We start from the raw sequence: 55362 nt of genomic DNA, 5'->3' as shown, positions 1-55362 counted from the left end.
TCGAAACCGATCTCGCCGAGCACCTCGAAACCCCTTACCCCGTCCGGGAGTTCGTCACCGGACAGATACGCGATGTCGGGGTCGAGCTGCCACAACCCGTACCGGGTGCCGTACTGGCGCACCAAACCGGCGCGCACCACCGCACCATCGGGATCGACGATCCAGCGCCCCGCCGGGGCGACGGTGCATTCGTCGGGATCCGCATCGGTGAGCTGCTCACCGCGGTCCAGCAGGGTGGCGCGGCGGCGCACACCCGGTGTCGCCAGACCTGCCGGCCACAGGCAGGCCTCACGTACGCTGCCGCCCAGCGAGCACACCTCGACCTCGCCGTGGAAACCGAGCTCGGAGAGCTGATCGAAATCGATTCCGGGCGCGCACTTCACGACCAGATCGCGTCCGCGGTAGGCGTCGAACAACTCGTCCAGCGGCGGGGTGTAGGCGCGCGGATCGAAACGGCGCCGCCCGCCGCTGCGCCGGCCCGGGTCGGCCAGCACCACGGTGTCACGGGTGACCGGGCGCAGCGCATCGGCGCGGCACACCGCGACATCGGGAACGTTGTTGCGCGCCATGGCCAGTCGCACCGGGTCCAGATCACTGCCCAGCAACTGCCCGGCGACCGGACGCAACGCGGCGAGTTCGGCACCGACCGAGCAGGTCACGTCGTGCACCCGCGCGCCGGTGAGCCGGCGGGCCCGGTGCACGGCGACCGCGGCCGCGGTGGCCTGCTGCAGCGCATCGTCGGTGAACAGCCACGACGACGGATCGCCGAACTTGGCCGCCGCCTTGCGGCGCAGCAGTGTCGTCTCCACGAGCACCGCGGTGCGCTCACCGAAATGTGTTCGCACCGAGGCGATATCGGCGACCTGACCGGCGCCGCTCAGCCCCAGACCGGCCACCTCGGCCAGCGCTCGCCGACCGTCGTCGCCACACAGGTAGGCGACGTCGGCGACGGCGAACTGGACTGCCACCCTGTGTCGCTTCGCTCCTGCCCGCCGTCAGGACGGCTTGACCCCGGTGACCATCACGTTGTAGAACCAGCCCTTGGGCACGACCCGGCGCCACACGTTGGCGTCCACCCAGCTCAGCGTCGTCCAGCTGTTGAACGCGAATTTGGCCCAGCCCCAGCCCAACCGGCCCGGAGGCACCGAGGCCTCGAAGGTGCGGATCGGCCAGCCCAGCATCGCGGCGGTGAATTCTTCGCTGGCGGTGGCCACCTCGACGGCGCCGGCATTGGCCGCCATCCGCTCCAGATCCTCGGGATCGAAGGTGTGCAGGTCCACGACGGCTTCCAGGGCCGCGGCACGCGAGGACTCGTCGAGTTCCTCCTGCGGACGCCGCCAGCCCTCCAGGCCGGGCAGCTTGGTGATGTTGGTGGACAGCCGCCAGGTCAGGGTGGACAGGTTGCGGGCGTAGACGTTGCCGGCACTGGTGGGTTCGCCGGCGAAGACGAAGCGGCCACCCGGCTTGAGGATGCGCACCACCTCGCGCAGCGACTTCTCCACATCGGGGATGTGGTGCAGCACGGCGTGACCGACCACCAGGTCGAAGGTGTTGTCCTCATAGGGGATGCCCTCGGCGTCGGCGACCTTGCCGTCGATATCGAGTCCCAGGCCCTGCCCGTTGCGGGTGGCGACCTTGACCATGCCCGGGGACAGGTCGGTGACCGAGCCGCGCCGGGCCACCCCGGCCTGGATCAGGTTGAGCAGGAAGAATCCGGTGCCGCAGCCCAGCTCGAGCGCCCGGTCGTAGGGCAGTTCGCGCTGCACCTCGTCGGGGACGATGGCGTCGAAGCGACCGCGCGCGTAGTCGATGCAGCGCTGGTCATAGGAGATCGACCACTTGTCGTCGTAGGTCTCGGCTTCCCAGTCGTGATAGAGGATCTGGGCCAGCTTGGTGTCCTTCAGCGCGGCTTCGACCTGCTCGGCGGTGGCGTGCGGATTCGGTGTGAGCTCCGCGTCGGCGTCGACGTGGGGCGTATGGTCCGTGCTCGTCATATGGGCAGCCTAACTGCCGATGGTCGCCTCGAAGACCTCGACGTAGCGGCGTACCCCTTCACCTGGGACGTCGACCACCGCACCAGCGACATTGGGCACCGCACCAGCGACATTGGGCACAGCACCGGCGGCATTGATCATTGCCTTGGCTCCGGCGAGCACGTATCCGGGCGCCTCGGCGTGCCGGCGCGCCCAGCTCAGCGCGGCGTCGTAGACACCGTCCGGGGCCACCAGCTCGTCGACCAGACCGAGGGCCAGGGCCTCGTCGGCGCCGACGAACCGGCCGCTGAACACCAGCTCCTTGGCCCGGGCGGCGCCGACGGTAGCGACCAGCCGGTCGGCCCCGGCGGCGGGCAGCAGCCCGGCGAGCACCTCGGTGACGCCCACCTTGATGTTGTCCCCGGAGATCCGCCAGTCCGCGGCCAGGGCGAGTGCCAGCCCGGAACCCAGCGCGTAGCCGGTGACCGCGGCCACGGTCGGCTTCGGGATGGCCGCGACCGCGTCCAGCGCGGCCCGGCAGGCCGCGGTGACGCTCTCGGCATCGGCGGCGCCGAGACGGCGCAGCTCCGACACGTCGTCCCCGGCACTGAAGACCTCGTGGCCGCCGAACACGATCACGGCGCCGACATCGTCGCGGCCGCCGAGGCCAGCGGCCACCGCCTCGATCTCGCGGTACATCTGCCGGGTCAGCGCGTTGCTGGGCGGTCGGGACAGCACCAGGGTGCCGATCCCCTCGGTGACGACGGCGGTGACGAATTCACCGCTGCTCGCGGTGGCGACGAATTCACCGCCGCTCGCGGTGCCGACGAATTCGCTCATGTGCTTTTCGCGCCCCGGTAGCCGTCCGGGGCGCGCCGGTTGCGGGCCTCGTTGTAGCGGGCGCCGTCGAAGAACTCGATGTCCCAGTCGCCGGTCCCCTTGTCCGCGCTCAGGCTCGGCTCCATCGCCACGATCCGGCGTTCGGTGGCGAGGACGTCGGCCACGCTGCGTCCGTTGACCGAGTCGAGCTGTGACCAGGTGGGCGGCAGCAGGAAGGACCGGCCCTCGGCGAACTCGTCGAGCGCGGCCTGCGGGGTGGACCAGAACGCACGGTCGCTCTCGGTGTTCTCCCCATCGGCGAGTTGGCCGTCCGGAATGGCGCCGACGAAGAAATACGTGTCGTAGCGGCGGGTGCGCTCCTCCTTGGGGGTGACCCAGTTGGCCCACGGCCGCAGCAGATCGGCGCGCAGGACCAGCTTCTCGGCGCGCAGGAAGTCCGCGAAGGACAGCGAGTTGTTGGCCAGCGCCGCGCGCTGCTCGCGGTACACCGATGCGTCGTCGACGAGGATGTCGGAGTCGTCGGCGGCCCCGGCGAACAGCACACCCGACTCCTCGAAGGTCTCCCGGGCCGCGGCGCACACCAGGGCCTCGGCCAGGTCGACATCGACGTTGAGGCGTTCGGCCCACCAGGTGGGTTCGGGGCCGTACCAGGAAATGTTGGTTCCCCGATCGCGCTCGTCGACGCCGCCGCCGGGGAACACCATCACCCCCGCGACGAAGTCCATCGCCGAGTGCCTGCGCATCAGGAAGATCTCCAGTGAGTCCGGGGTGCCCTGATCGCGCAGCAGCATCACCGTGGAGGCGGGCCGGGGCACCAACGGGTCAGCAGTGTCGGTCATGCTCGCCTCCTGTGCGCAGCGCGGCTACGGGTGCGCCGCGCGAAATACCGGCCGTCGATGTAGTCCAGCGCGATCGACTGCCCGAACGCCGTGGACAGATTCTCCGCGGTCAGCACATCGGTCAGCAGCCCGGCACCGACCACGCTGCCCTCCGAGAGCAGCAGGCAGTGGCTGAACCCGGGCGGGATCTCCTCGACGTGGTGGGTGACCAGCACGATGGCCGGTGCGTCGGGGTCGGCGGCCAGATCGGCCAACCGGGAGACCAGTTCCTCGCGGCCGCCGAGGTCCAGTCCGGCGGCGGGCTCGTCGAGCAGCAGCAGTTCCGGATCGGTCATCAGCGAGCGGGCGATCAGCACCCGTTTGCGCTCCCCCTCGGACAGCGTGCCGTAGGTGCGTTCGGCCAGATGCTCGGCGCCCAGGCTTTCCAGCATGTCGACGGCCTGCTCGTAGTCGACGTCGTCGTACTTTTCCCGCCAGCGGCCCAGCACCGCGTACCCGGCCGACACCACCAGGTCACGGACGATCTCGTCGTCGGGAATCCGTTGGCTCAGCGCCGAACTGCTCAGCCCGACCCGGGACCGCAGCTCTGACATGTCGGTGCGCCCGAGTCGCTCGCCGAGCACGAACGCGGTGCCCGAGGACGGGTGCTCGATGGCGGCAGCCATCCTCAGCAGTGAGGTCTTGCCCGCCCCGTTCGGACCGATCACCACCCAGCGCTCGTCGAGTTCGACGGCCCAGTTGATGGGCCCGACCAGCGTCTTACCCCCACGGCGCAGGGTGACCTTGGCAAAATCGATCAGCAGGTCGGGGTCTGCAACGGGCTCGTCTGCTGGCACCCGCTCATCGTAGTGTCGTCGCCCCCGGCCACACGGCGCCGCCCACCACCGCCCGGTGCCTCTTCCCGTCGCTCCGCTCGCCCGGCTGCGCCGAAGTCGTGGAAGAGCAGCCGCCGCGGCATGTACCGCAGGATCAGTTGCACCAGTGGGCCGATCCCGAACGCGTAGATGACCGTCCCGACACCGACGGTGCCGCCGAGCAGCCACCCCGCGGTCAGCACGGTGGCCTCGATGAGGGTGCGGACCAGCCGCACCGACAGCCCGGTGCGCGCCACCAGTCCGGTCATCAGTCCGTCACGAGGGCCGGGGCCGAGCCCGGCACCGATGTAGAGCACGGTGCTGACGGCGTTCAGCAGCACCGCGCCCAGCATCATCGGGACCCGCAGCCCGATGTCGTCGGGGGCGGGCAGCACGGCGATACCGATGTCGACGGTGACCGCGATGACGATGACGTTGGCGATGGTGCCGATGCCCGGACGGTTGCGCAGCGGGATCCAGGCCAGCAACACCACCACCCCGACCACCGCCGAGGCGAGGCCGATGGTCATCCCGGTGTGCCGGCTCAGGCCCTGGTGAAAGACATCCCACGGGTCCAGTCCGAGTCCGGCCTGGACCATCATGGCCATGGAGAAGCCGTAGCCGGTCAGGCCTGACAGGAGTAGTCCGGCGGGCAGGAGCGCAGCGACCCGGGGAGTTGATTCAGCTCCGCGGGTCAGTCTGGTGGTCATGCGTGGTCGGGGAAGCGGGCGCGGATCGCGTCCAGTTCGCCGTGCACCCGGCGGGCATCGGCGCTGTCGATGGCACGACTGTTGTAGGTGCCGGACCGCCGGTACTTCCCCGCCACTCGAGATATCCAGTTCTTCCTCATGACTCGATGATCATGGTCATGTGGCTTGCCAATCAATAGCCAGTTGGCGGATACTGGCCTCAATGTCTAGCGATATGGGAACAAGAGCGCTCGATGTGGACTTATTGGCCCGCGAACTGGGCAACTGGCGCACGACCAGTTTGACTGGTCCGGCCTACCTGGGGCTGGCCGACGCCATCCGGCTGCTCATCGTCGACGGCCGCGTCCCGGTGGGATCGCGGCTGCCCAGTGAGCGGGCGCTGGCCGATGTGCTGCGGGTCTCGCGGACCACGGTCACCGCCGCGTTCAACGCCCTGCGCGAGGACGGCTACCTCAATGCCCGCCGCGGCGCCCGCAGCACCGCTTCCCTACCGCCGCGACCGCAGATTCCCGCCGCGACCGGCGCACCGACCATGAGCCTTGCCGCCGCCGCGCTGTCCGCGCCGGGTGCCGCCGTGCTGGAGGCCTTCGCCGATGCCGCCCACGACATCGCGCCGTATCTTGCCGAAACGGGCCACGAACTCACCGGCGTCTGCGCGCTGCGCACCGCGGTGGCCGAAAGATATTGCGCGCGTGGACTCCCCACCGACCCGGCACAGATCATGATCACCAGCGGTGCCCAACACGCCATCGGCCTGATCTTGGCGGCGTTCACTCAGCCGGGAGACCGGGTGCTCGTCGAGCAGCCCAGCTATCACGGGGCGCTGTCCTGCATCTCGACTTCGGGGGCACGCGCGGTACCGGTGGCGCTCAACGAGAATGGCTGGGAGCTCGACGCTCTGCACTCCGCGATCCGCCAACTGGCCCCGGTACTGGCTTACGTCATCCCCGACAATCACAATCCCACCGGATTCACCATGCCGCCTCAGGAACGAAACCGACTGGGCCACATCATCTCCGAGACCAGGACCCGTACCATCGTCGACGAGTCCATCCTGGACATGTGGATCGACGAGGAACCGCCTGCGCCGCTGGCCGCCGCCGTGCCGTCCCGACACGACCTGGTGCTCACCATCGGTTCGATGTCCAAATCGTTCTGGGGCGGCCTGCGTATCGGCTGGATCCGGGCCGAACCGGCCACCCTGGCCACCATCGCGGCGCACCGCGCCTCGGTCGACCTGGGCACTCCCATTCTCGAACAACTCGCCGCGGCAAAGCTCCTGCAGATCCGCGACGACGTACTGCCGGAGCGCCGCGAGTTGCTGCTGGCCCGGCGGGCCTTCCTCATCGACCTGCTCGCCCGCCGGCTACCCGACTGGCGGCCCGGCCCCGGCCGCGGCGGGATGTCGCTGTGGGTGCAACTGCCCGTGCCGATGAGCACCGCACTGTCCGCGGCGGCATCGCGGTTGGGACTGGATCTACCCGCCGGGCCGCGGTTCGGGGTCGACGGCACCCTGGAACGATTCATCCGGGTGCCCTACGCGCTGCCCGAACCGCAGCTCGAAGCCGCCGTCGATCTGATGGCGCGGGCCTGGCAGTCCATCACCGGGAGCGCCGTCACCGGCGAAACCCGCACGGCGGTGGTCGTTTAGTACTCCGGGATCTCCACCCGGCGCGCCGTCCCGTCGACCGCGTCGGCGGCCTCGATCTCACCGCGGGTCACCCCGAGGATGAACAGCACGGTGTCCAGGTACGGATGGCTCAGTGAGGCATCGGCAACCTCCCGCAGCGCCGGTTTGGCATTGAACGCCACCCCGAGCCCGGCCGCCGACAGCATGTCGATATCGTTCGCGCCGTCACCGACGGCCACGGTCTGCTCCATCGGCACGCCGACCTGCTGCGCGAAATCACGCAGCGCCTTGGCCTTCCCGGGCCGGTCGATGACCTGGCCCACCACCCGACCGGTGAGCTTGCCGTCGACGATCTTCGAGCTCGTTGGCGGCCACGAAATCCATCATCAGGTCGTGGGCCAGCGGCTCGATCACCTGACGGAAGCCACCGGAGACGATGCCGCAGTGATAGCCCAGCCGCCGCAACGTCCGGATGGTGGTTCTGGCGCCGGGGGTCAGCTCGATCTGGTCGGCCACCTCGTCGAGCACCTCGGCGGGCAGGCCCGCCAACGTCGCCACCCGCTTGTGCAACGACTCGGCGAAGTCCAGTTCACCGCGCATCGCGGCCTCGGTGACCTCGGCGACCGCAGCGAGTGCACCCGCCCGGTCGGCCAGCATCTCGATGACCTCGCCCTGGATCAGCGTGGAGTCGACATCGAACACGATCAGCCGCTTGGTGCGCCGCGACAGGCTGTAGTCCTCCAGCGCGATGTCGACACCGAGCGTGACGGCGGAGCGCGCCATCACGTTCTGCAACTGCACGTAGGTCGCACCGCCCGGGGGTACCGAGACGCGCAGTTCCAGACCGGTGACCGGATAGTCGGACACACCGCGGATGGCGTCGATGTTGACCCCGAGGGCCGCGACCTCATGGGCCACCACACCGAACGCCTCGGCAGTGATGGGCCGACCCAGCACCACGATGGTGTGGGTGGAGGGCCCCTCCAGCACCGGCTTGTCGTCGCTGCGCTCGATCTCGACGTCCAGGCCCACCCCGTGGATGGCGGCGCGGACTTCGCCGTCGAACTCGGCGCCGTCGGCGACCTTGGAATCCACCGACACCAGCACACCGAGGGTGAGCCGGCCGCGGATGACGACCTGTTCGACGTTGAGCAGCTCCACGTGGTGCCGCGAGAGCACCTCGAAAAGTGCGGACGTCACGCCGGGCTGGTCCACGCCGCTGACGGTGATCAACAACGATGAACGCTTGCGCGAGGGGTCGACTGACTGCGAGGCCGTCGGCACACTCACCTCCGTTTGATGCCTCGAGATCGGCGTTTGACCACGAACGCGCGACTATGGGTCAGGTGAGCGTCAGATCAGCTGCGGACTTCGACGTCATCGATTCTGGTCACGTCACCGTCGTCGGGTCCGTGGGCCCGGCCGATGTGCGCTTCGGCACGCATCCGCTCCACCATGTGCGGGTAGTGCAGCTCGAAGGCCGGACGCTCCGAACGGATCCGGGGCAGCTCGGTGAAGTTGTGCCGCGGCGGCGGGCAGCTGGTGGCCCACTCCAGGGAGTTGCCGTAGCCCCACGGGTCGTCGACCACGACCGGCTCGCCGTAACGCCAGCTCTTGAAGACGTTCCAGACGAACGGCAGCGTCGAGATGCCCAGCAGGAACGCGCCCGCGGTGGAGATGACGTTCAGCGTGGTGAACCCGTCACTGGCCAGGTAGTCGGCGTAACGACGCGGCATACCCTCGTCACCCACCCAGTGCTGCACCAGGAAGGTGAGGTGGAAGCCGATGAAGGTCAGCCAGAAGTGCAGCTTGCCCAGGCGCTCGTCGAGCAACCGGCCGGTCATTTTCGGGAACCAGAAGTAGATGCCCGCGTAGGTGGCGAACACGATGGTGCCGAAGAGCACGTAGTGGAAGTGCGCGATGACGAAGTAGCTGTCGGTGACGTGGAAGTCCAGCGGCGGGCTGGCCAGCAGCACACCGGACAGTCCACCGAGCAGGAAGGTGACCAGGAAGCCCACCGAGAACAACATCGGTGTCTCGAAGGTCAACTGCCCCTTCCACATCGTGCCGATCCAGTTGAAGAACTTGATACCGGTCGGCACCGCGATCAGGAAGGTCATGAAGCTGAAGAACGGCAGCAGCACCGCACCCGTGGCGTACATGTGGTGTGCCCACACGGCCACCGACAGCGCCGCGATGCCCAGCGTCGCGTAGATCAGGGTGGTGTACCCGAAGATCGGTTTACGGCTGAACACCGGGAAGATCTCCGAGACGATGCCGAAGAACGGCAGCGCGATGATGTACACCTCGGGGTGCCCGAAGAACCAGAACAGGTGCTGCCACAGCAACACACCCCCGTTGGCCGGGTCATAGATGTGTGCGCCGAGATGACGGTCGGCGGCCAGACCGAACAGTGCGGCGGTCAGCAGCGGGAAGGCCAGCAGCACCAGGATCGAGGTCACCAGGATGTTCCAGGTGAAGATCGGCATCCGGAACATGGTCATACCGGGGGCACGCATGCAGACCACCGTGGTGATCATGTTGACGCCACCGAGGATGGTGCCCAGACCACCGACGGCCAAGCCCATGATCCACAGGTCGCCGCCGGCGCCCGGGGAGTGAATGGCATCGGTCAGCGGCGAGTAGGCGGTCCAACCGAAGTCGGCGGCACCGCCGGGGGTGATGAAGCCACCCATGGCGATCAGGGCGCCGAACAGGAACAGCCAGAAGGAGAAGGCGTTCAGCCGCGGGAAGGCGACGTCGGGGGCACCGATCTGCAGGGGCAGCACCAGGTTCGCGAAGCCGAACACGATCGGGGTCGCGTAGAAGAGCAGCATCACCGTGCCGTGCATGGTGAACAGCTGGTTGTACTGCTCGTTGGACAGGAACTGCAGGCCCGGCACCGCGAGTTCGGTGCGCATCAGCAGCGCCATCAGGCCGCCGATGAAGAAGAAGATGAAGCAGGCGACGCAGTACATCATGCCGATCAGCTTGTGATCGGTCGTGGTGATCAGCTTGTAGATGAGGTTGCCCTTGGGGCCCATCCGCTGCGGGAACGGACGCCGTGCCTCGAGTTCTCCGATTGGGGGCGCTTCGGCTACCAACAGATCCTCCATAAAAAGTCGACGGGTCATCCCGGCAATGGCTCTGTCGGGCATCTTATCCCCATCTCCGCCAGCCGCGGCATCGGTGTCCTACAAACTGTCGTATTCGCGTGTGGACGGTGTCTGACCGGCCGGGAACAGCGCTGTTGCTACCCTCGGGCGCGTGCCGTTCCCCACTGCGCGCAAGGGCCTGCTCGCCGCGGGTGTCGCGGCCTCGTTCACCCTGCTGACGGCCTGTGGGGCCGCCGAGACCGCGCCGACCACCGACCCGGGTGCCCCGATCACCAGCACCACCCGGATCGCCAGCGCCGACGTGTTGGGCAACCATCGCAAACCCGACGAATCGTGCGCCCCCGAACCGGCGGCCGCCCCGTCCCCCGACCTGCGCGGCGACCCGCAGCGGATCGTGGCGCTGTCGAGTTCCGAGCTCGACGCACTCTGCGCGCTGGGCCTGCAGGGCCGGGTGGTCGGGACCACCGTGCCCCAGCCGTCCTACCTGGGCACCGTCCTGCACGACGCGCCGGGGTTCGGTCCGCGCGACGCGCCGGACCTGGACGCGATCCGCGGTGCAGCCCCCGACCTGATCCTGGGTTCGGTGACCCAGACGCCCGATTCGTTCGCCGCGCTGACCGAGATCGCGCCCACGGTGTTCACCGGCGGCGCCACCGACTGGCAGGAGACCCTGCGCGCGGTGGCCGCCGCGACCGGGCGCCCCGGCGCCGCCGATGCGGTGCTCGACGGGTTCGCCCGCGACGCCCGCGAAGCCGGTGACCGCGTGGACGCCACCCACTTCCAGGCCTCGGTCGTGCAGTTCACCGAGACCACCATGCGGGTGTACGGCGCGGCGAACTTCCCGGCCACCGTACTGCGCGCGGTCGGCGTGGATCGTCCTGCGGCACAACGCTTCACGGATGTGCCCTACACCGAGGTGAGTACCGCCGAACTGTCCGCGGACACCGATCTGTCCGCGGCCGACGGTGACATCATCTACCTGTCCTTCGAGACGGCCGAAGCCAGGGAACGGGCGGCCACCGTCCTCAACAGCGACGCCTGGCGCAAACTCTCGGCCAACCGGGACGACCGGGTGTACGCGGTGAACAACGAGGTATGGCAGACGGGGCAGGGCGTGGTCGCCGCCCGCGGCATCGTCGACGACCTGCGCTGGCTGAACGCACCCATCAACTGACCCGATTCCCCGGTCGCTACGCTCTCCCGCGCAAGCGGGAGGTACCCCCAGCCCGCCGGTAAACTTCGGCGCGTGTTCCACGTACTGACGATCACCTACCTGCAGCCGCTCGACGTCATCGACAAGACCCGTCCGGCGCATCTGCAATGGTTGACCGACGAGGTCGCCGCCGGCCGTATCCTGCTGGCCGGGCGGGTGCAATCCCAGGACGGTGCGGTACTGATCGCGGCCGAGATGTCCGCCGAGGACGCCGACGCCCTCGCCGCGAGCGACCCGTACACCCAGGCCGGCGTCGTCCGCTACGACCGGGTCAGCTTCACTCCCGGTTTCCGCGCGCCGGGGCTATAAGCCGATTCACAGCTTCAACCGGGATTAGACCGGGTACCCGTCGGGTTGTGTTCCACAGGGCGCACACCGCGCTCAATTCTGTTTCCTTCACTACTGTCTGGTGAAGGTGCATGTATTCGCACGTGGACATGCATGGCTGTCCACAAATACAAAACGCATGTAGAGGACTGATCGATGACCACCACTGTTTCCGCTTACGCCGCCGACTCGGCCACGTCGCCACTGAAGAAGACGACCATCGAGCGACGGGATGTAGGCCCGCACGATGTCGCGTTCGACATCAAGTTCGCCGGTATCTGTCACAGCGACATCCACACCGTCAAGGGTGAGTGGGGCGAGCCCAACTACCCCGTCGTCGTCGGCCATGAGATCGCCGGCATCGTCACCGAGATCGGCTCGGAGGTGACCAAGTACAAGGTCGGCGACCACGTCGGCGTCGGCTGCTTCGTCGACTCCTGCCGCGAATGCGACAGCTGCAAGGAAGGCCTGGAGCAGTACTGCACCGGCCCGGGCGGCATGATCGGCACCTACAACGCCACCGGCAAGGACGGCACCCCCACCTACGGCGGCTACAGCACCGCGATCGTCGTCGACGAGAACTACGTGCTGCGCATCCCCGACAGCATCCCGCTGGACAAGGCTGCTCCCCTGCTGTGCGCCGGCATCACGCTGTACTCGCCGCTGCGGCACTGGAACGCCGGCCCCGGTAAGAAGGTCGCCGTCATCGGCCTCGGTGGTCTCGGCCACATGGGTGTGAAGATCGCCCACGCGATGGGTGCGCACGTCACCGTGCTGAGCCAGTCGCTCAAGAAGATGGAAGACGGTCTGCGCCTGGGCGCCGACGAGTACTACGCCACCTCCGACCCGGACACCTTCACCAAGCTCGCGGGCAAGTTCGACCTGATCCTGAACACCGTGTCGGCCAACCTGGACATGGGCGCCTACCTGGGTCTGCTGGGCCGCGACGGCACCTTGGTCGAACTGGGTGCTCCCGAGCAGCCGCTGTCGGTGCCGTTCTTCCCGCTGGGTGGGCTGCGCCGCAGCCTGGCCGGTTCGATGATCGGTGGTATCGCCGAGACCCAGGAGATGCTGGACTTCTGCGCCGAGTATGACGTGACCCCGGAGATCGAGGTCATCGAGGCCTCCTACGTCAACGAGGCCTACGAGCGGGTGCTCGCCAGCGATGTGCGGTACCGCTTCGTCATCGACACCTCGACGCTGTAGCCGATCCAGGCTGCCACCACGGCCGACAGACACCGGGTATCGCCACAGCGGCGGGACCCGGTGTCTCTCTTTGCGGCGTGCAACGATCTGCGGGTGAACCGGATCCTGCACGTGCTGTCCGCTCTCGGGGTCATCGCCGTCCCCGTGGTCGGCTGGTTCACCCAGCATTGGTCCGGTGGAACCACCCTGGCGGTCTACTGGTTCGAGACGCTCGCCGCCTGCCTGTTCGTGTTGGCGCGGATCGCCTTGCATCAGCGATGGTCACCGCGCCGTGGCCATTTCCGGTACAACGCGGCGGGCCATCAGGGCGGCGGACACATCGACTACCGGACATCGAAGACCCGGCGCCGAAAACCGCTGTCGACGTTTCTGTCCAGCTTCGGGGTCGTCAGCCTGAGCTTCTGCGCCGCACACGGCGTGTTCCTGGGCGTCATCCTCTTCCTGCTCAATCACAACAAGGTCGGCCATCTCGCCCAGATTGATTGGCGTAGTGCGGCATTCGGCTGCCTCAGCGTGCTGGCCTTTCTGACGGTGGGCTTCCTGGTGGATCTGCTCAGCCTGCGGCGCTGGTCGTTCCGCCAACTTGAGCAGACCTCCAGCCAGGTGCTCAGCCGGGTCATGGTCGTGCATCTCACGCTGCTCATCGGTTTCGTCGCGATCGCGCTCACCGACACACCGGACGCGTTCTTCGGTGTGTTCGTGGTCCTCAAGACCATGGCCTCACTGAGCACCGCTCTGCCCCAATGGGAACCGGCCCGGCCACCGAAGTGGCTGAGCAACATGCTGAACCGGATACCGAGCGCGACACCGGGCAAGCGGTTCGAGGAGTCCTGGGCCGACGAGCGCACCGAGGAACGGCAGCGCCTGGAAGCCAACGAACGGCCCTGGGCCGACGGGTAGCGCCGGCTACTGTCCGGCGAGGTCGGCCAGTGGCCATCCCGCGGCCGCCAACTTCGCCGCCACCCTGGCGGTATTCTCCGGGCCCGCATCGTGTTTGGTGACCTCAGAGATCGATGCAGCAATGTCGTCGCGCGTGATCGGTTCCTCGATATCGGCGGGCGCAGCGACCTCGGCGATATTGCGCACCACCTCTTGCACCTGGTCTTCGGTCAGTGGGGTGGCCCGCAGCAGCGCCAGCAGCGGCACCTGGTCCGGACCGGGAACCCCGTCCGGGTAACCGGCGCGCAGCCAGTTCAAGATCGAAGCCATCAGAGTGGTGACGGTCATGAGCTGAGTGTCTCATTGGACGGCACGGCACGGCGCAGCGCCCGCACCACACTGTTTCTGGCGAGATCGACCTTGAACCCGTTCTGCGCCAGCGGGGCGGCCCCGTCGGTGATCAACTCGGCCGCGGCGCGGAACGAGGCGTCACCGGCCGGGGAACCGATCAGGCTCGCTTCGGCCGCGGCCCCCCGCCAGGGTCTGGCGGCCACACCTCCCAGCGCCAGCGCGGCGGCCACGATCTCGCCGTCGGCGAGTTCGACGCCTGCCGCCACCGACACCAGGGCGAATGCGTAGCTGTGTCGGTCGCGCACCTTGAGATACCAGCTGTGCGGGCCCAGCGGTGACGGCGGTAGTTCGATCCCGGTGATCAGTTCGCCGGGGCGCAGGGTGTTGTCGCGTACCGGAGTATCCCCTGGCAGCGCGAAGAACTCGTCGATGCGCTGCAGTCGGTGGCCCTCGGGTCCTTGGACATGCAGGCGGGCATCGAGCGCGGCCAGGGCGACCGCCATATCGGAGGGGTGCACCGCCACACACGCCGCGCTGGCGCCGAACAAGGCGTGTTCCCGGTTGAACCCCTGCAGCGCGGCGCAGCCGGATCCCGGATTGCGCTTGTTGCAGTGGGCGAAGGAAGGATCCATGAAGTACGGGCACCGGGTGCGCTGCATGAGGTTTCCCCCGACGGTGGCCATATTGCGGATCTGGGTGGTGGCACCGGACAGGATCGCCTGCGACAGCATCGGGTACTGCCCGCGGATCAGCGGGTGGTTGGCCGTCGCGCTGTTGGTGGCCCCCGCGCCCACCAGCACCCCTCCGTCCTCGGTCGGGGTGATCGATCGCAGGTCGAGGCGGCCGATGTCGACCAGCGCGGCGGGGCTTTCGACGCCGAGCTTCATCAGATCGAGCAGGTTGGTGCCACCGGCGTAGTAGCGGGCACCGGCGGTGGCGCTGCGCACCGCACCGTCGACCGTGCCGGCGTGCTCGAAGGCAAAGGTCTTCACAACGCCACATCCTTGATCGCCGCGACGATGTTGGCGTAGGCCCCGCACCGGCAGATGTTGCCGGCCATCCGTTCCCGGATCTCCGCGTCGGACAACGCGTCCGGCCCGTCGGTGAGGGTGTGCCGACACCCCTCGAACGACGCCGCGGACAGATCTCCGCGGCCGAACTCGCGCAGCACCGCACGTGCCGAGGTGATCTGACCGGAAGTGCAGTACCCGCACTGAAATCCGTCATGCCGGATGAAGGCGCACTGGACGGTGTCCAACTCCCCGCCGTCACCCTCGATCGTCTGGACCGCCGCGCCGTCGATCGAGGCGGCCAGCGTCAGACAGCTCAGCACCCGCTCCCCGTCGACGGTCACCGTGCAGGCACCGCACAGTCCGTGATCGCAGCCCTTCTTGGTCCCGGTGAGCCCGAGCCGTTCGCGCAGCAGGTCCAGCAGGGTGGTGCGGATGTCGGCGCTCAGCTCGTGCCGTGTGCCGTTGACGGTCAGCTGTAGATCGGTCATGACGTCGGCTCCGGTTCGAAGGGCTGTAGCAGGGATTCCAGGGTGATCGGCAGATCACGCAGCCGCTTACCGGTGGCGTGGTACACCGCATTGGCGATGGCGGCGGGCACCCCGCAGGTACCGATCTCGCCGATACCGCGCACCCCGATCGGGTCGAGGCCGAAGTCGGGAACGTCGATGAAGGTGATGTCGAAGTCGGGGCGGTCGGCATGCGTGGGCAGGTAGTACTCGCCGATGAGCTGGCCGGTGCGCTCGTCATAGGGCACCTGTTCCAGCAGCGCCATCCCCAGCCCGAAATTGATACCGCCCATCACCTGATTGGCCGCCAGCTTCGGGTTCAGGACACGCCCGCAGTCCATGACCGCGGTCCATCGGGTCACCGCTACCCGGCCGATTTCCTCGTCCACCTCCACCTCGCAGAAATGAGCGCCGAAAGACTGTGACAGTGGCCCGGTTTCGTCGGGTCCGCCGCTGGTGACGGTGAACGTCAGCCGCTCGCACAGCTCGGGCTCGGCACGCAGCACATCGCGCAGTTCGGCGGCCGAGGTCAGTGTGCGGCCCACACGCTGGCGCCACTGCCGGCCGGCGAGTGCGACCGCGGAGCCCACCGTGGCCGTGGTCTGCGAGGCACCGCTGTAGGGCGCGTCGGGGAACAGCGAGTCACCGGATTCGAACGTCACCGCCTCCAGCGGCATCCCGGTGGCATCGGCGCCGACCTGCGCCATGACGGTGCGCACACCGGTGCCGATCTCGTGGGTGGCCGCGGCGAACCGGATCTGCCCGTCGGCGGTGGTGACCACCCGGCACCCGGAAGCCATCCGGCGCCCGGGATAGCTGGCGGTCGCCATCCCCCACCCGACCTGGATCCCGTTGCGCCGCATCGTGCGTGGTGCGGCGGGCCGCTGCGACCAGCCGAACCGCTCGGCGCCCTGCAGATAGCAGTCCCGCAGGTGCTTGCCCGACCAGGCCCGGCCGCTGGGCTGGTCGCAGGCCGGGTCGTTGTGCAGCCGCAGTGTCACGGGGTCGGTTACGGTGGCCTCGGCGAGTTCGTCCATCGCCACTTCGAGGGCGAACATGCCCGGCGCCTCCCCCGGACCGCGCATGAAACACGGTGTGGGTGCGTTGATCCGGGCGACCGTATGGGAGACCACCATCCGCGGGGACGCGTAGAGGAAGCGGGCCGTCAGTCCGACCGGTTCGCAGAAATGCGCCACCGTGGACGTCTCGGTGAGGGTGTGCTGTTCGGTGCTCAGCAGGCTGCCGCCGGCATCGGCCACCAGCGCCACCTGCTGTTCGGTGCGCGGCCGGTGCCCGGTCGAGCTGAACATCTGGTTGCGGGTCAGCATCAGTTTCACCGGCCTGCCGACCTGCCTGGCGGCCACCGCGCACAGCACCACATGCATCCACAGGAAGCTCTTCGACCCGAACGCGCCGCCGACCAGCGGGGACAGTATCCGCACCTGGTCCTCGTCAATACCCAGATAGGCGGCCAGCGCACGTCTTTCGCCGGTGATCCAGCGGGTGCTGTCATGCACGGTCAGCATGTCGCCGTCCCAGTGGGCGACGGTCGCCGACAGTTCGATTGGATAGTGCGCGTTGATGGGTGTGGTGAACCGAGCCGCGACCCGGATGCCATCGGGTTCGTCTGCGGCCCCTCGGCTGTCCTGCAGCTTTTCCTCGTCCAGCTTCACGAAATGGTCGGGCCGGTAAGTGCCGTAACGGATCTGGCCGTCCTTCTCGTCGGCGGGCACCGGGGCGCCCAGCACGTCCGCGGCGCTCAGCTGGGCGGGTTCGTGCACGTAGTCCAAGCACATCAGCGAGGCCGCATCGGCGGCCTGCTCCGGGGTTTCTGCGATGACGACCGCGAGGTGCTGCCCGACGTGCTGCACGGTCAGATCCGAGAGCGGGGGGCGGCGTTCCAGCGGCAGGTCCCAGGTCATGTCCACCGGAAGAACTTGCAGCGGTGGGCAATTCAGAGGCGTCAGCACGTGCAGCACACCCGGCGCTGCCGCTGCCGTGGCGGCGGCCGCCGTCATGGAGTCGGCAGTGACGTGTCCCTTCGCGATGGTGGACTGCACCAGCACGCCGTGCACGACTCCGTCGATCACCGTGTCGGCGGCGTAGCGAGCCGCCCCGGTGACCTTGTCGCGGCCCTCGATGCGATCGACCGGCCGCCCGACGGCGGATGTCACGGTTCGACGGCGTCGGTGTCGACGGGGTTGCAGCGCGACACGATCAGCGGATCGGCCGGGGTGAACGGGAACTCGGGCAGATCGTCGATGTGAGTGTCGAAGGCGGCGGCGAGCACCTGCCGCGAGTAGGCGCTCGCCGAGGCGCGGTAGCCGATATCGGCAGGCGAAGGCTGGTCGAAGAAGATCAGGAAATGCCACTGATCGTTGCCGATGTTCTCGATGTGATGCGGGTAGGCGCGCGGAATGAAGTACATGTCCCCGGTGGTCAGGTTCCAGGTGTCAAGCGTGCCATCGGGATTCATGATCGTCATGCGGGCGTCGCCGTGCTGGACGTAGCCCATCTCGGCGGTCACCGGGTGCCAGTGCGGTTCCCGCATCCCGTCGTCGTTGACCCGCAGCGAGTACATCGAGAGGTCCTTCAAGATGGGCCAGAACTGGTCGCGGGCGAAGCGCGCGGTACCGCTGACGTAGTTGAGGCCGGGCGGCTGGGCCTCGATATCGAACTTGTGCGGATCGCTGAAGTACGCGGTCGCCGGGATCTCGGGATCGCCGGTGCGGGCGGCGAGTCTGCGGTCGGTCCTGTCGCGGCGGATCTTGGCCATATCGGAGGCCGGCAGATCGTAGGTGTTGCCCAGCACCGCGTCGCTGAACGCGCCGAGCGTCGCGCCGAAGCCGAAGTCCTCGGGGCGTTCACTGCGGAACGCGACGATGAACTCGGCCACATCGGTGCCGATGTTCTCGATATGGTGCAGCGAACCGGAATTCGCGTGGAACATCTGCCCGGCGGTGAGCACGAACGTGGAGAACCGGCTGTGGTCGTCGAGGATTGAAACCAACGCGGTGCCGGACACGCAGTAGGTCAGTTCGTTGGCGTTGGCGTGCCAGTGCGGTGTCCGCATCGCACCCGGGTTGAGCACCAGTCGTTTCATCGACAGCCCGCGCAGGATCGGGAAGTTGTCCGCGGTGATCCGGTGGATGGAGCCGAGATCGGACTGTTCGACATCGTCACTGCCGATCAGGGAGATGGCGTGCGGGCTGCGGGCGGGTGCTGCGGTCATGATGTGCTCCTCGGCTGGACTCGGCGACTCGATGGGTCCAAGCCTGCTCTGCCGGGCGCCCGCTGTCGACGACGCTGCCCGGCAACGCCGGCGCCGTTTTCCCGCAGGCCGCACTACCGGGTAGCCCCCATTCCGCGCCGCACCCGGCGCGCGGACAGCGCGCCGGGTGCGACAATGCAGCCGCGCGGAAAGGGTCGGCGCCGAAAGGACAGCATGGATGCCCTGCGGGTGGTCATCGCCGACGATGACGTGCTGTTGCGCGAAGGTCTCGCGAGTCTGCTGCAGCGCGAAGGGTTCGAGGTCGTGGGCCAGGCGGGCGACGCCGAGCAGCTGCTGGCACTGGTGGACGGGCAGGATCCTCAGCTGGTGCTCACCGATATCCGGATGCCGCCGGGACACAGCACCGAGGGTCTGGATGCCGCCCGGCTTATCCGCGAACGCTCGCCGGAGACGGCGATCATGGTGCTCTCGGCGCACGTCGACGTCGATCACGCCATGGAACTGCTGGCCGGCGGTCACAGCATCGGCTATCTGCTCAAGAGCCGCGTGGTCGACGTGAACGATTTCGTGGACACGCTGCGCCGCGTCAGCCATGGCGCCTCGGTGATCGACCCCGCCCTGGTGGCCGAGTTGGTCTCCGCGCGCCGGCGCGACGATCCGCTGGCGGCGTTGAGCAACCGTGAACGCGAGGTACTCACGCTGATGGCCGAGGGCCTGTCCAACGGGGGCATCGGGCGCCGCTTGTGGGTCACCGAAGGCACCGTCGAAAAGCATGTGCGCAGCATCCTGACGAAGCTGGATCTCCCCGAGACCGGCGACGATCACCGCCGGGTGCGGGCGGTCATCGTGTACCTCGAATCGCGATAACCCGTCCGTCAGAGCAGGCCGCGGATCGCTTCCGCGGACAAGGTGAGTTTGGGCAGGAACCCTCTGGCCGGGCTCGCGGCCACCAGATCCGCGAAATCCTGCTCATCATGGGTGGAGGTGAGGATCACCGCGATGTCGCGGTGGCTGTCGTTGAGCCGGCCGGCGACATCGAATCCGCTGTCGGCCCCCAGATCGACGTCCACGAGCGCGAGGTCGGGATGCAGTTCGGCAGCCAGCCGCACCGCCTCCGTGGCGTCGGCCGCAGCGCCGACCACCGCGAAGCCACCGCGTTCCAGCATGGCGCGCGCGGCGTCCCGGAACGCGGCGCTGTCATCGACGATCAAGCAGCGCGGAACAGTCATGACACCAGCTTGGCAGGCAGGTCCGGCAATGGCATTCCTGTTAACGGGAATCTTCGCCGACGCCGCCATCCCTGCGCGGGGCTACCATCGCCCGGTGACCTGGCGAACCCTGCCGAACCGGATGCTGGCACAGGTGGTGCGCCCCACTGCGCGCCCGGTCGGCGTCGGCATCATCGTGGCAATCCTGTTCCTGATCGCCGAGGTCGGTGCGGTGGCCGCGCTCAAGCAGGTTGCCCCCGAGAATGCGTTCGGTGCGCTGCTCCTGCTCGGTGTGCTGGTGGTCTCGGCGGGCTGGGATGTGGGATTGGCCGTCGCGACCTCGCTGGCGAGTGCGGCGGTGTATGCGTATCTGCACCTGGAGGGACGGGACAGCCTGGCCCCCGCGCTGGCGGTGTTCCTGACGCTGGCGTTGCTGACCAATGTCCTTGTCGGGCAAGCCCGATTGCGTGCCGCCGAAGCCGAACAGCGTCGAGCTCACGCCGATTCCCTCGCCGCGCAGCAGGCCGCGCTGCGCAGGGTGGCCACCCTCGTCGCGCGGTCTGCCGACCCTGCAGAGGTGTCCACCGTGGCCGTCGATGAGCTTTCCCAGAGCCTCGGAGCCGATCACGTGACGCTGGTGCGTTTCGAATCCGAACACAGCTGCGTCGTGGTCGCCGCGCGGGACCGCGCCGATCCGGCGGGAAGCAACGCAATGTCTGTCGGCGAACGGTTTGCGCTGACCGGTGACAGCATCAGCGCCCGCATCCTCAGGACCGGTCTGCCCGACCGCATCGATGACTACGCCACCGCGGCCGGCCCCATCGCCACGCGGCTGCAGGGCCTGGGGGTGCGGTCGGGAGCCGGCACCCCGTTGGTCGTGGACGGCGCCATCCGAGGCGCCCTGCTGGTGGGATCACGTCAGTCACAGGCAATTTCGCCGCACCTCCAGGATCACGTCGGCGACTTCGCCGATCTCGTCTCCACGGCGCTCGCCAACGCCGAGACCCGCGCCGAGCTCACCGCATCACGTGCGCGCATCGTGGCCGCCGCCGATGAGGCGCGGCGCGGTTTCGAACGCGACCTGCACGACGGCGCCCAGCAGCGCATCGTGTCACTGAGCTTGCAGCTGCGGGCCATCGAGGCCTTGGCAGCTGATCCGCTGCGCACCGAACTGTCGCAGGTGGTCAATGGTCTGGCGGAGTTGCACACCGATCTGCAGGAACTCTCGCGCGGCATGCACCCGGCCGTGCTGTCGCGGGGCGGGCTGCGCCCGGCGCTGCGGGCGTTGGCGCGCCGGTCGCCCGTTCCCGTGGAACTCGATGTGCGGGCCGAGGGCCGGCTGCCCGAGTCTGTCGAGGTGGCCGCCTATTACGTCATCGCCGAATCGCTCACCAACACGGCGAAATACGCCGGGGCGGAGGTGGTGACGGTCTGTCTCTACATCGAGGACGGCGTGCTGCACCTGTCGGTCGCCGACGACGGTGTCGGCGGCGCCCAGACGGGCGGTGGGTCGGGGCTGATCGGTCTGCGGGACCGGGTGGAGGCGCTGTCGGGGCAGTTCACGGTGGCCAGCACGCCAGGTGAGGGCACCACGCTGCGCGCGACAATCCCGGTCAGCTCCTGAACTGCAGCACCCGGCACGCCTCGGGATCGGCCTTGGCGACGGTCATCCGGCCGACATAGGACGGGTGCCGGTACTTGGCCTCGTTGATCGCGCGTAAGTTGCGCCTGGCACGGCGCGCGGAGAGCTCGACGACATTGGTGTCGGCCATTGCAATCATCGCCATGATGTCCTCCTCGGAGCGGCTTTTCTCACCGTCTGGGCTCCAGACTCCGCTGCGGACCATTGAGGACCCTCAACAAAAGCCATGAACTTGGTAAGAAGAATGCCCGCTGACGTGGGACGTCAAACGCCGGCAAGGTCAGCTATTTCTTGCGCTGGCTCTCGGCGTACTCATCGGGCCGATTCTTCTTCATCCAGGCCCGCATCGGCCAGAACAGCAACCACAGCGCGGGGTAGACGGTGATGTAGAACAGGCCGTAGACGGCGAGACAGCCAAGGATGCCCAGCACCCACCCCGGATAGACGATGATCAGGCAGAACTGCACGAACTGCTTGAGCACCACGGGCTGGCCGTCGGCCATTTTCCACACCGTCGAGGGCTTGAGCGCGTCGAGCAGCACGCGCCAGCCGGACTGTTTGGGCTCGGCCGTGGGTGCGACACCATCGATCTCAGCACCGCTGACGGGCTCGGTCATGGCGGTTCTCCAGTCGTCGGCACCTTAGCGGCGCGCTCATTCCGCTTGCGTGTTTAGCACACTTCTGCCGAGATCACCGGGTGAAACGTGACACCGCTCAGCACTGTCACCGCCTTTGCTAGGAAAGCGCAGCGATCCACCGATGGCCCGGGTGGACCCGGTTGAGCCACTCACGCAGCCGTGACCGTCGATGCGTGTCCAGGCACGGCAGTACCCGGACAAAATCGTTCTGGTCCTTGGCCCGAAGATGCTTGGCCTTGAACAGCAGCACCACCTCGGGTACGAGGTACGGGATGCCGCCGCGGGTGTGCAGGATCAACTCGCTGTAGGGCAGCGTGATCGACGTGTCACGGCGGCAGATCCAGCGATCGTCGACGTGCGGTTCCCGAAACACGTCAAGGTGATAGTGACCGCTCGCGGGGTCCCGTAGCCAGGTCTGGAAGTGGTTCGTCCGTTCCTGGGGGTACGGCCATACCTGGCCGTCGCCCACCACATCCCAGTGAAATCCCGGGAGCGCCGCTTCGATCTCCCCGAACCGCGCGGCGGGCACCGCGATCTTCGAGGTCGTGGTGTTCGCGGGCCACAAAGTTGGAGAACAGTTCCAGAGCCCACCCGGCCGCCACGCACCACGGGGCGGTGACCGCCGACAGTCGCCGGGCGACCTCGTCGGGCGTCCACGGCCGCCACGCCCCATCGATCTCGGTATCGGTGAGACGCCGTCCGGTCACCCGCTCGCTGGACCTTTACTGGACCTTTAGAAGTCCCAGTCCTCGTCCTGGGTGTTCACGGCCTTGCCGATCACGTAACTGGAACCCGAGCCGGAGAAGAAGTCGTGGTTCTCGTCGGCGTTGGGGCTCAGCGCGGACAGGATCGCCGGGTTGACGTCGGTCTCGTCCTTCGGGAACAGCGCCTCGTAGCCGAGGTTCATCAGCGCCTTGTTGGCGTTGTAGCGCAGGAACTTCTTGACGTCCTCGCTCAGCCCGACACCGTCATACAGGTCCTGGGTGTATTCGACCTCGTTGTCGTAGAGCTCGAAGAGCAGCTCGTAGGTGTAGTCCTTGAGCTCCTGCTTGCGGGCGTCGTCGACAAGGGCCAGGCCCTTCTGGTACTTGTAGCCGATGTAGTAGCCGTGCACGGCCTCGTCGCGGATGATCAGCCGAATCATGTCGGCGGTGTTGGTGAGCTTGGCACGGCTGGACCAGTACATCGGCAGGTAGAAGCCGGAGTAGAACAGGAAGCTCTCCAGCAGCGTGGAGGCCACCTTGCGCTTGAGCGGGTCGTCGCCCTTGTAGAAGTCCATCACGATCTGCGCCTTGCGCTGCAGGTTCGGATTCTCCTCCGACCAGCGGAACGCCTCGTCGATCTCGGCCGTCGAGCACAACGTGGAGAAGATGTTGCTGTAGCTCTTGGCGTGCACCGACTCCATGAACGCGATGTTGGTGTACACGGCCTCTTCGTGCGGGGTCAGCGCGTCGGGGATGAGGCTGACGGCGCCGACGGTGCCCTGGATGGTGTCCAGCAGGGTCAGGCCGGTGAAGACCCGCATGGTGAGCTGCTTCTCGTGCTCGTTGAGGGTGCCCCAGGACGGGATGTCATTGGAGACCGGCACCTTCTCGGGCAACCAGAAGTTCCCGGTGAGCCGCTCCCACACCTCGGCATCTTTGTCGTCCTGGAGACGGTTCCAGTTGATGGCCGAGACGCGGTCGATCAGCTTCATTCCATCGGACACCTTGGACCCCATTTCACCTGGCTTTTCATTCTTTCGCCGGGATGTATCCCGCGACGAGGTCAACACTACAACTGGTGTGCGACATCGCCGAGCTATACGAGATGTTGTGTTCTGGCGTGTCGCGCGTCACCGGACTTTCCAGTGCAGGATCACGCCGCCGGGGCCACTCTGTCGAGCAACTCCTGCAGCGCGACCAGGTCCAGATAGGCGGTTACGCGCACCACCCGGTCGTCACGCATGGTCATCACCCAGGCGTACTCGTTGACGTACGGGCGGCCGTCGAGCGCGGTGGCGGTGCCGCGCCAACGGGCCACCACCACGTCACCGTCGGTGACCAGTTCGCGGACCTCGGCCTGGATCGGGCCGTTGAGCCGGGACACGATGGGACCGGCGCCGTCGCGCAGGAATTCGGCGCGGCCGGTGTAGGTGGCCGGCCCGGTTGCGCGCGCCACCGTCCATTCCACGTCGTCGGCGAGAATCGCATAGAAGCTGTCCTCGCCACTCACCCCGCGGGCGAACGCGTCGCGCACCAACTCGGCATTGCGCTGTTGTTGCCCGCCGCGTGCCGAATTCTCGGCGGTGCTACTGCATCCGAGCATCACGGTGGCCGCCAGCGCGCCGACCACCCACAGGGTGAACCGTGTCATCAATGTCATGACATCGACGCTAGGAGCGCGTCGATGCGCCTGGGAGGCCGCGGTTCTCCTAGGAACGCACCGCCTGCGGCAGGCGCGTGAATTCGTACTCCGAGGGTTTGAACGTGCGCGTCGCCAGCCAGTACTGCCAGGTCATGCCACTCCACAGGGTGCGGTTGACGCCGTGGGCGTCCATGTACCAGCTCTGGCAACCTCCGGTGCTGAACACCGTGCCGGCCAGGTCGTGCTGCAACCCGGCGTTGTATTCATCCTGCGCGCGGCGGCTCGGCGCGAGCGCGACCGCACCTGCCTCGTCCACCGCGGCGATGGCCTGGGCGGCGTAGCGGATCTGGGACTCGATCATGAACACCACCGAATTGTGCCCGAGCGCGGTGTTCGGTCCGAGCAGGAAGAACAGGTTGGGCATCCCGGCCACGGTGATTCCACGGTGAGCCGCCATCCCCTCGGCAGTCCAGCGATCGACCAGGTCCTCACCGTCGGCGCCCTTGATGTCGACGTAGGTGTAGGAGTCGGTGACATGGAATCCGGTGGCCCATACCAAGACATCCACCGGATGTTCCACACCGTCGGCGGTGACGATACCGCGGGGGGTGATCCGTTCGATCCGCTCGGTGATCACGCTGGTCTTCGGGTTCGCGATCCCGCGATAGTAGGTGTCGGAGTTGAGGATTCGCTTGCAGCCGGCACGATAGTCGGGGGTGAGCTTGCGCTGTAGCTCGGGATCCTTGATGCTGCGCTTGATATTCCATTTACCCATCAGCTCGCCGATCTTGAGCAGTCTGGGCTGTTTGGTCATGGCGAAGCCGACGCCCTCGTGAATCCAGTAGATACCGGCCCGCAGCAATGCCCGGACGCCCGGCACGGAGGCGAACACGGTGCGCATCCACTGCGGGAAGGCGTTGTTGGGCCGCGGCATCACCCAGGCCGGGGTGCGCTGGTAGAGCTGCAATTCGGCGACGTCGTCGACGATGGCGGGCACGATCTGGATGGCACTCGCACCGGTACCGACCACCGCCACCCGCTTGCCGCTGATGTCCACACCGTGGTCCCACTGTGCGGAATGAAAAGCCGCACCGGCGAATTCGTCGATGCCGGGGATCTCGGGAATCAATGGGATGTGCAGCCCGCCGGCACCGGAAACCAGGAACTGCGCGATGTACTCCTGCCCGGCGGCATCGAACACATGCCAGCGCGATTCATCCTCGTCCCAGTGCGCACGGTCGACGTGCGCACCGAACCGGATGTGGCGGCGCAAACCGTGCTTGTCGGTGACACCCTTGAGGTAGTCGAAGATCTCGGGCTGAAAGGACCACATGTGCGTCCAGTCGGCCTTGGGCTCGAACGAGAACGAGTACATGTGCGACGGGATGTCGCACGCGCAGCCCGGGTAGGTGTTGTCGCGCCAGGTGCCGCCGATCTCCTCGGACTTCTCCAGGATCAGGAAGTCGACGCCTTGTTTCCTCAGCGCGATCCCCATGCCGAGTCCGGAGAATCCGGACCCGATGATCAGTGCGCGGGTGGTGATGGCAGACATGACGTCAACGCCTTTCCTGGGAACGCCGGTACCGGATACATCTCAGTGTTCCGGCAGCGGACAACACGTGTCAACGCCCCACATGGGTACCGAGTTCCGGTGCAGGTGCCGATCAGGCCTGCTGCGCCGGCTCCTGGCGGCGCACCGCGTTGTGAACGGGCTGATCGGGGTCGATCTGGACGCCCAGTAGTTCGGCGGTGCCGTTGACCGCACCCATCATGATCGTCGTCATATGGGAGATGAACTCCTCGGCAGGCATCCGCCGCGGGCTGTCGGCGTCGCCGCCCAGCCACCAATCGGTGGCCGAGGCCGCGGTGCCGAACAGGGCGAAGGCGGCCAGCTCGAACACAGCGGGGTTGAGATCCATCTCACTGAGCTCGCCGCTGACCATCTCGGCGATCGCAAGGGTGATGTCACGCCCCCGGTTGACCGTGGTCATGGCGGCCGCGGACTGATCGGCGAACCGGCCCTGCAGCAGGAAACGCACCACGTTCGGATGCTGGTCCACCAATTCGACATAGTGCTCGACGGCGCGGCCGATGACCTGGCGCGCCGAGTCGGACTCGATGTCGATGGAGGGGATCACCGCCGCCCACAACATGTCTCGCATGCGCTCGCCAATCTGGGCGAACATGTCGGACTTGTCGGTGAAATGGCGGTAGATCTTCGGTTTGGCGGTGCCCGCCTCCTCGGCGATCTCGCGCACACTGACGTTGGGGCCGAGGCGGTCGATGGCGCGGAAGGCGGCCTCGACGATCTCGGCGCGGACCTTTTTGCGGTGCTCGCGCCAACGTTCGCTGCGCGCGTCGACCTTCGCACCGGGCTGCCCCGGCAGCGGAAGCGATGGTCTGCGCACCCGCTCACTGTACCGGGCGATGCTGACCTGGTCAGACTGCCCGGCAGAGCGGGCGGTTTGGCCCGCGCCCGGAGTGGGTAACCCCCGGCCCAGATTCCGCCGCCCGGCGACCGGCACGTTGCTTCGGTAGCATCCAAAGGTCACAGCCCACCTGATCGAGACGAGACAATGACTGCCCCATACGACGTAGTAATCGCGGGCGGGGGCCCCTCAGGTTCGGCCGCCGCGTGGCAGGCCGCCCAGGCCGGCGCGCGCGTCGTCGTCCTGGACAAGGCCGAGTTCCCCCGAGCCAAACCGTGCGGTGACGGGCTGACCGCTCGCGCCGTGAGCTACCTGCAGAAAATGGGACTGGCCGACGAGGTTGCCACCTATCACCGCGTGAACAAGGTGACGGTGTTCAGCCCGAGCGCATGGGAGCTGTCGTTCCCGCGCCGCCCCGGTATGCCCGATCACGGTCACACCGTGAGCCGCGAGCACCTCGACACCGTCCTGCTCAAGCACGCCGAATCCGCCGGTGCCGAAGTGCGCCAGGGCGCCGAGGTGGCCGGCCCGGAGTTCGACGCGAGCGGCCGGGTGATCGGCGTGGTCCTCAAGAGCGGGGAGAAGGTGCTCGGCGATGCCGTCATCGCCGCCGACGGTGCTTACTCCCCCATCAAGCGCGCCCTGAAGCTGGATTCGGAATACAACGGCTACTCGGCGATCGCCATCCGCTCCGAGATGCACCTCAACCGGCCCGACAACGACAGCCTCGACATCTACCTGAAGCTGCTCTTCCAGGGTGATCAGCTGCCCGGCTACGGCTGGGTGTTCCCGATGGGCAACAACGTCTTCAATATCGGCCTCGGCTACGTGAACAGCTACAAGAACTGGCAGTCCATCAACGCCACCCAGTTCCTCGGCGAGTTCCTGCGCAGCCTGCCCGCCGAGTGGGAAGCACCGCCCATCGAAGAGCTCAAGAAGAACAAGAGTGTCCGGGCCTGGCGACTTCCGATGGGCTTCACCGCCTGGCCGCCGTGGCGACCGGGCGTGTTGTTCACCGGCGACTCGCTGGGCGCGGGTAAGCCGGCTTCCGGGGCGGGAATCTCCAAGGCCCTCGAGTCCGGACTGGCGGCCGGTGAGTGTGCCCTCGCCGCGCTGAACAACGGCGGGCCCGACGATTTCACCAACTACGCGCAGCGCATGGAAGCGGCGTGGGGCAAGGAATACAAACGCGGCCGCTACATGCACAAGCTGATCGGCTACCCGAAGGTCGCGGACGCCGGCATCAAGCTCATCGACAACGCCGCGTTCCGGGACCGGATGCTCAAGGCGCTGTACAAGAAGGCGCAGGGGCCGCAGCACAAGGTCAAGTAGTCGACGTCGAACGGCCAGTTGTGGCACGCATTTCGCACTTTTGCGTGCTGCAACTAGCCACTGGGCATCCGTCGGTGTCATAGGACGTGGGTAGCGTGCGGGTCATGGAACAACGCATCAGCCTGATCACGCTCGGCGTTGACGACCTCGGTCGGGCCCGCACCTTCTATGAGCAGGGCTTGGGCTGGACGCCCAGGGCCGCCCCCGAGGGAGTGGTGTTCTACCAGCTTCCCGGCATCGCGCTCGCGCTGTTCGGCCGCAAGGATCTCGCCGAGGACGCCCATCACCCGGTGGACGGCCGGTTCAGCGGTGTCACCATTGCGATCAATCAGCGCACCGAGGCCGACGTCGACGCCGTGCTGGCCGAGGCGCACGCCGCCGGCGCGACGATCCTCAAGCCGGCCGAAAGGGTGTTCTGGGGCGGCTACTCCGGGTATTTCGCCGATCCCGACGGCCACGTCTGGGAAGTCGCGCTCAACCCGGAATGGACGATCAATCCCGATGGCACGCTGACCATCTGAGGTCGCTACCCGCCGCCGCGGCGCCGGCTCTTGGTGAGTTCGATCGGGTCGATCTCCACCCGTGACCACTGCGCCGCCATCTCCAGGCTGTGCGCGCGGCCCGAGTGCACATGATGAAACGCCGACGCGGCGGCCCGGTCCGGGTCGTGCTCGGCGATCGCCGCGAGCAACTCCTCGTGCTCGTGGCATTGAACCTGGGCGTCACGGTCGCTGGTGAGGTGGAACAGCCACTGCACCCGCGCCTGTAGCGGTTCCAGCAGCGATTCCAACAGTGGATTGGCAGCCAGGTCGACGATGATGACGTGGAAGGTGGCATTGGCCGCCGCGATGGCCGGGCCGTCATTGCGCTCGCTCGCCTTCCGCGCGGTATCCAGTTGGGCGGCAAGCAAATCCAGACCGGCCTGATCGGCCCGCTCGGCGGCCAACCGGGCGGCGAGCACCTCCAGGCTCTCCCGGACGTCGAACAGATCCCGCACATCGTCGACCGTGAACGGTGACACGATCGCCCCCTGCCGGGGCACGACAACCACCAGCCCGTCCTGGGCCAGTCGCTGCATCGCCTCGCGCAGTGGGATCCGCGACACCTTCAGCTGCTCGGCCAGGTCGCGCTCGATCAGCCGGGTGCCGGGCGCCAGTTCCAGACCGACGATGCGGGCCCGCAACTCGTCATAGGCATGTTCGCGCAACGGCTTTCGACTGGGCGCCACCACTGAGGTCACTATCTGAGCCTTTCCCGTCGGTGTTCCCGTCGAGCTTAACCCACCCGCCGTTAGCGGTATACCATTAACTCGATCCTTACATTCGAGTAACCGCACCGAAATGGCCGGGTTCGATGCTTCTGCCTAACGGTATACCGCTAACGGGTAGCCACTGACACCAGGAGATTCCATGAAGACCCTGCCGAAAATTCTCGCCATGGCCGCCGCGGGTGCGCTCGCGGTGGCCACCTCCGCATGCGGTTCCTCCGGTGACAACGCCGACAGCGACGCACTGTCCGTCGGGGTGTTCCTGCCCGGGTCCATCAACGACACCGGCTTCATGCAGTCGGGATATGAAGGCTTTCAACGTGTCCAGGCCACCTTCGGCGACAAGATCGACGCCGGCTACGTCGAGCAGGTGGCCGCCGCCGACTATCAGCAGGCGCTCCAGCGTTTCGCCTCCCAGAACGACCTGGTGATCTCGGTGGGCGGCCAGACCGACGCCGACGTCCGCAAGGTCGCGCCCCAGTTCCCGGATGTGAAGTTCGTCGAGATCGGCGGACCCTCGGATGCCGAACCACTGCCGAACCTCGCCTACTACGACCCGCAGCAGGCCGAAGCCGAGTTCCTCTCCGGCGCGGCGGCCGCCGCAGCGTCCAAGACCGGCACCGTCGGCTTCGTCGGCGGTGTCGAACTGCCCGCAATCGTCAACGCCGCCATTGCTTTCGGCAATGGCGCACGCTTCGTGCGCCCCGATGTCACCGTGCTGAACCCGCAGTACGTCGGCGACTTCAATGACCCGGCGAAGGCCAAGCAGGCCGCGGGCACCGCCTATGCCAGTGGCGCCGACGTGCTCGGCCAGATCGTCAACCTCGGCAAGCAGGGCATGGAACAGGCGGCCAAGGAATCCGGCAACCGGCTCAACGGTGGCCCAATCCCCGGGGAATGCACCGACAGCGTCTATGCGGGCTACGTCCGCACCGATATCGGCACCGAGATCGAATACGCGGTGTCCTCGGTGCTCGACGGCACCTGGACCGCCGCCCAGGTGCCCTTCGGTGTCACCACGGACAAGGGTGGTAGCGACTTCCTGACGTGTACAACAGATCCCGCGGTCGCCGCGGCCGTCGCCGATGCCAAGGCGGCAATCGTCGCCGGCAGCGTCACACCGTACTGAGCGAGCCGGCACCCATGACCATCACAGCTCCCGAGCACACCGCGCTGCTGGCCATGAGCGGCGTCGGCAAGTCCTTCGGCCCGGTCCGCGCACTCGACGGTGTCACGCTCAGCGTGAAACCCCGCTCGGTGCACTGCATTCTGGGCGAGAACGGCGCAGGCAAGTCCACCCTGTGCAACAGCATCTACGGCACCGTCTCCCCCGACACCGGCAGCATGGTGTTGGGCGGCAACGAGTACCGGCCGCGCAACCCCGCCGACGCGCTGCAGGCCGGTGTCGCGATGGTCCATCAGCACTTCTCGCTGATCCCCACCATGACCGTCGCGGACAACCTGCTGCTCGGCCGGGGCGGGTTTCGCCCGCCGCGCGACCGGTTGGCCGCCGATCTGGATCGCATCGCCGACAGCTACGGCCTGAGTGTCGACCCGAAGGCCACCGTGTCCGGGCTGACCGTCGGTGCCCGGCAACGGGTCGAGATCGTCAAGGCGTTGTTGCGGGATCCGCAGCTGATCCTGCTCGACGAGCCCACCGCGGTGCTCGACGGGAAAGAGATCGACGCGCTGATCGCCACCTGCGCAGCGCTGACCGCCGACGGCAAATCCGTCGTGCTGATCACCCACAAGCTCGGTGAGGTCGCCCGCGCCGCCGACGAGGCCACCGTGCTGCGCGGCGGGACCGTCGTCGGCGGCGGACGGGTCTCCGATATGGGCATGTCCACCCTGCTGGACCTGATGCTCGGCGACGCCGAACCGCTGGACCGCGTTGTGGCGCCCCGGCCACGCCGTCCCGCCGGTGGCGACGCGGTGCTGCAGATCGTCGGTGTGCGTCTCACCCGCGCCGACGGCAGCACGGCCCTCGACGATGTGGACCTCACCGTCGGCCGGGGTGAGATCGTCGGCGTCGCCGGCGTGGAGGGCAACGGGCAGTCCGAACTGACCTCGGTGCTCTCCGGCGCCATCGCCGCCGACGCCGGATCGGTACGGGTCGACGACGCCGACCTGACCACCGCGACACCCGCGCAGCGCACCGCCGCCGGTGTCGCGGTGATCCCCGAGGATCGGCACGCGGAGGCCATCATCGGTGCCCTGTCCATCGCGGAGAACATCGCGATGCCCCGGCTGTCGGCGTACCGGCGGTGGGGACTGCTCGACCGCACGCGAATGCACGCCGACGCGGCCGCTGCCATCACCGACTTCTCGATCCGGGCACCGGGGCCCGACGCTCCCATCGGATCGCTGTCCGGGGGCAACCAGCAGAAGGTGGTGCTGGCGCGCGAGCTGTCCACCACCGGGCTGCGGGTGGTGGTGGCGGCCCAGCCGACCCGCGGCCTCGACGCCGGGGCCGTGGCGTTCGTGCTGGACCGGCTGCGCGCCGCCGCCGACGACGGGGCCGCCGTACTGGTCACCTCCAGTGAGATCGACGAACTCATCGCGGTGTGCGACCGGATCGTCGTCGCCTACCGCGGTCGGCTGCTGGGCTCGGTGTGCACGCAATCCGACACTGCGGCAAACGATATCGGAACCCTCATGACGGGTGTGGGCGCATGATGGCGGGTCTGCACGCACGCCACCCCCTGGTGGTGGCGCTGGCCGCCATGGCGATCGCCGCACTCGTCGGTTTCGTGCTGGCCGCGGCCGCCGGCGCCGGTCCCGTCGACGTCGTCGACGCACTGATCGAGGGCACCCTGGGCTCGCCGTTCGCCATCGGCACGTCCTTGAACAACGCGGCCCTGCTCATGCTGGTGGCCGCCGGCTTCACCATCGCCTATCGGGCCGGGCTGGTCAACGTCGGCGGCGAGGGTCAGCTGTGCCTCGGCGGCATCGCCGCCACCGCGGTCGGGGTGGCGATGCCCGAGGGCATCCCGATGCCGATCGCGGTGCTCGCCACCCTGACGGCCGCGGCGCTGGCCGGCGCCGGATGGGCCGCGATCGCCGCCTGGCTGCGGGTGAAGCGCGGCACCAGCGAGATCATCACCACGCTGCTGTTGAACTTCGTCGGCCTGGCGCTGGTGGTGCTGATGGTCCATGAGCCCTCCCTGCTGCGCCAACCCATGACATCCTCGGAGACCCTCCCCCAGTCCGAGCCGCTGGCCGCCTCGGCGCACCTGCCCCTGCTCGGCCTGGCCAAGAACCCGGCGACCATCGCCATCGTGCTCGCCGTCATCCTGGTGGCGGCCGTCGGAATCATGCTGCGGCACAGCGCCGTCGGCCTACGACTCAGCGCGGTCGGGCTCTCCGGACCTGCCTCGGCGCGCCTGGGCGTGCAGGTCGATCGCACCGCGTTTCTCGGGCTCACCACGGCGGGCGCCTTCGCCGGGCTGGGCGGTGGCTGCCTGGTCATGACCGCACCGTTCATCCTGGCCGACGGGTTCTCCTCCGGCTTCGGGTTCGCGGGGCTGGTGGTCGGCCTGCTGGCCCGCGGATCCATGACCGCCGTCGCCGCGGTCGCTGTGCTGTTCGGGTTTCTGGTGTCCGGGGGCATCAACCTGCAACTGGCCGCCGGCGTGCCGTCCTCCACCATCACCGTCGTGCAGAGCGTCCTGATCATCGTGATCGCCGGCGCGGCCTGGTGGACGACCACCGCCCGGCAGCCCGCTCAGAAAGTAGCCGTATGAATATCACCATGCTCACCGAAATCATCTCCAGCGGTGTGGCCTTCGCGATTCCACTGCTGCTGGCCGCCAGCGGCGAATCGATCAGTGAGCGGGCCGGGGTGCTCAACCTCAGCATGGAGGGCATGATGCTCACCGGCGCGTTCGCCAGCGTCCTCGGCTCGGTCAGCACCGGTTCGGCCGTGGCGGGCGCACTCGCCGGGCTGCTCGCCGGATTGCTGTTCGGCCTCGGTCAGGCGCTTCTGAGTGTGCGATTTCGGGCCGACCAGATCGTGGTCGGCATCGCGGCGAACGCCCTGGCATTGGGGCTCACCACCTTCGGTGCGCGGATTCTGCTCGCCGACGGCAGGGGGCAGAACGTGGCTGCCTTCGCCGATGTCCGCATCCCAGTGCTCAGCGAGCTGCCCGTCGTCGGCCCGGCCCTGTTCGGTCAGACCCTGCTGGGCTACCTGTGCATCGGCGCCATCGTCGTGCTCGCCGTCGCCTTCTCCGGCCACACCATGGCCGGCATCCGAGTCGACGCCGTCGGTGAGGATGCCACCTCGGCGGGGTGGACCGGACTGGCGGTCAACCGGACCCGGGTGCTCGGGGTGCTCATCGCCTCGGGTGCCGGAGGCCTGGCCGGCGCACAGCTCGCGCTCTCGGAGGTGCGCTCCTTCAGCGAGAACATGACCGCCGGAATGGGCTACCTGGCCGTGGTGGCCGTCATCGCCGGACGCTGGAAGATCAGCGGAATCTTCTGGGCCGCTCTGTTCTTCGGTGTCGCGCGGGCCATGCAATTCGCACTGCCCGCGCTCGGGGTCGACATTCCCTACGCGGTCCTGGTGATGCTGCCCTACCTCATCGCATTGATCGCCATCAGCGGATTCGTCGGCGGCCGTAGGGCACCGTCCTGCCTGACGGTGCCCTACGTCGGCCGCGTCTGATCCGCCACCCTGTCTGTAAGGACCTCCCATGACCCTCGTTCTGACCCACTCCGATATCAACGCGCTGATCGACCGCGCGAGCGTGTATGACGCCGTCGAGCGCGCCCACGCGGATCTGGCGACCGGCACGGCCGGCAATCCGGCACCGGCGTTCCTTCCACTGGACGGCGGCGGTGCCGCGCTGCCGATGGCCGCGTCGTCTGCGCGGCACCGGGCCAGCGCGGTGAAGATGTTGTCGGACATGCCATTCAACCGGGACCGCGGATTACCGACGCAACGGTCCACCATCCTGCTGATGTCGGCCGAGACCGGTGAATGCCGCGCGGTGCTCGACGGCCGGCTCATCACCGCGGTCCGGACGGCCGCGGCCAGTGCCGTGGCCACCGTGCACCTGGCCCGTGAATCCAGCACCGCGCTCGGGCTCATCGGGGCGGGGACCCTGGCCGTCGAGCACACCCGCGCCATTGCGCGGGTACGGCCCATGGAGAAGGTGCTGGTGTGGTCACGCAACCCGGCGACCGTCGAGGCGTTCCGCGCCCGGGTGGCGGATCTGGATCTGCGCGTCGAGTACGCCGACTCCCCACGCCAGGTGCTCGCCGCAGCCGACGTGGTCTGCACCCTGACACCCTCGAAAGATCCGATCGTGCACGGCGCCTGGTTCCGGCCCGGCCTGCACCTCAATGCCGTCGGGGCGCCGCCGCGCGCCGATCACCGCGAAATCGACGGCGCCGGAATGGGTTCAGCGCGTCTCGTGGTCGACAGCCGGGCGACTGCCCTGGCCAAGTCCGGCGATGTGCTGCTGGCGATCGAAGAGGGCCGGTTGACCGAGGATGATGTCAGCGTCGAATTGGGCGAGGTGATCGTCGATCCCCGGCGGGGCCGCCGCAGCGAGGACGACATCACCGTGTTCAATTCGGTGGGTATCGGGCTACAGGACCTGGTGACCGCCCACACGCTCGTCACGCGTGCCACCGAACGAGGCATCGGGACGACGCTGGACCTGTCGGCCTGAGCGCGTCATTCGCTGTGGGTGAGTTGGTCGGCGAACGCGGCGCCGGCGTTGCCGTTGAGCTTGGCCGCGTCGAAGCCGTAGCCGACCGCGTCTCCGCGGACCGCGCGCAGCGGATCCTCGAAGTCACGGAAGTAACCCATCGCCCACGCGCCCTCCTGATAGCCGATCAGCTTGAGCAGATCGTCGTCCAGGGTCCGCGCCACTTCTGGTGGTACCGAGAGGAATTGGTTTTCCTCCTGCCGGACCCAGCCGACGCAGTAGTTCACGTTGATGGCGCGGCGGACCCGGTCACTGCGATTGGCGGCACCGCTGTGCACGATCTTGCCGGAGTAGAGCAGCACCGAACCGCGCGACATCTCGGCCTGCAGGCACTCGTCGTCGGCGTACTCGGTCGGCTTCTTGCCACCGATCTGGCTGCCCGGCACCACCCGGGTGGCGCCCATCTCGGCGGTGTAGTCCGTCATGGCCCACAACGTGTTGCACTGCACGTGGTAGTCGTCGGGAAAGGGGTAGAAGTCGAAGGCATTCTGGTCGCGGTGCAACGCCTGATCCGATTCGCCCGGTTCGATCGAGATGACCTGGGTCAGCATCAGCTGAAAGGCGCTGGCGTGGCCGAGGAAATCCTGGCACACGCCGAGCACGGTCGGATCCTGAATCAGCGTGCGGCAGGCCGGGGAACGGGCGACCAGCGCACCGGTGCGCCGAGTCTTGGTGCCGATCATGGCGTTGTAGCCCATGGGCGTCGCGTCCATGTAGGGCGCCAGTTCATCGTCGATGCTGTCCATCAGGGAGTGCGGCACCAGGTCGTCGACGATCACGTAGCCATCGCGGCGCAGGTGGTCGGCGAGGTCGGCCGGGGATGTGGTGGCCGGTACGTGCGTCAGCGCTCTCATGCGTCCAAGTATTTCCGAGCACGTGTGTTGACCAGGTAAAACAGCGTCACATGGTCGTTAAGACGTCCCGAGACACAATGCCCACCGTGTGGCCTGTGCACGGCAATCCGCCCGTAGGCGTACATATCCCCCACATTCGCACCGGATACGCGCGCCTCAACGGCGCCCCCGCTTGGCGGGCCCCGGCGTGCGCGCGACCTTGCCCGCGGCGGCGCGGGCGGCCTGTTTGGCCAGGGTCTTCTCCCGGGCGGTGCGTTTCGGCGCCGACTCGGCCTGTCCCCGCGACGAACTGGGTTTGCGCCCGCGCACGATCCCGATGAACTCCTCGACGAGTTCGGACTGCGGCCCGTCGGCGAAGGCCAGCGCCACCGGGCAGGTCGGCGCATCGGTGATCGGACGGAAGGTCAGGTCCTTGCGGTGATGCAGCCGCGCCAACGATTGCGGCACAATGAGCGTGCCCATCCCGGCGGCCACGAGTTCTATGGCCTCCTCGGTGGTTTCGGGCCGGTGCTCGACCGGGATGCCGGGAGCTTGCGCCCAGTCGACGACGTTGTCGAGCGGGCGCAGCGTGGGTTCGCCGTCGAGATCCGCGGCGGTGATCGTGTCGGCGGCCGTGAGCAGATGATCCACCGGCACCACCGCCACCGTGGTCTCCTCGTACAGCGGGATGACGGCCAGCCCCGAGGTGTCCGCGGGCAGCCGTAACACCACGACGTCGACGGCGCCGGTCCGCATCTGCGCGGCGGCGTCCGCGGCGGCGACGGTACGCAGCCGCAGCGGCACGTCGGGGTGGCGTTGCGCCCAGGTCCGGGCCCATTTCGCCGGCGTCGCGCCGGGGACGTAGCCGAGCGTGAGCGAGGGCTGGGGCACCGCATCAGGCTACCGATAGGCTCTACGTCATGAGCAGGCCCAACGCGCAGTCCATGAAACCCGCCACGGCGGCGAAGAAGCTGGACGTGTACCTCCCCGCGACGCCTGCGGAGTTCCAGGAGAACGCGATCACCCGCGGTGAACTCGCAGCACTGCAGGAGGACCCGCCGCAGTGGCTTCAGGACCTGCGCAAGAACGGGCCGCACCCGAAGAACCTGGTGGCCGCCAAGCTGGGCGTGTCGATCGCCGGTCTGGCCCGCGGCGGGGTCACCGAGGCGCTGACCACCGAGCAGATCACCGCGCTGCTTGAGGAGAAGCCGGATTGGCTGGTCGCCGAACGCGAGAGCTTCCAGGCGGTGCTGACCGAGGAGCGCCGGGTGAAGGCGATGCTGGCGGACAAGCCGCGCAAGAGCTGAGCCTCTGACGACTGGGGCAGTTCACCGGTCGAACATGTCGCTGATGCGGTCGAAGAAGCGGTCGACGCGCTGCTCCAGTCGCGATCCCTTGCCCCACTTGTCCCAGAGGTAGATCGAGCCGAATAGCGCGGCGACGATCCCGAAGACCAGTGCGGTGATGAGGATGACCTCGACGGTTGTCGACACCGGAGCATTCTTGCGCCAGGGCCCAGCAGCAGCTCCACCAGGTCCGAGAGAGCGTGGTACCCGTACTCACGCTGTTCACATTCACGCCTGCACCGTGAATGGGGTCACCACTCGTCGACATCGTCGTCGTCCTCTATCGGCGGGCGCGGTTTGCGCATCACCAACACGGCCCACACCAGGCCACCGATCAACGCTGCGACGACCGCCAAGAACATCAGCTGCCCCGCCATGTAAGCCATCGTTCATCCCCCCTCGAAGCCGACCAGGAAGTCGGCGACCTCATTCTTCACTGCGGCGATCAACTCCCGCACGAGCGCCAGCCCGCGCGGCTTCAACGGCACCGCGTGAAACCGCCCCTTGACAAAAAATAGGCCAGGGATGTTCTCCCTGGCCTATTTTTCAGCTACGCGAGACCTACAACATGCAGCTGACGCAACCCTCCACCTCAGTGCCCTCCAGGGCCATCTGGCGCAGCCGGATGTAGTACAGCGTCTTGATTCCCTTGCGCCAGGCGTAGATCTGCGCCTTGTTGACCTCGCGGGTATCGGCGGTGTCCTTGAAGAACAGCGTCAGCGACAGGCCCTGGTCCACGTGCTGGGTGGCCGCGGCGTAGGTGTCGATGATCTTCTCGTACCCGATCTCGTACGCATCCTGGTAATAGTCCAGGTTGTCGTTGGTCAGGTACGGCGCCGGGTAGTAGACGCGACCGATCTTGCCTTCCTTGCGGATCTCGATCTTGGAAGCCACCGGGTGGATCGAGCTGGTCGAGTGGTTGATGTAGCTGATCGAACCGGTCGGCGGCACGGCCTGCAGGTTCTGGTTGTAGATGCCGTGCTTTTGCACCGAATCCTTGAGCAGCTTCCAGTCGTCCTGGGTGGGGATATGAATCTCCGCGTCGGCGAACAGCTTTCGCACCTTGTCGGTGGCCGGCTCCCACACCCGGTCGGTGTACTTGTCGAAGAACTCGCCCGAGGCGTACTTCGACTGGTCGAACCCGCCGAAGCGCGTACCCCGTTCGATGGCAATGAGGTTCGACGCCCGCAGGGCGTGGTAGAGCACCGTGTAGAAGTAGATGTTGGTGAAGTCCACACCCTCTTCGGAGCCGTAGTGGATCCGCTCCCGAGCCAGGTAGCCGTGCAGGTTCATCTGCCCCAACCCGATGGCGTGCGAACTGTTGTTGCCCTGCTCGATGGACGGCACCGACCAGATGTGGGTCTGGTCGCTCACCGCGGTGAGCGCCCGGATGGACACCTCGATGGTCTGCGCGAAGTCCGGCGAATCCATCGCCTTGGCGATGTTCAGCGAGCCCAGGTTGCACGAGATGTCCTTGCCCACCTTGGCGTAGGACAGATCCTCGTTGAACTCCGAGGGCGTGGACACCTGCAGGATCTCCGAGCACAGGTTGCTGTGGGTGATCTTGCCGGCGATCGGGTTGGCCCGGTTCACCGTGTCCTCGTACATGATGTACGGGTAGCCGGACTCGAACTGCAGCTCGGCCAGCGTCTGGAAGAACTCCCGCGCCTTGATCTTCGTCTTGCGGATCCGGGCGTCGTCGACCATCTCGTAGTACTTCTCGGTGACCGAGATGTCGGCGAACGGGACGCCGTAAACCCTCTCGACGTCATACGGCGAGAAGAGGTACATGTCCTCGTTCTTCTTCGCCAGCTCGAAGGTGATGTCCGGGATCACCACGCCCAGCGAGAGCGTCTTGATCCGGATCTTCTCGTCGGCGTTCTCGCGCTTGGTGTCGAGGAACCGGTAGATGTCGGGGTGATGGGCGTGCAGGTACACCGCGCCGGCGCCTTGGCGCGCGCCGAGCTGATTAGCGTAGGAGAACGAGTCCTCCAGCAGTTTCATGATCGGGATGACACCCGAGGACTGGTTCTCGATGTTCTTGATCGGCGCGCCGTGCTCACGGATGTTGGTGAGCAGCAAGGCGACTCCGCCGCCGCGCTTGGATAGCTGCAGGGCGGAGTTGATGGAGCGTCCGATGGACTCCATGTTGTCCTCGATGCGCAGCAGGAAGCAGGACACAGGCTCACCGCGCTGCTTCTTGCCCGAGTTGAGGAACGTCGGGGTGGCCGGCTGGAACCGTCCGTCGATGATCTCGTCGACCAGCTTCTCGGCCAGCTCGGTGTCACCGGCGGCCAGCGTCAGCGCCACCATGACCACGCGGTCCTCGAAACGCTCCAGGTAGCGCTTCCCGTCGAAGGTCTTCAGCGTGTAGGACGTGTAGTACTTGAACGCGCCCAGGAAGGTCGGGAACCTGAACTTCTTGGCGAAGGCACGGTCGACCAATGACTTCACGAAGTTCCGCGAGTACTGGTCGAGCACCTCGCGCTCGTAGTAGTTCTCCTTGACCAGGTAGTCGAGTTTCTCGTCCTGGTTGTGGAAGAACACGGTGTTCTGGTTGACGTGCTGCAGGAAGTACTGGTTGGCGGCTTCCCGGTCCTTGTCGAACTGGATGTTGCCGTCTTTGTCGTACAGGTTGAGCATCGCGTTGAGCGCGTGGTAGTCCGTCTCCCCCGGGAGCGCATGAGCCCCGGTGGTTACAGGCTCTGCAGCTGTGACGGTTGGTGGCACGTCTGTTCCTTCCAAAAGTCTTCCAAGCCCGCACGGACGGATTCCACGTCATCCGGGGTTCCCATGAGTTCGAAACGGTAGAGGTAGGGCACGCCGCACTTGGCGGACACCACATTGCCTGCGTAGGCGAATTCCTCACCGAAGTTGTTGTTGCCCGCGGCGATGACGCCGCGGATCAACGACCGGTTGTGCTCGTTGTTCAGAAAAGCGATGACCTGCTTGGGGACATAGCCCCCGCTGTTGATGTCGGGGCTGACCTTGCCGCCGCCGTAGGTCGGCAGGACCAGCACGAAGGGGTGGTCGACCTCGATACGGCCGTGCAGCGGGATCCGGGTGACGTGGTCGGCGGGGAAACCCAGCTTCTGCACGAAGCGGTGGGTGTTCTCCGAGACGCTGGAGAAGTACACGAGATGACTCATATCTCCTCCTCGCTGGTCGTCGGATCCGTCGTGTGTCAGGCAGTGACGGCGGCAGTCGTGCCGGCCAGTGCCTTGATCCGGTCCGGCCGGAAGCCCGACCAGTGATCGTTGCCGGCGACCACGACGGGTGCCTGCAGGTAGCCGAGCGCCATGACGTAGTCGCGGGCTTCGGTGTCGAGGCTGATATCGACCTTCTCGTAGGCGATGCCCTCTTTGTCCAGCGCCTTGTAGGTGGCGTTGCACTGCACGCAGGCGGGCTTGGTGTACACGGTGACGGTCATCTGCGGCACGGCTCCTGTGTGGTGTGGAAGGGGTAGATCTTGTATCGGACCGGCAACTCACCGGGTACTGCATTCCTCTGAGTTTCAGCGGACCGCGGGGCCCGGAAATTCCGGAGCCGCGGAACTGAACCTATTGTTGCCGGGGGCACCGACACGCTTGCGATTCGTGCTCCGCCGGCTCCTGAAACTTTGGGGCCTCGCGGTCCGTCAGACACTACACCTAGTGTCCGACAAACCGAAGAGATACAAGATGTTCTGAACAACATTCGTGAAATTCCCAGGTCGTAACCAATTGGACGGCGCGCCCACCGGCGTGTCGCACGTCACATTTCGGGGTGTGTCGCGATCGCGCACGCCGCCGGCGGCCACCGCCCCGGAACGCAGAAAGCCCCCGGCGGCGATAGCAAAGGCGCTACGCCGTCGGGGGCTCCGGGCCGAGCGGTTCAGCCGATCTCTGCGACCAGCTTCCCGACAACCTCACGCACGTCGGCCGCCACCTCGGCGGTCTCCCGCGGATGCTTGTCCCCGAGCGTCTTGGACGGGATCGACAGCTTCAGGTCCTCGACGACCCGCGGGCCGGCGATGCCGAAGGATTTACGGGTCTCGTCGTGCGCCCACACACCGCCGAATCCGCCCAGCGCCGTCCCGATCACGGCGACCGGCTTGTCCTTGAGCGCACCGTCACCCCACGGCCGCGACAGCCAGTCGATGGCGTTCTTGAGCACGCCGGGAATGGAGCCGTTGTACTCCGGGGTCACCACGAGCGCCGCACCGGCCGCCGCGCCGGCAGCGCGAAGCGCCTGCACGGGCTCGGGGACGTCCTCGTTGTCGATGTCCTCGTTGTAATGCGGCAGTTCGCCGAGCCGGTCGAATACCTGCAGGTTGACGCCCTCAGGAGCCGATTCGACGGCGAGTTCGGCCAGTTGCTTGTTGATCGACGCCGCGCGCAGGCTCCCGACGAGCACCAGCACGTTCGTTTCGGCGCTGTCCTGGTTGTGGGCCATGGTGATGTTGCCTTCCTGTTCCGGATGATCCTCACACAGCTTAACCGGACCACGGTCCGAATAATTCCGGCTGAGTTAAAGTTCAAGGGTGGGCGCCCCCGACCGGCTGAAAGCACTGCCGTTGAGCACCGCCGCACCGGCGGAACGCGGCGATGCGGCGCGCAACCGTGCGCTGCTGCTCGACGCGGCCCGCAGGCTCATCGCCGAACGCGGCGCCGATGCGGTCTCCATGGACGACGTCGCCGCCGCGGCGGGCGTCGGCAAGGGCACACTGTTCCGGCGCTTCGGCAGCCGCTCGGGGTTGATGATCGTGCTCCTCGACGAGGACGAGGTGATCGAACAGCAGGCCTTCATGTTCGGCCCCCCACCACTGGGCCCCGGCGCACCGCCGCTGGAGCGTCTGCTGGCCTACGGCCGCAGCCGGCTGAGGTTCGTCCACGTCCACCACGCGCTGCTCTCCGATGCCGCCCGTGACCCACACACCCGGTTCAACGCCCCGGCGTCGCTACATCACACACATGTCCGGATGCTGCTCGAAAATGCCGGAACCACAGGCGATCTCGATGCACAGGCCGATGCGCTCACCGCGCTGCTCGACGCCGACCGGGTGGCCCACGAGCTGACCGACCGCGGCAGGACCCTCGACGAACTCGGCGACGCCTGGGAGACGGTGGCCCGCAAACTCTGCGGCACGTGAGCACGTGGATTCTGCATGTCGACCTGGACCAGTTCCTGGCCTCGGTCGAACTGCAGCGCCATCCCGAACTGGTCGGCCTGCCCGTCATCGTGGGCGGCAGCGGGGACCCCACCGAGGCGCGCAAGGTCGTCACCTGCGCGTCCTACGAGGCCCGCGACTTCGGTGTGCACGCCGGGATGCCGCTGCGCGTCGCGGCCCGCAGATGCCCGGATGCCACCTTTCTGCCATCGGACCCGCAGGCCTACGACCGGGCCTCCGAGCGGGTGATGGGGCTGTTGCGCGACCTGGGCCACCCATTGGAGGTATGGGGCTGGGACGAGGCCTATCTCGGTGCCGATGTCGCCGACCCCGTCGAGCTCGCGGACCGGATCCGCACCGTCATCGCCGCCGAGACCGGGCTGTCCTGCTCGGTCGGCATCAGTGACAACAAGCAGCGCGCCAAGGTGGCCACCGGGTTCGGCAAACCCGCCGGGATCTTCATCCTGACGGCGGACAACTGGATGACGCTCATGGGCGACCGCCCCGTCGACGCACTCTGGGGGGTGGGCCCCAAGACGGCCAAAAAGCTTGCCGCGATGGATATCCGTACGGTCGCCGACCTCGCCGCGACCGACGCCACCACCCTGACCGAGGCGTTCGGCCCCAGCACCGGGCTGGGGATTCTGTTGCTGGCCAAGGGCGGCGGCGATACCGAGGTCAGCTCGCAGCCCTGGGTGCCGCGCTCGCGCAGCCACGTCGTGACGTTCCCGCACGACCTGACCGATCGCACCGAGATGGACCGTGCGGTCACCGATCTCGCCGCCCAGACGCTCACCGAGATCGTCGCCGAAGGCCGTACCGTGACCCGGGTGGCGGTGACGGTGCGCACCAGTACGTTCTTCACCCGGACCAAGATCCGCAAGCTGCCCGCGCCCGGGAACGACCCGGCCACCATCACCGCCCAGGCGCTGGCTCTGCTCGACGATTTCGCACTCGACCGTCCCGTCCGGTTGTTGGGCGTCCGACTGGAATTGGAGATGCCGTGCTGAGCACCGTCGCGATCCGTGGCTATCGTTCGCTGCGCGAGATCGTGCTGCCGTTGGGTGGTCTGACGGTCGTCACCGGCGCAAACGGCACAGGTAAGTCCTCGGTGTACCGGGCGCTGCGACTGCTGGCAGACTGCGGCAGCGGCGCGGTCATCGGCTCGCTGGCCCGCGAAGGCGGCCTGGAATCGGTGCTGTGGGCCGGCCCCGAGCAGACATCGGGCGCCCGGCGCACCGGCAAGACCCAGGGCACCACCCGTACCCGCCCGGTGTCTCTCGAACTCGGTTTTGCCTCAGATGATTTCGGCTATCTGATCGACCTCGGGATGCCCCAGTACGCGGGCCCGGGCTCGTTCTTCGCCCGCGATCCCGAGATCAAACGCGAGGCGCTCTTCGCCGGCCCGGTGTTGCGACCCGCCGCCACGCTGGTGCAACGCACCCGCGATTACGCCGAGGTCAGCGCCGAAACCGGCCGCGGTTTCGACCGGCTGGCCCAGTCGCTGCCCAGCTACCGCAGCGTGCTGGCCGAGTTCGCCGACCCGGGTACCCACCCCGAGCTCGCAGCGGTGCGGGAGCGGTTGCGCGGCTGGCGGTTCTACGACGGGTTCCGGGTCGACGCGGCCGCCCCGGCGCGTCGCCCTCAGGTCGGCACCCGCACCCCGGTGCTCTCCGATGACGGTGCGGACCTGGCCGCCGCGGTACAGACCATCATCGAGGTCGGTTTCGACGACCTGCCCCGAGCGGTGGCCGATGCATTCGACGGTGCGCGGCTCTCGGTCGCGGTACGCGACGGGATCTTCGAGCTGCAGCTCCATCAGACCGGGATGCTGCGACCCTTGCGGGCCGCCGAATTATCGGACGGCACACTGCGTTTCCTGCTGTGGGGTGCCGCACTGCTGAGCCCGCGGCCACCGTCGCTGATGGTGCTCAACGAGCCCGAGACCTCACTGCACCCCGATCTGGTGGCCCCACTGGCCGGGATGATCCGGTCTGCCGCAGCGAGCACCCAGGTGGTGGTGGTGACGCACTCGGCGGGTCTGGTCGAGCTGCTGGCGCCCGAGTCGACGGTGGAGCTGATCAAGGAGTGGGGCGAGACCCGGATCGAGGGCCAGACCATGCTGTCCGCACCGTCTTGGGACTGGGGTAAGCGCTGAGCACCTACCATCGACACCCATGAGCGTGCGCATCACGGCCGCAACAGTGTCGGCCGCAGTCCTGCTGTTGCCCGGCTGTGCCAACAGTTCCGAGCCGGCGGACACGTCCACCGTCGCCCCGGTGTCGACCACCACGACGACGACCACGACCACCACGACAAGGACCGGGTCACCGAGTGCTCCCGAGTTCGCGCCGGCGCCCGGCGGGGACCTGGCGCCGGCCTAGCGGGATTTCGGACGCAGCGCCCGGGTGAACAGTACGTTCACCTGACGCATGGCCACGCTGTAGGGCCACCACGCGGCGCGCTTGAAGGCGTACAACGCACGGATATCGGGCGAGGTGTAGACCATGAACCGGTTGCGCCGTACCCCGGTGAGAATCTTCTCGGCGGCCTTCTCCGGGGAGATGGCGTGCCCGGCGAACCGTTCCACCCATTTGGCCACCCGGGGATCCTCGCGGTCCACGCCGGCGATCTGAACCGTCTGCACCAGGCCGGTTTTCACCGCTCCCGGCACCACCACAGACACCCCGATCCGGTGTCGGGCCAGGTCGAAGCGCAGCACCTCGCTCAGGCCGCGCAGCCCGTACTTGCTGGCGCTGTAGGCGGCGTGCCACGGCAGCGCGACGATGCCGGCCGCCGAGGACACGTTCACCAGGTGCCCACCGCGCCCGGCGGCGACCATCGGCGGCACGAACGTCTCGATGATGTGGATCGGCCCCATCAGGTTGACGTCGACCATCGACTTCCAGTGTTGATGGGTGAGCGTCGAGACGGTGCCCCAGGCCGAGATCCCGGCGATGTTCATCACGATGTCCATCGCACCGTGCGCGGAGTGGATATCGGCACCGAACGCGGAGACGGCGTCGAAGTCGCAGATGTCCAGCGCCCGGTGTGCGGGCACCTGCGCGCCGAGGGCCTGAGCATCGACGACCGTGGTGGCCAGGCCCTCGACGTCGCGGTCGGTGAGATAGAGCTCGGCCCCATGGCGGGCCAGCATCAATGCGGTCGCGCGGCCGATACCGCTGGCCGCGCCGGTGAGCAGAACTCGTTTCCCCGCAAAGCTGTCCGCCTGACCCATGTGCACGACCCTACCGAGCGCCGACGCTGCCCAATCAGTCCTCCCAGGACGCCGCGGTTCCCCACAGGGCGCTCAGCCACAGCCGTTCCAACACATCGATCGCACGTTCCGGGTCGGTACCGCGCCCGACGAACGCCGCGTCGTGGGACAGCGTCATCGCGGTGGTCGCGGTCAGCATGCGGACCAGGGCCGGGATGTCATCGGAGATGGGTCGGGTGCCCTTGCGCACCTCGTCCTCGACGACGCCGACGATCTTGGCGATCACCAGGTCCTCGAAGTCGTTCATGATGGCCGCGATCTGCTTGTCGGTGGCCTGCGCGGCGGTGCAGGCCGCCATGATCGGGTCGTTGGTGGCGAAAACGGCGGCCGCACTGCCGACCATCCGCTTGGCGAACGCGGCGGGCGACTCCCCGGGGTCGCGCGGGGCGAAGTTGTGGGTCAGCACATCCAGTTCGGCCAGCGCGTCCTTGACGATGAAGGCCAGTACTTCGTATTTGGAGTCGAAGTAGAAGTAGAAGCCCGACCGGGCCACTCCGGCGCGTTCGCTGATCATGCTCACCGACAGGTCGGCGAAGGGTTTGGTGCCCAGCAGCTCACGCACCGCCTTGACGATCGCATCGCGTTGGCGGTCCCCGCGACTGCGCCGCGTCTCGGATTCCGTATCGGGGATGGCGCTCATGGCACTAAACCTTTGCACCGCGCCACGCCAGAACAAAACTTGACATGCGTCAAGTCTGGCATACAGGATGGTTTCGAGAGTGAGATCCACCACACGGCCCTGTTGGTGGGAGGACCTTCCGAGGAGCGTTGCCGATGACGACCATCAGTACCCCGAGCTACCTGCTGGATCAGGCCAGACGACGATTCACCCCGACGGTCAACACGATCCCCGGCATGGGCGCCATCGAGAAGCGTTTGCTCACCCACGAGTGGAAGCAGCACATCCTGGCCGAACCCCCGGCGGGCAGCGGGCTCAAGGCCATCGCCGGCGACTCCGGCCTGCCACTGGTCGGGCACATCATCGAGATGTTCCGCGAGGGCGCGGACTTCCCGCTGCACCTCTACAACACCCGCGGCCCCATCACCTTTGCCGATTCGCCGATCCTGCCCTCGATCGTCGCGCTGGGCCCGGATGCCACCCAGACGATCTTCTCCAACCGGAACAAGGACTATTCGCAGAAGGGCTGGCATCCGGTCATCGGCCCGTTCTTCAACCGCGGGTTGATGATGCTGGATTTCGAGGAACACATGTTCCACCGCCGCATCATGCAGGAGGCCTTCACCCGGACCCGGCTGACCGGTTACGTCGAGCACATCGACCAGGTCGCCACCGCCGAGGTCGCCGCCTGGCCCACCGATGACGCCCGCTTCCTGTTCCACCCCGCCATGAAGGAACTGACCCTGGACATTGCCTCGGTGGTGTTCATGGGCCACGAGCACGGCGGGCACGACCACGAACTGGTCACCAAGGTCAACGACGCGTTCGCCACCACCACCCGCTCGGGCGGGGCGATCCTGCGGTTCAGCGTGCCCCCGTTCAAGTGGTGGCAGGGGCTGCGCGCCCGCAAGGTGCTGGAGGACTACTTCGTCGAGCGCATCAAGGAGCGCCGCAACTCGGGCGGCACCGACATGTTGTCGGTGCTCTGCCACACCAGCGATGACGACGGGAACTCGTTCTCCGACGAAGACATCGTCAACCACATGATCTTCCTGATGATGGCCGCGCACGACACCTCGACGTCGACGACGACGACCATCGCCTACAACCTGGCCGCCCACCCGGAGTGGCAGCAGCGCTGCCGTGACGAGTCCGACCGCCTCGGCGACGGCCCGCTCGACATCGAGGCGCTCGACAAGCTGGAAACCCTCGATCTGGTGATCAACGAGTCACTGCGCATGGTGACACCGTTGCCGTTCAACATGCGCCAGACCGTTCGCGACACCGATCTGCTCGGGTATTACGTGCCCGCCGGCACCAACGTGGTGACCTGGCCGGGGATGAACCACCGACTGCCCGAGTTGTGGACAGACCCGGAGAAGTTCGACCCGGACCGCTTCGCCGAGCCGCGCAGCGAACACAAGAAACACCGCTACGCCTTCGCGCCGTTCGGCGGCGGCGCGCACAAGTGCATCGGCATGGTCTTCGGCCAGCTGGAGATCAAGACGATCGTGCACCGGATGCTGCGCAATTACCGGCTGGAACTGGTCAAGCCCGGCTACACCCCGAAATGGGACAACGGCGGGATGCCGGTGCCGATGGACGGCATGCCAATCATCTTGCGCGCCATCCGTTGAACGCACACCGACACCAAACTTGACAGGCGTCAAGTGTGGCGTACAGGATGTCTGCAAAGAGTGACATCGACCACAGGTCTGTCCGCACGAACAGTTTGAGGAGCTCCGTCAGTGACGATCACGAGCAAGCCGACCATCAGCACCCCGGCCTACCTGATGGATCAGGCCAAGCGGAAGTTCACCCCCACGCTGAACAACATGCCCGGCCTCGGGTCGGTCGAAAAGCGGCTGCGGCAACACGATTTCAAGCAGTTCGTGCTGGCCGAACCGCCTGCGGGCAGCGGACTGAAGCCGGTGATGGGCGACTCGGGTGTGCCCATCCTGGGTCACATGATCGAGACGTTCCGGGCCGGGCCGGAGTACCTGCTCGAGGTGTACAAGAAGTTCGGCCCGGTGCACTACGCCTACTCCCCCGCGCTGCCCAGCGTGGCCGCGCTCGGGCCGGACGCCACCCAGGCGGTGTTCTCGAACCGCAACAAGGATTTCTCGCAGAAGGGCTGGGATCCGGTCATCGGGCCCTTCTTCAACCGTGGGCTGATGATGCTCGACTTCGACGAGCACATGTTCCACCGCCGCATCATGCAGGAGGCCTTCACCCGCTCCCGGCTCACGGGCTATGTCGAGCACATCGACCGGGTGGCATCGGCGGTCATCGCCGGGGACTGGGTGGAAAACGATGCCCGCTTCCTGTTCTACCCGGCGGTCAAGGAATTGACGCTGGACATCGCCTCGGTGGTGTTCATGGGACATGAGCCCGGCAGCGACAAGGAACTGGTGACCAAGGTCAACGACGCGTTCACCATGACCACCCGCGCGGGCGGCGCCATCGTCCGCACCGGCGTGCCGCCGTTCAAGTGGTGGCGGGGTCTGCAAGCCCGCAAGGTCCTCGACCACTACTTCGAGGAACGGGTCAAGGAGAAGCGCGGTTCCGACGGCACCGACATGCTCACGGTGCTCTGTCAGACCGCCGACGAGGACGGCAACACGTTCACCGATCAGGACATCGTCAACCACATGATCTTCCTGATGATGGCCGCGCACGACACGTCCACCTCGACGCTGACCACGATGGTGTATCACCTGGCCGCCAACCCGGAATGGCAGGAACGCTGTCGCGAGGAAAGCGAACGCCTCGGCGACGGACCGCTCGACATCGAGGCCCTGGACAAGCTGGAGACCCTGGACCTGGTGATCAATGAGGCTCTGCGCCTGGTCACTCCGCTGCCCTTCAATGTGCGCTCCACCGTGCGCGACACCGAACTGCTCGGCCACTTCATCCCGGCCAACACGAACGTGGTGACCTGGCCGTCGATCAACCATCACCTCCCCGAACTGTGGACCGACCCGCAGAAGTTCGACCCGGATCGCTTCGCCGAGCCGCGCAATGAGCACAAGCGGCACCGCTACGCGTTCGCGCCGTTCGGCGGCGGCGCGCACAAGTGCATCGGCATGGTGTTCGGGCAGCTGGAGATCAAGACCGTCATGCACCGGTTGCTGCGCAAGTACCGCCTGGAGCCGCCGTACCCCGGCTACAAGGCGAAGCTGGACTACGCCGGTATGCCGGTGCCGATGGACGGTATGCCGGTCATCCTGCGTCCGCTCTGATGCTCGACGCTGTTCGGTTTCCCACCCCAAACGCTAAATACGTGCCGCCGAAACGGTATTCCGGAAGGTCCTGAGTCGAACTTTCCCGTCTGGAATACAGTTTCGGCCGCTAGACGAGGAGCCGGTTCGCGCAGGCGATGACGGCACGCAGTGCGGACTGGTTCGGGCATTCCGACCAGCCGATCGCCCATTCGGTGTCCACTCCGTCGGTGCCGCGGATGAACGTCGCGGTCTGCCCGCCGGCCTGCAGCTGGTGGAAGTTGAGCATCTCGACGGCGATGCCGTGTTCGTAGAGCATGGCGGTCAGCGCGCCGAGCGGGCCCGAGGCCGTGGCGGACGCGATGATGGTGCGCGCACCGATGGCGATGGTGGCCCGATAGGTGTGCGCGTGGCGGCGACCGGGTGTCCGGTCCGCTCGCTCCCACTGGCTCAGCCGCAGCGGCCCGGCGCTGGAACCGAAGGTGTCCGCGACGTCATCCCAGGACATCTCGGCGGCCAGGTCGCGCAGTCCGCGCGGCAGGGGTGCGTCGAAGAAATCCGCGAAGCGCGGGCTCGCGATGGTGGTGGTGTGAGTGTTCATGTGCCGGTCTTCTCTGCTCAAAGGGAGCGACCGACGGGTAGTAGCTTCCGACCCACAGCGGGGGGTCGGTCTGGATCAGACCCCGCTGCGGGTGCTGGCTACTACGAGAATGTGATGCACGATCGCCGAGGTTAGACCTGCCGGGCGGGTGCGCGCAACTTCTTTGAATAGTTGAAGATGGCCCGGTGACATGGGCCGAGATCGTGCTGCTGTTCGCGGCCGGTATCGGTGGCGGGCTGGCAGGCAGTATCGCCGGCCTGGCCTCGGTATCCACCTACCCGGCCCTGCTGATGGTCGGACTGCCGCCGGTGACCGCGAACGTGACGAACACCGTGGCCCTGGTGTTCAACACCTTCGGCTCGGTGCGGGGCTCACTGCCCGAACTCGCCGGCCAGGGCCCGGAGCTCAAGCGGCTGGTCCCGATGGGTGCACTCGGCGGGCTCGCCGGCGCGCTGCTGCTGCTGTCCATCCCGTCGGAGGGATTCGAGAACGCGGTGCCCATCCTGCTCGCGGTGGCCGCGGTGGCGATCGCCCTTCCCCGGGGCAAAGACACCGGTGTGGCGCCGACGCTGGCGCGCACGATCGTGCGGGCCGCCATCGTCGGCGTCATCTGCGTGTACGGCGGGTTCTTCGGCGCCGCAGCGGGCGTCTTGTTGCTTGCGCTGTTCCTGCGCACCGGCGGCACCACGCTCGCCCACGCGAACGCGACCAAGAACGTCGTGCTCGGCGCCTCGAACGGCACTGCGGCAGTGGTGTTCGCGATCGTCGCACCGGTGCACTGGCCGGCCGTGGCGGCGATGGGCGTCGGCTGTCTCATCGGCTCCCGACTCGGCCCGATCGTGGTGCGGCACGCGCCCGCCACCCCGCTGCGCATGCTGATCGCCGTCGCCGGTCTGGCGCTGGCGGTCAAGCTGGGCTTCGACACCTACCGCTGAGCGTCAGTTCTCGTAGTCCAGGCAGCTTTCGGCGCCGTTGATGACGCCCTCGCGGAACGCCCGCACCCGGTCGAACCCGGCACCCTGGCGGTCGGCGTCGCCGTCACCGCGGAACACCAGCAGCGCCTTGATGCCCTCGTCGAGGTCGCCCGGCGAGATCGACCAGGAACTGGTCTCGGCCCGGTTCTGCAGGATCACGCTGGCGGTGTACCCGCCGGCCAGACAGTCCGCGCGCAGGGTCGAGGTCTTCTCATCGGAATCGTCACCGAGGCGGGTCAGCGCGGCCAGACCGTACTGGGTGGCAAGCAGCGTCGAGACCGCGTAGTCACCACCTTGGCGATACACCTCGGGCATCGTCTCGCTGTTATCCCAGCCGACGTAATCGTCTGGGACACAATAGAACAGCGAGTAGCCCTCGGTGGACTGGTCGCCGCACATCGGCGGATTCGCCGGATCGAAGGCCTCCAGGCCCGCGACCGGCGGCCAGGCCTGGCCGCCGGTGAGCTCCGGGTACAGCTGCGTCCAGTAGTCCTCCAGGTCGTAGGGCACGCCGTTGACGATCGAGTCGTACGGCGCGTCACCGCCGCTGGCCGCATCCGCGATGTTGTTGAACGGCAGTGCCAGGACCATCGGCTCGTCGTCGCGGTAGTCCTTGCACCGATCCAGACCGTTGTCGAAACCGTCCTGGAACGCGCTGACCCGGTCGAAGCCACTGCCGTGCGCGTTCGGGTCGGTCTTGGCCGTTCCCGGGTTGTCCCGCAGGTCCAGCACACCGGCCAGCGCCGTGTCCAGACCCCCGCTGGTCACCTCGAAGACACCGGTGTCCTGGGCGTGGCGCGCCCATGCACCGGCGAAGCAGTCGGCCTGCAGTTCGCGGGTGACGGTGCGGGCGGTGAAGTTCGAGCGGGCCTGCACGGCGTGCGCGAATTCGTGGGCCATCACGACCGGGATGACGAAGTCGCCGTACTTGGACTGCATGTCGGGCAGCAGTTCCTGGGCATCCCAGGCGATGACGTCCTCGGTCGAGCAGTAGAAGGCGTTACCGGCGACCTCGTCGGGTTCGGTGGTACACGGCGGGGCGTCACTGTTCGCCGTGACGGCGAAGTAGCCACCGGCGATCTGCTCGAAGTCCTCCCCGTAGAGCTCCGGGTAGTTCTGCGCCCAGTACTGCTCCAGGTCGGCGATCGCCTGGATGGCGATTTGGTTGACCGGTTCGGAGGCGTCGCCCTCGATGGTGATGCTGCTGGTATCGGGTGCGGCACCGGTCTTCTCGGTCGGCGAGGGGATCTCCGGCTGGGGCGATCCGCACGCCGCCAGCATCCACATGGCAGCCGCTGCAGCCATGATCTTGATATTCATGGGCAAACATTAGCGGGGTGTTGCGGATATTGGATAGATCGCGCGCCAAATGCGATTTCGGCGGCCCGCGACTGCTCAGCGGTCGCGGGCGCGCCGAATCCGCAACGTCTACTTGGGGGCGAAACGCTGCCCGGCGTCCAGCCGGATGCACTGGCCGTTGAGCATCGGGTTCTCCACGATGGCCACGGCGAGCTTTGCGTACTCCTCCGGTTTGCCCAGGCGCTTGGGGAAGGCCGCGTCCTTGGTCAGCACGGTGGCGAACTCGTCGGGGATGCCCTCGGTCAACCCGGTGGCGAACAGGCTGGGCGCAATGGCCAACGCACGGATGCCCAGGCTGCCCAGATCACGCGCCATCGTCAGGCACATGCCGGCGATCGCGGCCTTGGAGGCGGTGTAGGCGATCTGGCCGATCTGGCCCTCGAACGCGGCGATGGAGGCGGTATTGATGATGACGCCGCGCTCTTCGGCCTCTCCCCCATCTTCGGAGTCGACCAGATCGTTCTTGCTCATGTGCCAGGCCGACAGCCGGCTGATGTTGAAGGTGCCGATCAGGTTGAGATCGATGGACTGCCGGAAGGATTCGAGGCTGTGCGGACCGTCCTTCTTCACGGTGCGTTCGCCGATTCCACCGCCCGCGGTGGTCACCGCGATGTGCAGGCCGCCGAGATCTTCGACCACCGTGGCCAGGGTCTGCTCGGTGCCGTCGAAATCGGTGACGTCCACCTCGTAGAACGATCCGCCGACCTGTTCGGCGATCTCCTTGCCCTTCGACTGGGGACGGTCGAGGATCGCGACGCTTGCGCCGCGTTTGGCCAGCGCCTCGACGGTGGCCCGTCCGAAGCCGGATGCCCCGCCGACCACAACGGCCTTCTTGCCCGAAATCTCCATCTAGCTCCCTTTCCAGATTGCGTTCAGAATGTAACGCTACGTTCGGACGTCACATTACGGTAAGGCTTTCGGCGACTTCGCTGAGCTAGCGTGGACGCCGTGAGTTCCCCCTCCTCTGGCGTCCGGATTCTCAGCGGAATCGCGGCCGCCGCGGTGACCCTCGGTGTCAGCGCACTGGTGGCCGTTCCCCTCGGCTCCTCCGCCGACGCCCGCAACGCCATCGGCTCCACCGTCATCGACCTCACCCCGGGCCCGGTCAAGGAATGGGCGATCCAGACGTTCGGCACCTCCGACAAGCTCTTTCTGGCGGTGGCGGTACTGCTGGTCATCGCCGTACTGGCCGCGGTCGCCGGGTTGGCCGAGCGCCGCCGGTTGCCGATCGGCAGCGTCATGTTCGCGGCGGCGGCCACGGCCGGTTGCGTGGCGGTGCTCTCGCGACCCGGGTCAGCGCCTGTCGACGTGATCCCGACGGCTGTCGGTGGCGTGGCCGGCATCCTGGCCCTGCGCTTCCTGACATCGGGGCGGCTGAGCGACGGGACCGCCCACGAATCGGCCGAAGCAGACCCCGGCCGCCGGTTGTCGCTGGCCGCTCTCGGTCTGCTCGGACTCGGTGTGCTGGGCGGGGCGGTCGGTTCGGTGTGGGCACGGCGGGTGCACTCGGTAGCCGATGACCGCGAGGCGTTCACCCCGCCTCGGATCGCGCGGCCCGCGCCGCCGGTCCCCCCAGGGGTGCAACCCACCGGCGTGGACGTCACACCCTTCGTCACCGACAATGCCGAGTTCTACCGGATCGACACCGCGCTGAGCGTGCCGCAGCTGTCGCGGGAGGGCTGGAAACTGCGGATCCACGGCATGGTCGAAAACGAAAAGACCTTCACCTTCGCCGATCTCGAACAGTTCGAACTGATCGAGCAGATGGTGACGCTGGCGTGTGTGTCCAATCCCGTCGGCGGCGATCTGGTCGGCAACGCGCTCTGGGGCGGATACCGGGTGCGAGACCTGCTGGCGGCGGCCGGGGTCTCCCCCGACGCGGATATGGTGCTCTCGAAATCCAGTGACGGATTCACCGCGGGCACACCGACCGAGGCCATGACCGATGACCGGGATGCGCTGCTGGCCATCACGATGAACGGTCAGCCGCTGCCCATCGAACACGGCTATCCCGCGCGCCTGGTGGTGCCCGGCCTATACGGCTATGTCTCGGCCACCAAATGGGTGGTCGATCTGGAGTTGACGAGATTCGATCGGGCGCAAGGCTATTGGACGCCACTAGGGTGGTCCGAGCGTGGCCCGATCAAGACCCAGTCCCGTGTCGACGTGCCTCGCAGCGGGCAGGACGTCCCGGCAGGGCCGGTCCGCTTCGGCGGCGTGGCGTGGGCACAGCCGCGCGGCGTGCGAGCGGTCGAGGTCCGCATCGACGAGGGCCCGTGGCAACAGGCCACCCTCGGCGCGGCCTACTCCGATGACACCTGGCGGCTGTGGAGTTTCGACTGGCAGGCCGACCAGCCCGGCCCCCACCTCATCGCGGTGCGGGCCACCGACAACACCGGCTATGTACAGACCTCCGATATGGCCGACGTCGTCCCCGACGGCGCCACCGGCTGGCACACGGTCAGCTTCTCGGTGGTCTGATCCCCTGCTCCAGCTTCGACGCGAAAACTGCTGCCTGCGTGCGCCGTTGCATGCCCAGCTTCGCCAGCAACCGGGAGACGTAGTTCTTCACCGTCTTCTCCGCGAGGAACATCCGGGCGGCGATCTGGCGGTTGGTCAGGCCCTCGGACAGCAGCTGCAGCAGTGCGCGTTCCTGCTCGGTGAGACCGGTCAGCGGGTCATCGCGGGCGGCCGCACCGCGCAGATTGGCCATCA

At 67.2% G+C, this 55362-nt stretch carries 59 protein-coding genes and 1 pseudogene (2 of these 60 only partly in view); 23 read left to right on the top strand and 37 right to left on the bottom strand.

The features are described from left to right. The 7 genes in view from C6A86_RS09810 to C6A86_RS09780 are tightly spaced (at most 27 nt apart) and all read right to left on the bottom strand, a layout consistent with a single transcriptional unit that may run on beyond the window. On the bottom strand, window positions 1-968 hold the 5' portion of the coding sequence (locus tag C6A86_RS09810; RefSeq protein WP_199196157.1) for a THUMP-like domain-containing protein. The gene continues 202 nt to the left of window position 1, outside the view; the window shows 968 of its 1170 coding nt (coding positions 1-968); its start codon is at window positions 966-968; its stop codon lies off the left edge, out of view. A 27-nt stretch (window positions 969-995) separates the two neighbouring features. After that, window positions 996-1994, bottom strand: a complete 999-nt coding sequence (locus C6A86_RS09805; protein WP_105362981.1) for a class I SAM-dependent methyltransferase — start codon at window positions 1992-1994, stop codon at window positions 996-998. Between the two features lie 9 nt (window positions 1995-2003). Continuing rightward, window positions 2004-2813 (bottom strand): enoyl-CoA hydratase-related protein, encoded by an 810-nt coding sequence (locus tag C6A86_RS09800; protein ID WP_105362980.1) that lies wholly within the window; start codon window positions 2811-2813, stop codon window positions 2004-2006. Continuing rightward, on the bottom strand, window positions 2810-3652 hold the full coding sequence (locus C6A86_RS09795) for an NUDIX hydrolase (RefSeq protein ID WP_105362979.1): 843 nt from the start codon (window positions 3650-3652) through the stop codon (window positions 2810-2812). The genes C6A86_RS09800 and C6A86_RS09795 overlap by 4 nt, the downstream gene beginning before the upstream one ends. Further along, entirely contained in the window at window positions 3649-4488 is an 840-nt protein-coding gene (locus C6A86_RS09790) for an ABC transporter ATP-binding protein (protein ID WP_311101099.1), read from the bottom strand. The genes C6A86_RS09795 and C6A86_RS09790 overlap by 4 nt, the downstream gene beginning before the upstream one ends. Next, the gene (locus tag C6A86_RS09785) at window positions 4449-5216 is read right to left on the bottom strand and encodes a YitT family protein (RefSeq protein ID WP_396835010.1); all 768 of its coding nucleotides are present in this window, start codon (window positions 5214-5216) and stop codon (window positions 4449-4451) included. The genes C6A86_RS09790 and C6A86_RS09785 overlap by 40 nt, the downstream gene beginning before the upstream one ends. Then, on the bottom strand, window positions 5213-5356 hold the full coding sequence (locus tag C6A86_RS09780) for a hypothetical protein (protein ID WP_199196023.1): 144 nt from the start codon (window positions 5354-5356) through the stop codon (window positions 5213-5215). Before C6A86_RS09780 ends, C6A86_RS09785 begins: the two co-directional genes overlap by 4 nt. A 62-nt stretch (window positions 5357-5418) precedes the next feature. On the opposite strand from C6A86_RS09780, the gene C6A86_RS09775 reads away from it, so the two are divergent. Beyond that, window positions 5419-6867: a PLP-dependent aminotransferase family protein gene (locus C6A86_RS09775; protein WP_311101098.1), complete on the top strand. Its 1449-nt coding sequence runs from the start codon at window positions 5419-5421 to the stop codon at window positions 6865-6867. On the opposite strand, the pseudogene serB reads toward C6A86_RS09775, so the two are convergent. Continuing rightward, window positions 6864-8130: pseudogene (serB, locus tag C6A86_RS09770) on the bottom strand (phosphoserine phosphatase SerB). The gene C6A86_RS09775 and the pseudogene serB sit on opposite strands and share 4 nt — an antisense overlap. Window positions 8131-8204: 74 nt before the next feature. Beyond that, window positions 8205-9950, bottom strand: a complete 1746-nt coding sequence (gene ctaD / locus C6A86_RS09765; RefSeq protein WP_105363538.1) for a cytochrome c oxidase subunit I — start codon at window positions 9948-9950, stop codon at window positions 8205-8207. A gap of 163 nt (window positions 9951-10113) precedes the next feature. Between ctaD and C6A86_RS09760 the strand changes: the two genes are divergently transcribed. The 4 genes from C6A86_RS09760 to C6A86_RS09745 all read left to right on the top strand — a co-directional run bounded on the left by C6A86_RS09760 (window position 10114) and on the right by C6A86_RS09745 (window position 13608). Continuing rightward, window positions 10114-11136 carry an iron-siderophore ABC transporter substrate-binding protein gene (locus C6A86_RS09760; RefSeq protein ID WP_105363519.1) on the top strand — a complete coding sequence of 341 codons (1023 nt, stop codon included), beginning with the start codon at window positions 10114-10116 and terminating at the stop codon, window positions 11134-11136. A 72-nt stretch (window positions 11137-11208) separates the two neighbouring features. Continuing rightward, entirely contained in the window at window positions 11209-11484 is a 276-nt protein-coding gene (locus tag C6A86_RS09755; RefSeq protein ID WP_105363520.1) for a YciI family protein, read from the top strand. 174 nt (window positions 11485-11658) lie between these two features. Next, window positions 11659-12708, top strand: a complete 1050-nt coding sequence (locus tag C6A86_RS09750; protein WP_105363521.1) for an NAD(P)-dependent alcohol dehydrogenase — start codon at window positions 11659-11661, stop codon at window positions 12706-12708. Window positions 12709-12801: 93 nt separating this feature from the next. Then, entirely contained in the window at window positions 12802-13608 is an 807-nt protein-coding gene (locus C6A86_RS09745; protein WP_105363522.1) for a DUF6498-containing protein, read from the top strand. A 6-nt stretch (window positions 13609-13614) separates the two neighbouring features. Here C6A86_RS09745 and C6A86_RS09740 read toward each other — a convergent pair whose 3' ends face one another. From C6A86_RS09740 to C6A86_RS09720, 5 genes are read right to left on the bottom strand one after another with little or no spacing between them, the layout of a single operon-like run. Then, complete coding sequence (locus C6A86_RS09740; RefSeq protein WP_105363523.1) at window positions 13615-13935, bottom strand: DUF3349 domain-containing protein; 321 nt, start codon at window positions 13933-13935, stop codon at window positions 13615-13617. Then, window positions 13932-14930 carry a xanthine dehydrogenase family protein subunit M gene (locus tag C6A86_RS09735; RefSeq protein ID WP_105363524.1) on the bottom strand — a complete coding sequence of 333 codons (999 nt, stop codon included), beginning with the start codon at window positions 14928-14930 and terminating at the stop codon, window positions 13932-13934. The genes C6A86_RS09740 and C6A86_RS09735 overlap by 4 nt, the downstream gene beginning before the upstream one ends. After that, a complete protein-coding gene (locus C6A86_RS09730; protein ID WP_105363525.1) occupies window positions 14927-15439 on the bottom strand; it encodes a (2Fe-2S)-binding protein in 513 nt (170 codons plus the stop codon). Before C6A86_RS09730 ends, C6A86_RS09735 begins: the two co-directional genes overlap by 4 nt. Further along, window positions 15436-17631, bottom strand: a complete 2196-nt coding sequence (locus C6A86_RS09725; RefSeq protein ID WP_105363526.1) for a xanthine dehydrogenase family protein molybdopterin-binding subunit — start codon at window positions 17629-17631, stop codon at window positions 15436-15438. Before C6A86_RS09725 ends, C6A86_RS09730 begins: the two co-directional genes overlap by 4 nt. After that, on the bottom strand, window positions 17628-18689 hold the full coding sequence (locus C6A86_RS09720; RefSeq protein ID WP_105363527.1) for a cupin domain-containing protein: 1062 nt from the start codon (window positions 18687-18689) through the stop codon (window positions 17628-17630). The genes C6A86_RS09725 and C6A86_RS09720 overlap by 4 nt, the downstream gene beginning before the upstream one ends. A 213-nt stretch (window positions 18690-18902) precedes the next feature. On the opposite strand from C6A86_RS09720, the gene C6A86_RS09715 reads away from it, so the two are divergent. Continuing rightward, a complete protein-coding gene (locus C6A86_RS09715) occupies window positions 18903-19556 on the top strand; it encodes a response regulator transcription factor (protein WP_105363528.1) in 654 nt (217 codons plus the stop codon). Between the two features lie 8 nt (window positions 19557-19564). Here C6A86_RS09715 and C6A86_RS09710 read toward each other — a convergent pair whose 3' ends face one another. Continuing rightward, a complete protein-coding gene (locus C6A86_RS09710) occupies window positions 19565-19918 on the bottom strand; it encodes a response regulator transcription factor (protein ID WP_105363529.1) in 354 nt (117 codons plus the stop codon). A 121-nt stretch (window positions 19919-20039) separates the two neighbouring features. On the opposite strand from C6A86_RS09710, the gene C6A86_RS09705 reads away from it, so the two are divergent. Continuing rightward, window positions 20040-21521 (top strand): GAF domain-containing sensor histidine kinase, encoded by a 1482-nt coding sequence (locus C6A86_RS09705; RefSeq protein WP_105363539.1) that lies wholly within the window; start codon window positions 20040-20042, stop codon window positions 21519-21521. Here C6A86_RS09705 and C6A86_RS09700 read toward each other — a convergent pair. The 7 genes from C6A86_RS09700 to C6A86_RS09670 all read right to left on the bottom strand — a co-directional run bounded on the left by C6A86_RS09700 (window position 21511) and on the right by C6A86_RS09670 (window position 26931). Beyond that, the gene (locus C6A86_RS09700; RefSeq protein WP_158263267.1) at window positions 21511-21684 is read right to left on the bottom strand and encodes a hypothetical protein; all 174 of its coding nucleotides are present in this window, start codon (window positions 21682-21684) and stop codon (window positions 21511-21513) included. The two genes, C6A86_RS09705 and C6A86_RS09700, sit on opposite strands and share 11 nt — an antisense overlap. Before the next feature lie 139 nt (window positions 21685-21823). Beyond that, window positions 21824-22156 carry a hypothetical protein gene (locus tag C6A86_RS09695; protein WP_105363531.1) on the bottom strand — a complete coding sequence of 111 codons (333 nt, stop codon included), beginning with the start codon at window positions 22154-22156 and terminating at the stop codon, window positions 21824-21826. Window positions 22157-22274: 118 nt separating this feature from the next. Further along, a complete protein-coding gene (locus C6A86_RS09690) occupies window positions 22275-22742 on the bottom strand; it encodes a hypothetical protein (RefSeq protein WP_311101097.1) in 468 nt (155 codons plus the stop codon). A 168-nt stretch (window positions 22743-22910) separates the two neighbouring features. Next, entirely contained in the window at window positions 22911-23873 is a 963-nt protein-coding gene (nrdF, locus tag C6A86_RS09685; RefSeq protein ID WP_105363541.1) for a class 1b ribonucleoside-diphosphate reductase subunit beta, read from the bottom strand. Window positions 23874-24034: 161 nt separating this feature from the next. After that, complete coding sequence (locus C6A86_RS09680) at window positions 24035-24541, bottom strand: nuclear transport factor 2 family protein (RefSeq protein ID WP_233213014.1); 507 nt, start codon at window positions 24539-24541, stop codon at window positions 24035-24037. A 49-nt stretch (window positions 24542-24590) separates the two neighbouring features. Beyond that, entirely contained in the window at window positions 24591-26075 is a 1485-nt protein-coding gene (locus C6A86_RS09675) for an NAD(P)/FAD-dependent oxidoreductase (RefSeq protein ID WP_105363533.1), read from the bottom strand. Window positions 26076-26187: 112 nt separating this feature from the next. Further along, window positions 26188-26931 (bottom strand): TetR/AcrR family transcriptional regulator, encoded by a 744-nt coding sequence (locus C6A86_RS09670; protein WP_105363534.1) that lies wholly within the window; start codon window positions 26929-26931, stop codon window positions 26188-26190. A 168-nt stretch (window positions 26932-27099) separates the two neighbouring features. Between C6A86_RS09670 and C6A86_RS09665 the strand changes: the two genes are divergently transcribed. Both C6A86_RS09665 and C6A86_RS09660 read left to right on the top strand, forming a co-directional pair. Continuing rightward, window positions 27100-28284 carry a geranylgeranyl reductase family protein gene (locus tag C6A86_RS09665; RefSeq protein WP_105363535.1) on the top strand — a complete coding sequence of 395 codons (1185 nt, stop codon included), beginning with the start codon at window positions 27100-27102 and terminating at the stop codon, window positions 28282-28284. A 104-nt stretch (window positions 28285-28388) separates the two neighbouring features. Next, entirely contained in the window at window positions 28389-28805 is a 417-nt protein-coding gene (locus C6A86_RS09660) for a VOC family protein (RefSeq protein ID WP_105363536.1), read from the top strand. A gap of 5 nt (window positions 28806-28810) precedes the next feature. On the opposite strand, the gene C6A86_RS09655 is transcribed toward C6A86_RS09660, so the two are convergent. Beyond that, a complete protein-coding gene (locus C6A86_RS09655) occupies window positions 28811-29524 on the bottom strand; it encodes a GntR family transcriptional regulator (RefSeq protein ID WP_311101096.1) in 714 nt (237 codons plus the stop codon). Between the two features lie 169 nt (window positions 29525-29693). Between C6A86_RS09655 and C6A86_RS09650 the strand changes: the two genes are divergently transcribed. From C6A86_RS09650 to C6A86_RS09630, 5 genes are read left to right on the top strand one after another with little or no spacing between them, the layout of a single operon-like run. Next, entirely contained in the window at window positions 29694-30680 is a 987-nt protein-coding gene (locus tag C6A86_RS09650) for a BMP family protein (RefSeq protein ID WP_105361713.1), read from the top strand. Between the two features lie 14 nt (window positions 30681-30694). Continuing rightward, window positions 30695-32227, top strand: coding sequence for an ABC transporter ATP-binding protein (locus tag C6A86_RS09645; protein WP_105361712.1), 1533 nt, complete (start codon window positions 30695-30697; stop codon window positions 32225-32227). Then, window positions 32224-33294 carry an ABC transporter permease gene (locus C6A86_RS09640; protein ID WP_199196054.1) on the top strand — a complete coding sequence of 357 codons (1071 nt, stop codon included), beginning with the start codon at window positions 32224-32226 and terminating at the stop codon, window positions 33292-33294. Before C6A86_RS09645 ends, C6A86_RS09640 begins: the two co-directional genes overlap by 4 nt. Beyond that, window positions 33291-34217, top strand: a complete 927-nt coding sequence (locus tag C6A86_RS09635) for an ABC transporter permease (RefSeq protein ID WP_105361710.1) — start codon at window positions 33291-33293, stop codon at window positions 34215-34217. Before C6A86_RS09640 ends, C6A86_RS09635 begins: the two co-directional genes overlap by 4 nt. Window positions 34218-34245: 28 nt before the next feature. Continuing rightward, complete coding sequence (locus C6A86_RS09630; protein WP_105361709.1) at window positions 34246-35229, top strand: ornithine cyclodeaminase family protein; 984 nt, start codon at window positions 34246-34248, stop codon at window positions 35227-35229. A 5-nt stretch (window positions 35230-35234) separates the two neighbouring features. Here C6A86_RS09630 and C6A86_RS09625 read toward each other — a convergent pair whose 3' ends face one another. Beyond that, window positions 35235-36122: a phytanoyl-CoA dioxygenase family protein gene (locus C6A86_RS09625; RefSeq protein WP_105361708.1), complete on the bottom strand. Its 888-nt coding sequence runs from the start codon at window positions 36120-36122 to the stop codon at window positions 35235-35237. A 156-nt stretch (window positions 36123-36278) separates the two neighbouring features. Then, complete coding sequence (locus C6A86_RS09620) at window positions 36279-36992, bottom strand: LysR family transcriptional regulator substrate-binding protein (protein ID WP_105362636.1); 714 nt, start codon at window positions 36990-36992, stop codon at window positions 36279-36281. A gap of 29 nt (window positions 36993-37021) precedes the next feature. Here C6A86_RS09620 and C6A86_RS09615 point away from each other — a divergent pair, with 29 nt between their 5' ends. Then, entirely contained in the window at window positions 37022-37408 is a 387-nt protein-coding gene (locus C6A86_RS09615; RefSeq protein ID WP_105362637.1) for a DUF5997 family protein, read from the top strand. Between the two features lie 21 nt (window positions 37409-37429). On the opposite strand, the gene C6A86_RS09610 is transcribed toward C6A86_RS09615, so the two are convergent. The 6 genes from C6A86_RS09610 to C6A86_RS09585 all read right to left on the bottom strand — a co-directional run bounded on the left by C6A86_RS09610 (window position 37430) and on the right by C6A86_RS09585 (window position 41881). Continuing rightward, the gene (locus C6A86_RS09610; protein ID WP_199196131.1) at window positions 37430-37594 is read right to left on the bottom strand and encodes a hypothetical protein; all 165 of its coding nucleotides are present in this window, start codon (window positions 37592-37594) and stop codon (window positions 37430-37432) included. A 104-nt stretch (window positions 37595-37698) separates the two neighbouring features. Next, a complete protein-coding gene (locus tag C6A86_RS09605; protein WP_255419438.1) occupies window positions 37699-37824 on the bottom strand; it encodes a hypothetical protein in 126 nt (41 codons plus the stop codon). Window positions 37825-38008: 184 nt separating this feature from the next. After that, complete coding sequence (gene nrdE, locus C6A86_RS09600) at window positions 38009-40177, bottom strand: class 1b ribonucleoside-diphosphate reductase subunit alpha (RefSeq protein WP_105362638.1); 2169 nt, start codon at window positions 40175-40177, stop codon at window positions 38009-38011. Beyond that, entirely contained in the window at window positions 40144-40596 is a 453-nt protein-coding gene (gene nrdI / locus C6A86_RS09595; RefSeq protein ID WP_105362639.1) for a class Ib ribonucleoside-diphosphate reductase assembly flavoprotein NrdI, read from the bottom strand. The genes nrdE and nrdI overlap by 34 nt, the downstream gene beginning before the upstream one ends. Window positions 40597-40631: 35 nt before the next feature. Beyond that, entirely contained in the window at window positions 40632-40877 is a 246-nt protein-coding gene (locus C6A86_RS09590) for a redoxin NrdH (RefSeq protein ID WP_067999029.1), read from the bottom strand. A 443-nt stretch (window positions 40878-41320) separates the two neighbouring features. Next, window positions 41321-41881: an NADPH-dependent FMN reductase gene (locus C6A86_RS09585; protein WP_105362641.1), complete on the bottom strand. Its 561-nt coding sequence runs from the start codon at window positions 41879-41881 to the stop codon at window positions 41321-41323. An 88-nt stretch (window positions 41882-41969) separates the two neighbouring features. On the opposite strand from C6A86_RS09585, the gene C6A86_RS09580 reads away from it, so the two are divergent. The 4 genes from C6A86_RS09580 to C6A86_RS09565 are packed head-to-tail and all read left to right on the top strand — an operon-like array spanning window position 41970 to window position 44980. After that, a complete protein-coding gene (locus C6A86_RS09580; protein ID WP_105362642.1) occupies window positions 41970-42578 on the top strand; it encodes a TetR/AcrR family transcriptional regulator in 609 nt (202 codons plus the stop codon). Then, on the top strand, window positions 42575-43606 hold the full coding sequence (locus tag C6A86_RS09575; protein ID WP_105362643.1) for a DNA polymerase IV: 1032 nt from the start codon (window positions 42575-42577) through the stop codon (window positions 43604-43606). The genes C6A86_RS09580 and C6A86_RS09575 overlap by 4 nt, the downstream gene beginning before the upstream one ends. Beyond that, a complete protein-coding gene (locus tag C6A86_RS09570; protein WP_105362644.1) occupies window positions 43600-44754 on the top strand; it encodes an AAA family ATPase in 1155 nt (384 codons plus the stop codon). The genes C6A86_RS09575 and C6A86_RS09570 overlap by 7 nt, the downstream gene beginning before the upstream one ends. 19 nt (window positions 44755-44773) lie before the next feature. After that, the gene (locus tag C6A86_RS09565; RefSeq protein ID WP_158263247.1) at window positions 44774-44980 is read left to right on the top strand and encodes a hypothetical protein; all 207 of its coding nucleotides are present in this window, start codon (window positions 44774-44776) and stop codon (window positions 44978-44980) included. Here C6A86_RS09565 and C6A86_RS09560 read toward each other — a convergent pair. Together C6A86_RS09560 and C6A86_RS09555 are read right to left on the bottom strand one after the other, a co-directional pair. Then, entirely contained in the window at window positions 44977-45834 is an 858-nt protein-coding gene (locus C6A86_RS09560) for an SDR family oxidoreductase (RefSeq protein WP_105362645.1), read from the bottom strand. The two genes, C6A86_RS09565 and C6A86_RS09560, sit on opposite strands and share 4 nt — an antisense overlap. Before the next feature lie 34 nt (window positions 45835-45868). Next, window positions 45869-46513 carry a TetR/AcrR family transcriptional regulator gene (locus C6A86_RS09555; RefSeq protein WP_105362646.1) on the bottom strand — a complete coding sequence of 215 codons (645 nt, stop codon included), beginning with the start codon at window positions 46511-46513 and terminating at the stop codon, window positions 45869-45871. 134 nt (window positions 46514-46647) lie between these two features. On the opposite strand from C6A86_RS09555, the gene C6A86_RS09550 reads away from it, so the two are divergent. Next, the gene (locus C6A86_RS09550; protein ID WP_105362647.1) at window positions 46648-48129 is read left to right on the top strand and encodes a cytochrome P450; all 1482 of its coding nucleotides are present in this window, start codon (window positions 46648-46650) and stop codon (window positions 48127-48129) included. A gap of 156 nt (window positions 48130-48285) precedes the next feature. Then, a complete protein-coding gene (locus C6A86_RS09545) occupies window positions 48286-49734 on the top strand; it encodes a cytochrome P450 (protein ID WP_105362650.1) in 1449 nt (482 codons plus the stop codon). A gap of 109 nt (window positions 49735-49843) precedes the next feature. On the opposite strand, the gene C6A86_RS09540 is transcribed toward C6A86_RS09545, so the two are convergent. Next, window positions 49844-50314, bottom strand: a complete 471-nt coding sequence (locus tag C6A86_RS09540; protein ID WP_105362648.1) for a homocitrate synthase — start codon at window positions 50312-50314, stop codon at window positions 49844-49846. Window positions 50315-50499: 185 nt separating this feature from the next. On the opposite strand from C6A86_RS09540, the gene C6A86_RS09535 reads away from it, so the two are divergent. Next, complete coding sequence (locus tag C6A86_RS09535) at window positions 50500-51249, top strand: sulfite exporter TauE/SafE family protein (protein ID WP_105362649.1); 750 nt, start codon at window positions 50500-50502, stop codon at window positions 51247-51249. Window positions 51250-51252: 3 nt separating this feature from the next. Here the strand turns inward: C6A86_RS09535 and C6A86_RS09530 are convergent, their stop codons facing one another. Continuing rightward, on the bottom strand, window positions 51253-52608 hold the full coding sequence (locus tag C6A86_RS09530) for a neutral zinc metallopeptidase (protein ID WP_311101095.1): 1356 nt from the start codon (window positions 52606-52608) through the stop codon (window positions 51253-51255). Between the two features lie 108 nt (window positions 52609-52716). Next, window positions 52717-53496, bottom strand: a complete 780-nt coding sequence (locus C6A86_RS09525) for an SDR family NAD(P)-dependent oxidoreductase (RefSeq protein ID WP_105364901.1) — start codon at window positions 53494-53496, stop codon at window positions 52717-52719. Between the two features lie 99 nt (window positions 53497-53595). Between C6A86_RS09525 and C6A86_RS09520 the strand changes: the two genes are divergently transcribed. After that, window positions 53596-55128 (top strand): molybdopterin-dependent oxidoreductase, encoded by a 1533-nt coding sequence (locus C6A86_RS09520; protein WP_105364927.1) that lies wholly within the window; start codon window positions 53596-53598, stop codon window positions 55126-55128. Here C6A86_RS09520 and C6A86_RS09515 read toward each other — a convergent pair. Continuing rightward, window positions 55109-55362, bottom strand: the end of a protein-coding gene (locus tag C6A86_RS09515; protein ID WP_105364926.1) for a response regulator transcription factor. Its footprint extends 397 nt past the window's final position; the window shows 254 of its 651 coding nt (coding positions 398-651); its start codon lies off the right edge, out of view — the gene reads right to left on this strand; its stop codon occupies window positions 55109-55111. The two genes, C6A86_RS09520 and C6A86_RS09515, sit on opposite strands and share 20 nt — an antisense overlap.

The sequence above is a fragment of the Mycobacterium sp. ITM-2016-00316 genome (genome assembly GCF_002968335.2).
Taxonomy (GTDB): domain Bacteria; phylum Actinomycetota; class Actinomycetes; order Mycobacteriales; family Mycobacteriaceae; genus Mycobacterium.
This window is presented reverse-complemented; position numbering and strand designations above follow the sequence as displayed.

What these genes read in the sequence shown, in the direction of transcription:
- C6A86_RS09555 (WP_105362646.1), bottom strand. Translation starts at nt 46,513, where the DNA reads ATGAGCGCCATCCCCGATACGGAATCCGAGACGCGGCGCAGTCGCGGG.
- C6A86_RS09525 (WP_105364901.1), bottom strand. Translation starts at nt 53,496, where the DNA reads ATGGAGATTTCGGGCAAGAAGGCCGTTGTGGTCGGCGGGGCATCCGGC.
- C6A86_RS09660 (WP_105363536.1), top strand. Translation starts at nt 28,389, where the DNA reads ATGGAACAACGCATCAGCCTGATCACGCTCGGCGTTGACGACCTCGGT.
- nrdI (WP_105362639.1), bottom strand. Translation starts at nt 40,596, where the DNA reads ATGAGTCATCTCGTGTACTTCTCCAGCGTCTCGGAGAACACCCACCGC.
- C6A86_RS09645 (WP_105361712.1), top strand. Translation starts at nt 30,695, where the DNA reads ATGACCATCACAGCTCCCGAGCACACCGCGCTGCTGGCCATGAGCGGC.
- C6A86_RS09530 (WP_311101095.1), bottom strand. Translation starts at nt 52,608, where the DNA reads ATGAATATCAAGATCATGGCTGCAGCGGCTGCCATGTGGATGCTGGCG.
- C6A86_RS09775 (WP_311101098.1), top strand. Translation starts at nt 5,419, where the DNA reads ATGTCTAGCGATATGGGAACAAGAGCGCTCGATGTGGACTTATTGGCC.
- C6A86_RS09605 (WP_255419438.1), bottom strand. Translation starts at nt 37,824, where the DNA reads ATGGCGGGGCAGCTGATGTTCTTGGCGGTCGTCGCAGCGTTGATCGGT.
- C6A86_RS09805 (WP_105362981.1), bottom strand. Translation starts at nt 1,994, where the DNA reads ATGACGAGCACGGACCATACGCCCCACGTCGACGCCGACGCGGAGCTC.
- C6A86_RS09705 (WP_105363539.1), top strand. Translation starts at nt 20,040, where the DNA reads ATGCTGGCACAGGTGGTGCGCCCCACTGCGCGCCCGGTCGGCGTCGGC.
- C6A86_RS09540 (WP_105362648.1), bottom strand. Translation starts at nt 50,314, where the DNA reads ATGAACACTCACACCACCACCATCGCGAGCCCGCGCTTCGCGGATTTC.
- C6A86_RS09615 (WP_105362637.1), top strand. Translation starts at nt 37,022, where the DNA reads ATGAGCAGGCCCAACGCGCAGTCCATGAAACCCGCCACGGCGGCGAAG.
- C6A86_RS09680 (WP_233213014.1), bottom strand. Translation starts at nt 24,541, where the DNA reads ATGACATTGATGACACGGTTCACCCTGTGGGTGGTCGGCGCGCTGGCG.
- C6A86_RS09800 (WP_105362980.1), bottom strand. Translation starts at nt 2,813, where the DNA reads ATGAGCGAATTCGTCGGCACCGCGAGCGGCGGTGAATTCGTCGCCACC.
- C6A86_RS09625 (WP_105361708.1), bottom strand. Translation starts at nt 36,122, where the DNA reads ATGAGAGCGCTGACGCACGTACCGGCCACCACATCCCCGGCCGACCTC.
- C6A86_RS09665 (WP_105363535.1), top strand. Translation starts at nt 27,100, where the DNA reads ATGACTGCCCCATACGACGTAGTAATCGCGGGCGGGGGCCCCTCAGGT.
- C6A86_RS09635 (WP_105361710.1), top strand. Translation starts at nt 33,291, where the DNA reads ATGAATATCACCATGCTCACCGAAATCATCTCCAGCGGTGTGGCCTTC.
- C6A86_RS09795 (WP_105362979.1), bottom strand. Translation starts at nt 3,652, where the DNA reads ATGACCGACACTGCTGACCCGTTGGTGCCCCGGCCCGCCTCCACGGTG.
- C6A86_RS09630 (WP_105361709.1), top strand. Translation starts at nt 34,246, where the DNA reads ATGACCCTCGTTCTGACCCACTCCGATATCAACGCGCTGATCGACCGC.
- C6A86_RS09740 (WP_105363523.1), bottom strand. Translation starts at nt 13,935, where the DNA reads ATGACCGTCACCACTCTGATGGCTTCGATCTTGAACTGGCTGCGCGCC.
- C6A86_RS09565 (WP_158263247.1), top strand. Translation starts at nt 44,774, where the DNA reads ATGAGCGTGCGCATCACGGCCGCAACAGTGTCGGCCGCAGTCCTGCTG.
- C6A86_RS09585 (WP_105362641.1), bottom strand. Translation starts at nt 41,881, where the DNA reads ATGGCCCACAACCAGGACAGCGCCGAAACGAACGTGCTGGTGCTCGTC.
- C6A86_RS09750 (WP_105363521.1), top strand. Translation starts at nt 11,659, where the DNA reads ATGACCACCACTGTTTCCGCTTACGCCGCCGACTCGGCCACGTCGCCA.
- C6A86_RS09550 (WP_105362647.1), top strand. Translation starts at nt 46,648, where the DNA reads ATGACGACCATCAGTACCCCGAGCTACCTGCTGGATCAGGCCAGACGA.
- C6A86_RS09700 (WP_158263267.1), bottom strand. Translation starts at nt 21,684, where the DNA reads ATGGCGATGATTGCAATGGCCGACACCAATGTCGTCGAGCTCTCCGCG.
- C6A86_RS09730 (WP_105363525.1), bottom strand. Translation starts at nt 15,439, where the DNA reads ATGACCGATCTACAGCTGACCGTCAACGGCACACGGCACGAGCTGAGC.
- C6A86_RS09675 (WP_105363533.1), bottom strand. Translation starts at nt 26,075, where the DNA reads ATGTCTGCCATCACCACCCGCGCACTGATCATCGGGTCCGGATTCTCC.
- C6A86_RS09780 (WP_199196023.1), bottom strand. Translation starts at nt 5,356, where the DNA reads ATGAGGAAGAACTGGATATCTCGAGTGGCGGGGAAGTACCGGCGGTCC.
- C6A86_RS09640 (WP_199196054.1), top strand. Translation starts at nt 32,224, where the DNA reads ATGATGGCGGGTCTGCACGCACGCCACCCCCTGGTGGTGGCGCTGGCC.
- C6A86_RS09695 (WP_105363531.1), bottom strand. Translation starts at nt 22,156, where the DNA reads ATGACCGAGCCCGTCAGCGGTGCTGAGATCGATGGTGTCGCACCCACG.
- C6A86_RS09715 (WP_105363528.1), top strand. Translation starts at nt 18,903, where the DNA reads ATGGATGCCCTGCGGGTGGTCATCGCCGACGATGACGTGCTGTTGCGC.
- C6A86_RS09560 (WP_105362645.1), bottom strand. Translation starts at nt 45,834, where the DNA reads ATGGGTCAGGCGGACAGCTTTGCGGGGAAACGAGTTCTGCTCACCGGC.
- C6A86_RS09545 (WP_105362650.1), top strand. Translation starts at nt 48,286, where the DNA reads ATGGATCAGGCCAAGCGGAAGTTCACCCCCACGCTGAACAACATGCCC.
- C6A86_RS09785 (WP_396835010.1), bottom strand. Translation starts at nt 5,216, where the DNA reads ATGACCACCAGACTGACCCGCGGAGCTGAATCAACTCCCCGGGTCGCT.
- C6A86_RS09710 (WP_105363529.1), bottom strand. Translation starts at nt 19,918, where the DNA reads ATGACTGTTCCGCGCTGCTTGATCGTCGATGACAGCGCCGCGTTCCGG.
- C6A86_RS09720 (WP_105363527.1), bottom strand. Translation starts at nt 18,689, where the DNA reads ATGACCGCAGCACCCGCCCGCAGCCCGCACGCCATCTCCCTGATCGGC.
- C6A86_RS09650 (WP_105361713.1), top strand. Translation starts at nt 29,694, where the DNA reads ATGAAGACCCTGCCGAAAATTCTCGCCATGGCCGCCGCGGGTGCGCTC.
- C6A86_RS09590 (WP_067999029.1), bottom strand. Translation starts at nt 40,877, where the DNA reads ATGACCGTCACCGTGTACACCAAGCCCGCCTGCGTGCAGTGCAACGCC.
- nrdF (WP_105363541.1), bottom strand. Translation starts at nt 23,873, where the DNA reads ATGAAGCTGATCGACCGCGTCTCGGCCATCAACTGGAACCGTCTCCAG.